Here is a 55,891-nt window from a genome sequence, read left to right as displayed (position 1 = left end):
TCATCGAGCAGCTCGGCTGCTCCCGCCGCGAGGCCGAGTTGTACATCGAAGGCGGCTGGGTCACGGTCGACGGCGTAGTGATCGAGCAGCCCCAGTTCAAGGTCCTGTCTCAGCGGGTCGAACTGCTACCGGGCGCCCGTGCCGAGCCCCTGGCCCCGGTCACCCTGCTGCTCAACCAGCCCGCCGGGCTGGATGCCGAAGCAGGTCGGGCCAGCCTGGGCATGGCCACCCTCAGCGCGTCCCATGGCCAGCCGGTGCGGCCGCTGCATGGCCATTTCACCCGGCTATCCTGCGTCGCCCCCTTGCAGGCCGGCGCCAGCGGCCTGCAGCTGTACACCCAGGACTGGCGGGTAACGCGCAAGATCGACGCCGACTTGCATCGGCTGGAACAGGAATACATCGTCCAGGTCGACGGCGAGGCCTCCACCGAGGCCTTGCAACGCCTGGCCCGCGGCATCACCCGGGGCGGCCGTGAGCTGCCACGGGCCAAGGCCAGCTGGCAGAACGAAAACCACCTGCGCCTGGTCCTGAAGAACCCCTTGCCCGGGCAGGTCGACGCGCTCTGCACCAGCCTCGGCCTGACCGTGCTGGGCATGCGCCGCATCCGCCTCGGCGGAGTATCCATGGGCAAGCTGCCCCTGGGCCAGTGGCGCTACCTGGCCGTCAACGAACGTTTCTAACGGACCACAGGCAATACCGCCACGCCAGCTCCGGCGTGGCACCTGAACAGGATCACCCAGCATGAACCACAACGATGTCCTGCGCAGCCTGCGCTACATGCTCAAGGTCAGCGATGCCCAGATGGCCGAGATCATCGGGCTGACCGGCCTCGAAGTCTCCGCCGAGACGGTCGCCAGCTACCTGAAGAAAGAAGAGGAGCCCGGCTACGTGCGTTGCCCCGAGCGGGTCATGGCGCATTTTCTCGATGGCCTGGTGATCCACCGCCGCGGTCGTGACGACAGCCGCCCTCCTCAGCCGATCGAGGTGCCGGTGAGCAACAACACCATCCTCAAGAAGCTGCGGGTGGCCTTCGAGCTCAAGGAAGAAGACCTGCACGCAGTGCTCAAGGCGGCCAACTTCCCCGTGTCCAAGCCCGAGCTCAGCGCCCTGTTCCGCAAGGTCGGCCATGACAACTACCGCCCTTGCGGCGACCAGTTACTGCGCAATTTCCTCAAGGGCCTGACCCTGCGCGTGCGTGGCTGAACGACCATGCAGCATACGGTTTCGCCGGTCGGTATCGTGCGCTCCTGCTTCAAGGAGAAGTTCGCCATCCCCCGCCAGCCTCGCCTGGCGCCAGCGGCACGCGGCGTACTGGAACTGTTGCCGCCGTTCGACCAGGGCGATGCGGTGGCGGGGCTGGAACAGGTGAGCCATATCTGGCTGCTGTTCCTGTTCCACCAGGCACTGGAAGACAAGCCCCGCCTGAAAGTGCGCCCGCCCCGCCTGGGTGGCAACAAGAGCATGGGGGTGTTCGCCACCCGCGCCACCCACAGGCCCAACGGCATCGGCCAGTCGGTAGTGCGCCTGGAGGGCGTCGAGCCCGGGCGCCTGCTGCTTTCGGGGATCGACCTGCTCGATGGCACGCCAGTGCTGGACATCAAGCCCTATGTACCCTATGCCGACAGCATCGCCGAGGCCAGCAACCAGATGGCCGACGACGCGCCTGAAGCGATCGGCGTGACCTGGAGCGACAGCGCCCTACCTCAGGCCAAGGCGCATGCCTTGCGCCTTGGCGAGCCGCTGGTGGAGTTGATCGAGCAATGCCTGAGCCAGGATCCGCGGCCGGCCTACCAGGTGCCGCCGGTGGAGCGGGTGTATGGGGTGAAGTTCTGGGATGTACAGGTGCGCTGGCACTACCCGCGGCCTGGGCAGATCCGTGTGCTGGAAGTGGTGCAGGATCGCTGAGTTTTTCGGCGCCAGCGGCGACCCAAAGGCAGAATAAAAAAACGCAGGCCAAAACCAAGGCCTGCGTTTTTTTGCATTCGCCTTACTTCTCGACGAAGGCACGCTCGATCAGGTAGTCACCCGGCTCGCGCATGCGCGGGGAGATCTTCAGGCCGAAGCTGTCGAGGACCTCGCTGGTCTCATCGAGCATGCTCGGGCTGCCGCAGATCATCGCACGGTCGTCCTGCGGATTGATCGGAGGCAGGCCGATGTCGCTGAACAGCTTGCCGCTGCGCATCAGGTCGGTCAGGCGGCCCTGGTTCTCGAACGGCTCACGGGTCACGGTCGGGTAGTAGATCAGCTTGTCGCGCACCGCGTCGCCGAAGAACTCGTTCTGCGGCAAGTGCTCGGTGATGAACTCACGGTAGGCCACCTCGTTGACGTAGCGCACGCCGTGGACCAGGATCACCTTTTCGAAACGCTCGTAGGTTTCCGGGTCCTGGATCACGCTCATGAACGGTGCCAGGCCGGTACCGGTGCTCAGCAGGTACAGGTGCTTGCCCGGGTTCAGGTCGTCGAGGACCAGGGTACCGGTGGGCTTCTTGCTGATGATGATCTCGTCGCCTTCCTTCAGGTGCTGCAGCTGGGAGGTCAGCGGGCCATCCGGCACCTTGATGCTGAAGAACTCCAGGTGCTCTTCCCAGTTCGGCGAAGCGATGGAATAGGCGCGCATGAGCGGACGGCCATTGGGCTGTTGCAGGCCGATCATCACGAACTGACCGTTCTCAAAGCGCAGGCCCGGATCGCGGGTGCACTTGAAGCTGAACAGGGTGTCGTTCCAGTGATGCACACTGAGGACACGTTCGTGGTTCATGTTGCTCATCTAAGGGGCTCCTGAAGAAAGACGCAGCGCGGACCAAGCGCGCAGTTGCGCGATAGTTTAGGGGCAGCGACAATATCTGTTAAATGAATTATCAAGATATGTCTTATCGGTTATATAGATATGCGATTCACCCTACGCCAGCTCCAGGTCTTCGTTGCCGTGGCCCAGCACCAGAGCGTGTCGCGAGCGGCCAGCGTGCTGGCGTTGTCGCAATCGGCCGCTAGCACCTCGATCACCGAACTGGAGCGCCAATCCAGTTGCCAGCTGTTCGATCGCGCCGGCAAGCGGCTGAGCCTCAACGCCCTGGGCCATCAATTGCTGCCCCAGGCCGTCGCCCTGCTCGACCAGGCCAAGGAAATCGAAGACCTGCTCAATGGCAAGTCAGGCTTCGGCTCGCTCTCGGTCGGCGCCACCCTGACCATCGGCAACTACCTGGCCACCCTGCTGATCGGCAGTTTCATGCAGGGCCACCCGGAGAGCCAGGTCAAGCTCCATGTGCAGAACACCGCACATATCGTGCAACAAGTCGCGCACTACGAAATTGACCTGGGTCTGATCGAGGGCGATTGCAACCACCCGGACCTTGAAGTGCAGCCCTGGGTAGAAGATGAGCTGGTGGTGTTCTGCGCGCCCCAGCATCCCCTGGCCAAGGTCGGCCGGGCAGACGTCGAGACGCTCTCCCATGAGGCGTGGATCCTCCGCGAACAGGGCTCCGGCACGCGCCTGACCTTCGACCAGGCCATGCGCCACCACCGCGCCAACCTCGACATCCGCCTGGAGCTGGAGCACACCGAGGCGATCAAGCGCGCCGTGGAGTCAGGCCTGGGCATCGGCTGCATCTCGCGCCTGGCGCTGCGCGACGCCTTCCGCCGCGGCAGCCTGGTGGCGGTGGAAACCCCCGAGCTGGACCTGGCGCGACAGTTCTACTTCATCTGGCACAAGCAGAAGTACCAGACCTCGGCCATGCGCGAATTCCTCGACCTGTGCCGCAGTTTCACGGCGGGGGTCAGGCGCAGCGACGAGATCGTCCTGCCGCCCATCGCCTGATCACAGCAGGATCACGCCCCAGACCAACGCCACCATGCCCAAGGCCACCAGTTGCGCGGCGCTGCCCATGTCTTTGGCATTCTTGGACAGCGGGTGGCGATCCAGGGAAATGCGGTCGATGGCGGCCTCGACCGCCGAATTGAGCAGCTCGACGATCAGCCCCAGCAAGCAGACGGCAATGAGGATCGCCCGCTCCGCGCGGCTGACCGGCAACCAGAAGGCCAGCGGGATCAACAGCACGTTGAGCAGCACCAGTTGCCGGAAGGCGGCCTCGCCCTTGAAGGCGGCACGCAGGCCGTCCAGCGAATAGCCGGCAGCGTTGAGGATACGTTTGAGGCCGGTCTGGCCCTTGAATGGCGACATGGAGAGTCACTTCACCGGTAAAAGGCCAGCAGACTAGTCCAGCCCAGGTCAAAAAAGCGTGAATACACGGGGACTTAGCCGCCTGAGACCGACTCGAGCTGCTGGAGCAGCAACGCTGCCTGGGTCCGGGTGCGTACACCCAGCTTGCGGAAGATAGCGGTCACGTGGGCCTTGATGGTTGCCTCCGAGACATTCAGTTCGTAGGCGATCTGCTTGTTCAGCAGCCCCTCGCAGACCATGGTCAGGACCCTGAACTGCTGCGGCGTCAGGCTCGCCAGGCCTTCACTGGCCGCCTTGGCCTCGGCCGACACGTCGACCTTGTCGAAAGCCTGCGGCGGCCACCAGACGTCGCCGTCGAGGACCTTCTTCACCGCGTCCTGGATCACCTCCAGGTTGCTCGACTTGGGAATGAAGCCACTGGCGCCGAACTCGCGGGACTTGACCACCACGGCCGCCTCTTCCTGGGCCGAGACCATCACCACCGGAATCTGCGGGTACTGCCCGCGCAGCAGGACCAGGCCGGAGAAGCCATAGGCGCCAGGCATGTTCAGGTCCAGCAGGACCAGGTCCCAATCGGCCTTCTCGTTCAGGCGGACTTCCAACTCGGCGATGCTCGCCACCTCGACCAGGCGTACATCCGCCCCCAAGCCGAGGGTAACGGCCTGGCGCAGGGCGCTGCGAAACAGTGGGTGGTCATCGGCAATCAGGATTTCGTATGTGGCCATCGATCTATGGATCCTGTTCTGTGCCAGGCGCAGGAAGGGATAAAAAGCAGTGCCTGGCGGGCAACTCAAGGCGCGAACGGCAGGGCCGCCGGCCGTGACGGCGCGGCGAAGTCCGGGGTAACGGCATCTTCGTCATGCCCGAATCGGCGCCAAGGATGCCGAGCACGGTCCGGGCGGTCAAGCCAATTGCCCAGTCGCCCCCGCCCCCTGGCTGTCAGCCCCGACAGTATGAACCAATCCGCCCCGCCTGCCCCTTGGACTATAGGAAGGTATGCAAACGCTGGTGGATGTCGTCCTGCAGGTCGAGCGGCAGGTGCCGCTTGGCGCTGAGGTAGTGCAGGCTGAACACGTCCAGATAGGCATCCAGCGCCTGGGCGGCGTGCTGGTCGCCCGCCAGTTCCAGGCACATCGCCGCCACTTCGGCGGTGCAGAAATGGTCGTCGCGCTTGGAGCGGCGCAGGCGGTAGCGGGACATCTGCTCGGCCTGCAGGCTCAATACCGGGAAACGGTCCAGGTACGGACTCTTGCGAAACATCTTGCGCGCTTCGGTCCAAGTGGCGTCGAGCAGGATGAACAGCGGCCGCTTGCCCGGCTCGCACTGTACATCGCCCACTACCCGCTGCGGGGCGACGAACTCGCCCGGGAAGACAATATAGGGCTGCCACTGGGGCTGCTCGAGCAGCGCCAGCAAGCGTTGGTCGACCTCGGTGCGCTGCCAGCCGAACGCCGAGGTGTCCTCGACCAGGTCGGCGATCAGCCAGCCGGTATTGGTCGGCTTGAGCGGCTCGGTGTCGTGCATCAGCAGGCACACGCCCGAGTTGGCCTGCACCCTGGGCTTCAAGGCACACAGGCAGTGACTGGCGATGACCCGGCAATCCGGGCAGCGGACCGCACGCGAGCCGCGGGCGATGAAGGGTTTGTTGCTGCGGGCCAGGCGTTCGGCGCGCAAGCGCGCTACCGCATGGCTCATGCTTGCAAGCCTCTGGACAGGGAAGGAATGGACACTGCGACGACTCGGCGGGAAACAAAGCGCCAGTCTACCAGAGGCCGAGCCATTTGCCGTGCAGAGCGGCAATCCGGTCCCTTATAATCGCCACCTGGCACAGATGCGCCGTCATGGAACGCAGCCCGCCGGCGCAGGTCAAAGTGCCAGTTATCGAACCAGGAGAGATTCATGCCGCGCCTTATCATCCCGACACTGAGCCTGCTGCTCGCCCTGCCCTTGGCGGCCCAGGCGGCTTCCAAGCAGGAATACGAGCTGAACCAGATGCTGGAGAAGGTTGCCAAGGAAAGCAGTGTCGGCACACCGCGCGCGATCAACGAAGACATCCTCGACCAGGGTTACACCGTCGAGAAGGGCAAGGCGTTGATCAACCACCTGAGCGTGCGCGAAAGCCATGCTGCGCAGATGCGCGCCAATCCGGAGCAGGTGCGCAGCCAGCTGGGTGACAGCGTGTGCCGTAACACGGGGTTCCGCCAGTTGATGTCCAAGGGGGCGGTGATGGTCTACCGCTTCACCGTCTACAAGACCAACCAGCCGGTCATGGACCAGGCCTTCGATGCCGCCAGCTGCGTGGCCGGCAACAAGAGGAAGTAACTCAGGCGATCCGACCGTTGTCATTGGCGCGCCGCTGTTCTTCATCGGCGCGCAGCTCGGCCAGCAGGGCCTGGAGGTAGCGTGAATGTCGCTCTGCTCCTTCCAGCCTGCGCCGGCATTCGGCCTCCAGGCTCAGGTGATTGGCCCGGGCCGCATTCTCCAGCAGCTGGTACAGCCGCCCGTCCACCTCGATGACCAGCCGACGCATACTGCCACCTCCTGCATCGAGACCTTTTCGCACTCCCAGTTAACCAAAGCCCCACGGTAGTTGGATCCCTTCCGACCAGTGGTCAGGGCGACGCAGGTGCCGAAGGTAAGCGCCGTGGTGTCTTGCACACCTTCCCCGGCACGATCAGGTGCCAGGGTCTAGATTGATAGCGAATACCTGTACATTTTCCGGCGTGCGAGGAGACGTCGAGGACGCGGTATGCTGGCCCTGGAACAACGACAACATGATGGACTTCCTACCACTGCACCATGGCCTTGAAGGCCTACTGCAATGCTCGGGATGCACACTCGAGCCACAGCAGCCGGCGACACACGCAGTGTCGCGATCGGAGCACGCCATCGGCCCGGTCAAGAGATGTTGCTGCAGAAGGAGACGTTGAATGCCTTACCAACCGAACGAACTCTTGTTCAACCATTTCAGGGACAACGGCATCGACCTGAGCAAGATCGAGGAGCAATTGCAACTGGTCGCGCCGAACAGCCCCAACCTGCCGCTTTACCGCGACATGATGCTGACCATCCTGCGCATGGCCCACGACGACAGCAATCGCTGGAACGCCAAGATCACCCTGCAGGCCCTGCGCGAACTGGACCATTCCTTCCGTACCCTGGAGCGCTACAAAGGCCGGCGCAAGGTCACCGTGTTCGGCTCGGCCCGTACGCCCCTGGAACATCCGATGTACGCCTTGGCACGGGAGCTGGGCGCAACCCTGGCGCGCTCCGACCTGATGGTCATCACCGGTGCCGGTGGCGGCATCATGGCGGCGGCCCACGAAGGCGCGGGCACAGAACACAGCCTGGGCTTCAACATCACCCTGCCGTTCGAGCAGCATGCCAATGCCACTGTCGACGGTACCGACAAGCTGCTGCCCTTCCATTTCTTCTTCATCCGCAAGCTGTTCTTCGTCAAGGAAGCCGATGCCCTGGTGCTCTGCCCAGGCGGCTTCGGCACCCTGGACGAGGCGCTGGAGGTGCTGACCCTGATCCAGACCGGCAAGAGCCCCCTGGTACCGGTGGTACTGCTGGATTCGCCGGGCGGCACCTTCTGGCGCGATGCACTGGATTTCATCAGCCGCCAGTTGGAAGAGAACCGCTACATCCTGCCCAGCGACCTGAAGCTGCTGCGCCTGGTGCACAGCGCCGACGAAGCGGTGGAGGAAATCAACCAATTCTACAGCAACTACCACTCCAGCCGCTGGCTGAAGAACCAGTTCGTGATCCGCATGCACCATCCGCTCAGCGAGGCTGCACTCTACGATATCCAGGAAGGCTTCGCCGACCTGCGCCTGAGCGGCAAATACCACCAGCAGCCTGACAGTGGGATCGAACACGAGGTGGGTAATTTCAGCCACCTGACGCGGCTGACCTTCGCCTTCAATGGCCGCGACCAGGGGCGCCTGCGTGAGCTGGTGGACTTCATCAATGTTCCGGAAAACTGGGCCAAACCCCAGCCGATGCATACGACCCAGCGCGCCAGGGAGGCCTTGAAGGTCAGTTGAGCCAGCAGGCTAATCGTCGAAACCTCGGCCGCTGAGCAGGCGGCCGATCATCTCCATGGAAAAGCCACGGTAGGCGAGGAATCGGGTCTGCTGGGCCCGGCTGCGGGGATCATGGGGACGCTGCCCGGCGAACTTGCGCTGCCAGACATCCTGCAACCGGGCTGCCCAGTCCACCCCACTTTCACGCAGGGCCTGGTCGATATCGCCACGGTTCAGGCCACGCTGGCCGAGTTCCTCGCGAATACGCGCGGGGCCATAGCCGGCATTGGAACGATGGGAAATGAAGCTCTCGAGGTAGCGGGCTTCACTGAGCAGCCCTTCTTCGGCAAGCCGATCGAGCGCCTGCTCGATCAGCTCATCCGATGCGCCACGCTGACGCAACTTGCGTGTCAGCTCGACGCGACCATGCTCGCGACGAGCGAGCAGGTCCATGGCGGTCCGCCGGACGGCGACGGGGGTGTCGAGTACGGCGGACATAGGGCCAATCAATAACCGGCGTCGGCGTCAGCCATGTCGTCGGCATCGGCTTCGGCAGCAGCGGCCTTGCCAGCAGCGGCGACGGCACCGGCGTTGAGCAGCTTCTCGCGGATCTGCTTCTCGATCTCGGCGGCGATGGCTGGATTCTCTTGCAGGTACTTGGCAGCGTTGGCCTTGCCCTGGCCGATCTTATTGCCCTGGTAGCTGTACCAGGCACCGGATTTTTCCACCAGGCCCTGGGACACGCCCAAGTCGATGATCTCGCCGTTGCGGTAGATGCCCTTGCCATAGAGGATCTGGAACTCGGCCTGACGGAACGGAGGCGAGACCTTGTTCTTGACGATCTTGACGCGGGTTTCGCTGCCCACCACTTCGTCGCCTTCCTTGACCGCACCGGTACGGCGGATGTCCAGGCGCACCGAGGCATAGAACTTCAGGGCGTTACCGCCGGTGGTGGTTTCCGGGCTACCGAACATCACGCCGATCTTCATGCGGATCTGGTTGATGAAGATGACCAGGCAGTTGGCGTTCTTGATGTTACCGGTGATCTTGCGCAGCGCCTGGGACATCAGGCGGGCCTGCAGGCCCACGTGCATGTCGCCCATCTCGCCTTCGATCTCGGCCTTGGGTACCAGGGCCGCCACGGAGTCGACGATGATCACGTCCACGGCGTTGGAACGCACCAGCATGTCGGTGATTTCCAGGGCCTGCTCGCCGGTGTCCGGCTGAGATACCAGCAGGTCGTCGACATTGACGCCCAGCTTGCCGGCGTACTCGGGGTCGAGGGCGTGTTCGGCGTCGACGAAGGCGCAAGTGGCGCCGTGCTTCTGGGCTTCGGCGATGACCGACAGGGTCAGGGTGGTTTTACCCGAGGATTCCGGACCGTAGATCTCGACGATACGGCCTTTCGGCAGACCGCCAATGCCCAGGGCGATGTCCAGGCCCAGGGAACCGGTGGAGATGGCCGGGATGGCCTGGCGCTCGTGGTCGCCCATGCGCATGACCGCGCCCTTGCCGAATTGGCGTTCGATCTGACCCAGGGCCGCAGCCAAGGCGCGCTTCTTGTTGTCGTCCATTGAAATCCTCACGTGATCGACTGGCCCTGATCGGCCGGAATAACTGTATAAGTAGCCAGTATTATTCCACAGCGGTGCGTTCGAGCAAACCCCCAGTCGACAATTACTCCGCGCCAAGCTGTAACAAGCCGTCTAACGCGGCGATCACCGTCTGTCGGCGTACCGCTTCGCGGTCGCCATCGAAGTGCCGGCGCTCGCTGGTCACGTGCTCACCATCGGCCCAGGCCAGCCACACGGTACCCACCGGCTTTGCCGGCGAGCCGCCGTCGGGCCCGGCCACACCACTGACCGCCACGGCGAAGCGCGCCCCACTGGCGGCCTGGGCGCCGCGGACCATGGCTTCGACCACTTCCTGGCTGACCGCCCCGACCTGGGCGAACAGCGCCTCGGGTACGCCCAGCTGGCGGGTCTTCTGGGCATTGGAATAGGTCACGTAGCCGGCCTCGAACCAGGCCGAACTGCCGGGAATACGGGTGATCGCCTCGGCGATGCCGCCGCCGGTGCAGGATTCGGCAGTGCTCACCTGGGCATTGAAGCGCCGCAGGTGTTCGCCCAGACGGGTGGAGAGAACGGTGATCGGGTCCATGGCGGGCTCCTTGAAGACTGCGCATTACCCTACCACCCTGGCCCCACCAGGCAAGGGTTCGCGCCCCTTCAGTGGGTAGCGGACGATCTCGCGCAAGCGTCACCTGCCGGCTCCATGGCCTTCCCTCTATGGTTCGTCAGCCTGGGACGCCTCACGCAACCCCAGCCGCCTGGCCACCCAGCGCTCGTAGAACCCAATGACTACATCGGCTCCCGACATGGCGGTCATGCAGCCGAAGGCGCAGGCAGTCCAGGTCGACACGCCGCTGGCGTAGAGCAACATCACCGCCGAAACCCCGCACACCATGCAAGCTCCAGAGCGCAACGCCAACCGCCGCACCAGCGACCAGCCGCGCGCACCGGCCTTGTCGGCTCGCCACATCTCGCCGCAAAGACCACCCACCACCGCCAGGACGATTACCAGCCAGAGCGGGAGTTCCAGCAACACCTGCTGCTCGTTCGCCACTGTCCTGCCTCCTTTGCAAGGCCCATCGGCATTGCCCACGGGCCGGTTGTGTTTCGAACTCGGCGTAACGACGCCTGGCCTGTAGCCGAGGCAATTCCCCCAGCGGTCGAGCCCCATGTAACAACCGATGTCAGCTGATGCGAAACAAATCTATGCATTAACGCATATGCAGTCAATGCATTTCATCATATTTCCAGGCGCGATATCGGCCCCCCTGGAGACGAAAAACCCGCCGAGGCGGGTTTTCAGGAAGTGGGAGGGAGTCAGCGGGCGTACATGCCCCACCAGAATACATGGCCGAGCAGGCTGATCTGCTCCTCCTGCATCTGCTGGAAACTGTAGTCCTCGTCGGGGTGTTCGTCGCGGTTGAAGCTGCGCAGGCGGATGCCCGTTGGCAGGCGATAGACCTGCTTCACGCGCAACTGGCCGTTGTGGTTGATGGCATAGAGGTCGCCATCGATGATGTCGCCGATCGCGCACCTGCCGGTGTTGACCCCCACCGTGGCGCCATCACGCAACACCGGCAGCATGCTGTTGCCCCGCACCGTCACGCACTTGGCCTGGTCGAACTGCACGCCGTTGTGGCGCAGGCTGCGCTTGCCGAAGCGCAAGCGGGCCTTCTCGCTTTCCTCGATGACGAATCTCCCTGACCCTGCTGCCAACTCGACCTCACGAAGAAAAGGAACGGACACCTCGTCATCCTCGACAGGGGTCTCGTCGTCCCACAGGCGAATGTCGCTCAATTGCGCATGGCCATGGATCGGCAGCGCTGGCGCACGGGGCTCGCCCAGTTCGGCACGACCACGCAACTGATCGGTGCTCACGCCGAAGTAGCTGGCGATCTTCGACACATGCCTGTCGGACGGATCGACGATCTTCTCGCTGAGGATGCGCGACAAGGTGGATTGAGGGACGCCCGTGCGCCGGTGCAGCTCCGTCGGTGACAGGCCGTGGCGGTCGAGCAGTGCTCTGAGTACGGTGGCTACGTTGCGTTTTTGCATACCATGCATGATGGATGCGCTGCCGGGCAAATGCAATCCATGCAGGCGATTTCCCGCCTCGCACCCCACAACCGGAGAATTCCCTGTACGCTCGGTACCCGATGCCGTCCCGGGAAGAGAGGACAAGAACAACAATGATCGGCTTTACCTTCCGTCAACTCGAATACTTCGTGGCTACCGCCGAACAAGGCAGCGTCAGCGCCGCAGCGCGAGCCAAGCATATCTCGCAACCCTCGGTGTCGCTGGCGATCTCCCAGCTCGAGGCGCTCCTTGGCGAGAAGCTGTTCCTGCGCCAGGCCAGCCGTGGCCTGGAACTGAGCCCGGCGGGGCGCCAGTTGCTCGAGCAGGCCCGCGAGATCCTGGCCATGGCGGCAGGCATAGGTAGTGCCGGAGACGAGCCGCAAGTGCTGCGAGGCAACCTGAGCCTGATCTGCTTCCAGGACCTCGGCCCCTGGTACGCGCCGCGCCTGCTCAGCGGCTTTCGCCAGCGCCACCCGGACGTCGCCATCACCCTGCTCGAGACCGACCTGGCCGGGGTCAACCGGCGCCTGAACGATGGCAAGGCGGAATTGGCGCTGACCTACGACGTGGGCCTCGATCCACAGGTCGAGCGGCGAGTGCTGGCGCAAGTGGCGCCCTACGCCCTGCTACCGGCCGATCATCCCTTGGCCCGCCAGGAGCAGGTGTCGTTGGCCGACCTGGCCGAGGAATGCCTGATTCTCGAAGACATCGCCAGAACCCGCGAGTACTTCCTCTCGCTGTTCTGGGCCCATGACCTGCAACCACGCTCCCAGCAGTTGACCCAGACCTTCGAGATGCAGCGTGGGCTGGTCGCCCATGGCTATGGCGTGGCGTTGTCGTGCACCCGACCGGCGGGAGACCAGAGCTACGATGGCCGGCCACTGGCGTGCCGGCCCTTGCGCGAGGCGGTCAGCCCGCAGTCGGTGGTGCTGGCGCAATCCGGCGCCATGCGCCCCTCGCCTGCGGCCCAGGCATTCCTGCGCTGGGCCAGCGAGCTGTTCGCGATCTAAGGCCTGTATGGCTGATGCCTGCAGGCTACGCCTTCATGCGCTGGCTGGCGCCGGGCGTGGCTGGCGCGCACCCCACAGCCAGTAACCCAGGGACAACAGGGCCAGCCAGCCAAGGCCGACGTACATGGCCATGCGGGTGTCCGGGAACCAGCCCAGCACGACGAAGATGAACAGCATGAACACGATGGCGCAGGCCGGGCCGACCGGCCACAGCGGCACCGGGAAGTCCAGGGCGGCGACCTCTTCGCGGCTCATGCCACGGCGCATGGCCACCTGGGAAAGCAGGATCATCAGCCAGACCCAGACGATGGAGAAGGTCACCACGGCGGCGAGCACCAGGAACAGGTTCTCAGGCACCAGGTAGTTGAGCACCACCCCCAGCAGCAGGGCGACGCCCATCACCAGCACGGTCATCCAGGGCACGCCGAAGCGCGACAGACGGGCGAAACCAGCGGGTGCCTGGCCGTTCTGGGCCATGCCGTACATCATGCGTCCGGCGCTGAAGATATCGCTGTTGATCGCCGACACCGCCGCCGAGATCACCACGATGTTGAGCAGGGTCGCCGCCGACTCGATGCCCAGGCCGCTGAAGATCTGCACGAAGGGGCTGCCTTGGCTGCCGATGTTGGTCCAGGGATAGATGGCCATCAGCACCAGCAGGGTCAACACATAGAACAGCAGGATACGCAGCGGCACCGAATTGATCGCCTTGGGCAGCACACGCTTGGGGTCCTTGGCCTCGCCGGCGGTGATGCCGATCATCTCGACGCCACCGAAGGCGAACATCACCACGGTGAACGAGGCGATCATCCCGCCGACGCCATTGGGGAAGAACCCGCCATGGCTCCACAGGTTGGAAAACCCTGTCACCGCCTCGGCGCCATTGCCCAGCTGGATGCCGAACAGCAGTACCGCGCCGCCGGCCAGGATCATCGCGACGATGGCCGTGACCTTGAGCAACGACAGCCAGAACTCCATCTCGCCGAACACCTTGACGCTGCACAGGTTCAGCGCGCCGATGAAACAGACGATGCCCAGCACCCAGATCCAGCGCGGCGTATCGGGGAACCACAGGCCCATGTAGACACCGAAGGCCGTGACGTCGGCCAGGCACACCACCAGCATGGAGAACGCATAGCTCCAGCCGGTGAGAAAGCCCAGGTAGCGGCCCAGGTACTGGCTGGTGTACAGCCCGAAGGAACCGGACACCGGGTTGCGTACCGCCATTTCGCCGAGGGCACGCATCATCATGTAGATGGCCGCGCCACCGATCAGGTAGGCCAACAGTACCGATGGCCCGGCCAGCTTGATCGCCGACGCCGAGCCGTAGAACAGCCCGGTGCCGATCGCCGACCCCAACGCCATGAAGCGGATATGCCGGGTGCTCAGGCCCCGTCGCAGGTTGTTGTGCTCGTTCATCCCAGGAGCTCCTCATTGTTCTTGTTCTTGGCCGGCAGCGCGGGCTGCCGTGGAAGGCGTCACGCAAGGCCCGGAAACCGCAGGGCGCAGGGCTATTAACCGGCCAATCGGGAGGCAAGACAACAAGGCGGGGCATACAGAATAGCTATAGTGGCGAATAGGAATTCTGTGATTTACCCAGCCCTCTCCGGCACCCGATGCTGGTGCCACGACAACAACGAGAGGGTTGCTCCGTGAATCCCCATATCGAAGATTTCCAGCGTGATGGCGCAGTGATCCTGCGCGGTGTCTTCAAGGACTGGGTCGAACGCCTGCGCGAAGGCTTCGAGCAGAACCTGGCCGAACCCAGCGCCTTCGCCATCGAGAACGTCGACGCCGGCGAGGGCGGACGGTTCTTCGAGGACTACTGCAACTGGCAGCGCATTCCCGCCTTCACGGACTTCGTGATCAACTCCCCCGCGGCAGCGCTGGCCGGCGAACTGATGGGCGCGCAGCAGGTGCAGGTATTCCACGACCACATCCTGGTCAAGGAGCCCGGCACCGCCAAGCCCACCCCTTGGCACCAGGACCTGCCCTACTACTGCGTCGACGGCCTGCAGACCGCCAGTTACTGGATCCCCCTGGACCCGGTCACCCGGCAAAACACCCTGAGCGTGGTGCTCGGCTCGCATCGCTGGCCCAAACCGGTGCGTCCCAAGCGCTGGGCCAGCAACCAGGACTTCTACGGCGCCACCGATGCCGACGGCCAGAACCTGTTCATGGACATGCCCGACGTGGAGAACGGCGAATACCAGATCCTCTCGCCGGAGCTGGAGCCTGGCGACGCCATCGTCTTCGACTTCCGCACCGTGCACGGCGCAGCGGGCAACGCCGGGACGGGCAGGCGACGGGCGTTCTCCACCCGCTTCCTGGGGGATGACGTGCGCTATGTACAGCGCCCGGGCCGCACCTCGCCGCCCTTCCCCGGTATCGGCCTTACCGATGGCGAGCGCATGCGCGAGGACTGGTTCCCGGTGGTATGGAAGCGAGGCTGAAGTCTGCTACGGGGTCAGGCTGCAGGTGGTGGATGCCAGGTCTGGCCCTACCTGGCGACGAGGATGCTTTTCTCGTTGCCATCCGCCGCCTGATCCTGATTAGGTGCATAAAAGAAATCCCTGTGCGATCGATGCCCCAGCCCAGGCTGGGGCATTCGCTTTCTTGCCAGGCAGATGGACGCACGCCTGGGTTTCCCGTGCTGAAATTGGCGCTCCCGTGGTAACCTCCCTACCCTGCAAGGCAGCGGGGATAATCCCTCCCGCCATCAGCATCATCGTTGCCTGATGAACCGGCTGAACCCATCATCGTGAAGGGCAATATCGCCTTCGATGCAAAGCCCCAAATTTGCCCCACACATTTGAGACAAGCTTCATAAGCCCTTGATGAACAAAGCAATTTCAGATTTTTCCGCACATACCCCGATGATGCAGCAGTACTGGAAGCTGAAGAACCAGCACCCAGACCAGCTGATGTTCTACCGCATGGGCGATTTCTACGAGATCTTCTACGAAGACGCGAAGAAAGCCGCCAAATTGCTGGATATCACCCTGACTGCCCGCGGACAGTCCGCCGGCCAGTCGATCCCCATGTGCGGAATCCCGTTCCACTCGGTGGAGGGCTACCTGGCCAAGCTGGTCAAGCTCGGCGAGTCGGTGGTGATCTGCGAGCAGGTCGGCGACCCGGCCACCAGCAAGGGGCCGGTGGAGCGCCAGGTGGTGCGGATCATCACCCCCGGCACGGTCAGCGACGAGGCCCTGCTCGACGAGCGCCGCGACAACCTGATCGCCGCCCTGCTGGGCGACGAGCGGCTGTTCGGCCTGGCAGTGCTGGACATCACCAGCGGTAACTTCACCGTGCAGGAGATCAAGGGCTGGGAGAACCTGCTGGCCGAGCTCGAACGCATCAACCCGGTGGAACTGCTGATCCCCGACGACTGGCCCCAAGGCCTGCCGGCGGAAAAGCGCCCGGGCTGCCGTCGTCGCGCCCCGTGGGACTTCGACCGCGATTCGGCGCGCAAGAGCCTGTGCCAGCAGTTCGCGACCCAGGACCTCAAGGGCTTCGGTTGCGACAAGCTGACCCTGGCCATCGGCGCGGCCGGCTGCCTGCTGACCTACGCCAAGGAAACCCAGCGCACCACCCTGCCTCACCTGCGCAGCCTGCGCCACGAGCGCATGGACGACACGGTGATCCTCGACGGCGCCAGCCGCCGCAACCTGGAACTGGACGTCAACCTGGCCGGTGGTCGCGACAATACCCTGCAATCGGTCATCGACCGTTGCCAGACCGCCATGGCCAGCCGCCTGCTGACCCGCTGGCTGAACCGCCCGTTGCGCGACCTCAAGGTACTCAAGGCACGCCAGGACTCGATCCGCTGCCTGCTGGACGGCTACCGCTTCGAGAAACTGCAGCCGCAGCTCAAGGAAATCGGCGACATCGAGCGGATCCTCGCCCGCATCGGCCTGCGCAACGCCCGCCCACGCGACCTGGCGCGCCTGCGTGATGCCCTCGGTGCCTTGCCCGAGCTGCAGAACGCCATGGCCGAGCTGGAGGCCCCGCACCTGGCACGCCTGGCCGCGATCACCGGTACCTACCCGGAGCTGGCCAGCCTGCTGGAGCGAGCGATCATCGACAATCCGCCGGCGGTGATCCGCGACGGCGGCGTGCTCAAGACCGGCTACGACAGCGAGCTGGACGAGTTGCTGGCCATGAGCGAGAACGCCGGCCAATTCCTCATCGACCTGGAGGCCCGCGAAAAGGCGCGCACGGGCCTGGCCAACCTCAAGGTCGGCTACAACCGGGTGCATGGCTACTACATCGAGCTGCCGACCAAACAAGCCGAGCAGGCCCCGGCCGACTATATCCGCCGCCAGACCCTAAAGGGCGCCGAGCGCTTCATCACGCCGGAGCTCAAGGCCTTCGAAGACAAGGCGCTGTCGGCCAAGAGCCGCGCCCTGGCGCGAGAGAAGATGCTCTATGACGCCCTGCTCGAAACCCTGATCGGCCACCTGGCGCCGCTGCAGGACAGCGCCGCCGCCCTGGCCGAGCTGGACGTGCTGAGCAACCTGGCCGAGCGCGCCCTGAACCTGGACCTGAACTGCCCGACCTTCGTCGACGAGCCCTGCCTGCGTATCGAACAGGGCCGTCACCCGGTGGTCGAGCAGGTACTGACCACGCCGTTCGTGGCCAACGACCTGGCGCTGGACAACAGCACACGCATGCTGATCATCACCGGTCCGAACATGGGCGGTAAGTCCACCTACATGCGCCAGACCGCACTGATCGTGCTGATGGCGCACATCGGCAGCTTCGTCCCCGCGGCGCGTTGCGAGCTGTCGCTGGTCGACCGCATCTTCACCCGCATCGGTTCCAGCGATGACCTGGCCGGCGGGCGCTCGACCTTCATGGTCGAGATGAGCGAGACAGCGAACATCCTGCACAACGCCACTGACCGCAGCCTGGTGCTGATGGACGAAGTCGGCCGAGGCACCAGTACCTTCGACGGCCTGTCACTGGCCTGGGCCGCCGCCGAGCGGCTGGCCCAACTGCGCGCCTATACCCTGTTCGCAACGCACTACTTCGAGCTGACCGTGCTGCCGGAGAGCGAACCACTGGTGGCCAACGTGCACCTGAACGCCACCGAGCACAACGAGCGCATCGTCTTCCTGCACCATGTGCTGCCGGGCCCTGCCAGCCAGAGCTACGGCCTGGCCGTGGCGCAGCTGGCCGGCGTGCCGACGGCGGTGATCCAGCGTGCTCGCGAACACCTGGGGCGGCTGGAAACCACCAGCCTGCCTCACGAGCCGCCCGCGACCAAGGCCAAGGGCGAGCCGCAGGTACCGCACCAGAGCGACCTGTTCGCCAGCCTGCCACACCCGGCCATCGAGAAGCTGGGCAAGCTGGACCTGGACGACATGACGCCGCGCCAAGCTATCGAAACGCTATATCAACTGAAAAACCTGTTATAACGGCTACCCGCGCAAGCTGGTAGAATCCGCCGCGGTTCCCGCTCGGGTGCAGGTTCATTAGCCTGGCCTGCTGCCACCGGGAACCGCGCTGCCCTGCAAGGAAGGGCACGCTGCCGTCGCCTGAGGAGAAAATTAGAAATGTCCTTCGTCGTCACCGACAACTGCATCAAGTGCAAATACACCGACTGCGTGGAAGTCTGTCCGGTGGACTGCTTCTACGAAGGCCCGAACTTCCTGGTCATTCATCCGGACGAGTGCATCGACTGCGCGCTGTGCGAACCGGAGTGCCCTGCCCAGGCCATCTTCTCGGAAGATGAAGTACCTGCGGGCATGGAACAGTTCATCGAGCTGAACGCCGAACTGGCGGAGATCTGGCCGAACATCACCGAGAGGAAGGATGCCCTGCCGGATGCCGAGGAGTGGGACGGCAAGCCCGACAAGATCGAGCACCTGGAACGCTAACGCGTCTGAATCACGAGAAGGCCCTTTACGGGCCTTTTCTTTTAGCTCTTTTGGCCACCAGGTTTGCCTGGCGATGCTTTATCGCAGGCAAAAAAAGGGGCGGTTTGACCCGCCCACATTTTTTCCATAGTCCCTGATTGTCCCGTTCATCATCCTGATGAATCGCATCCTGCGATGTCCTTGGCCGTCATCCGTGAAAGCCTGTGCCAATCCGTCGGCACAGTTCGAATACTAGCCATTCCAGCTGGCCAGGCAAGGGTGAAAGCTCTCAAAACAATACGGTGGACATACTTCTTCACATCCAAAATATTCATATTTATCAGCAAGTTAAAAACACTCAACGTTTGAAAACGACAATGATTTACTGATCCCTACGGCAAAGGCTTACACAAGCTGTAAGCAATTTCCTACATGCAACGCCACGAGGGGAGCGAAAGAAACCTTGATAGAAACACTGATTGATAGAAACAGAAACGCCCCGACATGACGGGGCGTTTTTCATGACGGTCGCGATTACTGGAACAGCGACTCGCTGGACAGGCCATTCTTCTCGAGGATCTCACGCAGGCGCTTAAGGCCCTCGACCTGGATCTGCCGGACCCGCTCGCGGGTAAGGCCGATTTCCAGGCCCACATCCTCCAGGGTGCTGCTCTCATGGCCCCGCAGGCCGAAGCGACGTACCACCACTTCACGCTGCTTGTCGGTCAGCTCGCTCAACCACTGGTCGATGCTCTGGGAGAGGTCGTCGTCCTGCAGCAACTCGCAAGGATCGGTGGGACGATCGTCGGTCAGGGTATCGAGCAGGGTCTTGTCGGAGTCCGGACCCAGGGAAACGTCCACCGACGAAACCCGTTCGTTGAGCCCCAGCATGCGCTTGACCTCGGCCACCGGCTTCTCCAGCAGGCCGGCGATTTCCTCCGGCGAAGGCTCGTGGTCGAGCTTCTGGGTCAGTTCCCGCGCAGCACGCAGGTAGACGTTCAGCTCCTTGACCACGTGGATCGGCAGGCGAATGGTGCGGGTCTGGTTCATGATCGCCCGCTCGATGGTCTGGCGGATCCACCAGGTCGCATAGGTCGAGAAGCGGAAGCCGCGTTCCGGGTCGAACTTCTCCACGGCGCGGATCAAGCCGAGGTTGCCCTCCTCGATCAGGTCGAGCAGCGACAATCCGCGATTGACGTAGCGGCGGGCGATCTTGACCACCAGGCGCAGGTTGCTTTCGATCATGCGCTTGCGACCGGCGGGGTCACCTTTTTGCGACAGGCGCGCAAAATGCACTTCCTCTTCCGGAGAAAGCAGTGGTGAAAAGCCGATCTCGTTGAGATACAGCTGGGTGGCATCGAGCGCCCGGCTGTAATCGATGTACTTGTGTTGCTTGAGCGATGAGCCTTGTTTGGCCCTGGTCCGAACCGAAGGTACAGCAGGTTCGTCTGACACCACATCCGTTTCCAAAACGATGCCCGTCTCCATCAGGAGGACGTCATCGTCGATGTCAAACTCCGGCACTTCTTTGCTGAGAGCCATTGTTATAGTCCTTTGCTGAGTTCGAACTCAGGCTCGAGCGACACCTGTTCCCTGGTAACGCTGGAGCCTGTCCCCTCTACGTCAAAGGAACAGGCTGGGTACAACGATCAACGGCGTGGCAGGAACTGGAGCGGATCGACGGGTTTGCCCTGACGGCGAATCTCGAAATGCAGCTTCACCCGATCAGTGCCCGTGGACCCCATTTCAGCGATCGTCTGCCCTGCCTTGACCTGCTGCCCCTCCCGAACCAAAAGCCTGCGGTTGTGGCCGTAGGCGCTGACGTAGGTATCGCTGTGCTTGATGATGATCAACTCGCCGTAGCCCCTCAAGCCACTCCCGGCGTAGACCACTGTACCACCAGACGCAGCAAAAACAGGCTGTCCCAAATCACCGGCGATATCAATGCCTTTATTCAAACTACCGTTTGAAGCGAATTTACCAATCAGCACACCGTTGGCCGGCCAGGTCCAGCCCCCGGCGGTACGCTCTGCGGCGGGCACCGGCGTCACCACCGGCTTGCTCGCGGCAGGGGGTGGCGTGGCAGGCCTGGCAGTGCCCCCAGACGGTGGCGTGGTGGTCGCGACAGGGCGGCGGATGACGGTGGTCTTGCTCGATGAGGAGGGGCTGGATACCACCCTGGTGCTGCCGCCCACGCCGCTGCTGAAACGGATGGCCTGGCCCGGGCGGATGGTATAGGGCGCACCGATGTTGTTGCGCGCGGCCAGTTCCTTGTAGTCCCAGCCGTAACGGAACGCGATGGAATACAGGGTATCGCCGGGCCTGACGATGTACTGACCCGACGTCACGGTCGGGCGCTTGGGGACCGCGTTGCGATCGACCACACGGGCGCCGTTCGAGCCGCTGCTGGAGCAACCCGCGAGCAAGGCCCCCATGGCCAGCGCAATCACCAGAAGCTTGAAACCCGACCGATCCTTGCGCTGCCGAATGATTGTGTGACCCACCCGCGCTCCCCTTATGGTGCCGATAACCGATATGACGCTACGCAATGCAATATTGTTGCAATTATAAACGAGGCCACCCGGCTTGGGTGGCTTCATGCTCCGGGCCTTCGCCGCAGAGGCAGCCAGATAGACAGGGCCAGGGCCCGAGAATTCGTCGCCGCAGCAAATATTCCGCGTCCCCTCAGGCCAGCGGACCGTTGAGCAGCGGCACGAAACGCACGGAACCCAGGACCCGGCGGGAGAAACCGTGCTCCTCGCGCACGATGAGCATCAGTTGCTGCGCCTCGCCGGCCGCCCCCACTGGAATCACCATGCGCCCTCCCGGGGCCAACTGGTCCAGCAGGGCCTGGGGCACTTCCGCGGCCACGGCAGTGACGATGATGCCGTTGTACGGCGCCAGCGCCTGCCAGCCTTCGCAACCGTCGCCCCAGCGGAACACCACGTTGCGCAGGTTGAGCTCGACCAGGCGTTCCTTGGCCCTGTCCTGCAGGACCTTGATCCGTTCCACCGAGAACACCCGCTCCACCAGTTGGGCGAGGATCGCAGTCTGGTAGCCAGAGCCCGTGCCGATCTCCAGCACCTTGTCCAGCGGCCCGGCCTCCAGCAGCAGCTCGCTCATGTGCGCGACCATGAACGGCTGGGAGATGGTCTGGTTATGCCCGATCGGCAGCGCCGTATCCTCGTAGGCCCGGTGCGCCAGGGCCTCGTCGACGAACAGATGGCGTGGCGTGCGGCGGATGACCTCGAGCACATGGGTGTTCGAGACCCCTTCCTCGTACAGCCGCTGGATCAGCCGCTCACGCGTGCGCTGGGAAGTCATGCCGATGCCACGGCGCAGCAGATCGTCCTGTTCGCGCATCAGAGCAGTCCCTCCAGCCAGCCGTCCAGACGCTCGAAGGCGTCGTTGAAGGTGCGGTCCAGCTGCAACGGCGTGATCGAGACATAGCCCTGCATCACCGCATGGAAGTCCGTGCCCGGCCCACCGTCCTCGGCATCGCCGGCCACGGCGATCCAGTAGCCTTCCTTGCCCCGGGGGTTGACCACCTTGGTCGGCGCCGCCGCGCGCGCGCGGTGGCCGAGGCGAGTGAGCTGGATACCCCGGATGTGCTCCAAGGGCAGGTTGGGGATGTTGACGTTGAGCACGGTACGCGGCGGCAGCTCCAGGCGCGCCTGGGCCTCTACCAGGCGGCGGGCGATGTAGGCGGCGGTGGGCAGGTTGTCCGGCTGGCGCGACAGCAGCGAGAACGCCAGCGACGTGCCACCGAGGAAACGCCCTTCGAGCGCTGCGGCGACCGTGCCGGAATAGAGCACGTCGTCGCCCAGGTTGGCGCCCAGGTTGATGCCGGAGACGACCATGTCGGGCGTTTCCGGCAGCAGGCCGTTGAGCCCCAGGTGCACGCAGTCGGTGGGCGTGCCGTTGAGGCTGATGAAACCGTTGGCCAGGGTCTGCGGGTGCAGGGGCCTGTCCAGCGTCAGCGAACTACTGGCGCCGCTCTTGTCTTGATCCGGGGCAATCACCACGCACTCGGCATGATCCACCAGCGCAGCGTGCAGCGCGGCGAGGCCGGGTGCGGTAACACCGTCGTCATTCGAAATCAGAATACGCATGGGCTGTCCGTCTGCCCCGCCGGCACCAGATCGACAAGCTCGCGCACCACAACGGTGGCGAAGCATCCGGCCGGAAGGACGAATTCCAGTTGCAGGATATCAGGCTCGGGATAATGCCACGTCAGCCCGCCAATAGGGAGCCGCAGGATACGCCGCTCGTGCTTCATGTCCGCCAGGGCCAGCCACTGGCACAACGCCGGGTGCCGCTCGCCGATGGCGGTTTCCAGTGCCGCGCCAGCCCCGCCAGCAGGTGTAGAACCCGCGCCCCAGAGCGGCCCGGTGGGGTGAAGATCGAGAATGTCCAGGCGCGGATCGGCGCACTCCTGTTCGCCTGCCGCGAAGAAACTACGGCTGTCGGTGAAAGCCAGCAAATCACCGACCTGGGCCCGCTGCCAGCTGCCGTCGGCGACCCGTGCGGCCAAGACCTGGTTGAACAGGTAGCTGCGCGCCGCCGACAACAGGCGCGAACGCAGGTTGCGCTGCTCCGGCAGGGCCGCGCGGGCCGCCCAGTCCTGGGCGTCATGGACATTGCCACCGGCATGGCCGAAGCGCTGGCTGCCGAAGTAGTTCGGCACGCCCTGGCGCTTGAGTTGCTCCAGGCGAGCATCCAGGGCCTGGCGATTCGCCACCAGGGCGGTCAGGCGCAGGGTGAAGCCGTTGGCTGAATGGGCGCCACGCTGCAGCTTGCGCTGGTGGCGCACCCGCTTGAGCACGCGCAGGCTGGCGTCCTCGGCACGCGACAGATCAGGGTCGGCCTTGCCCGGCAGGTGCAGGCTGAACCACTGGCGGGTCAGGGCCTGGCGGTCCTTGAGCCCGGCGTAGCTGATGGCGCGCAGGGGCACGCCGGCAGCACGGGCCAGGCGGCGGGCAGCCTCCTCGGTGTTCAGGTCACGCTTTTCGACCCACAGCCAGAGGTGCTCGCCCTGGCCGGACAAGGGAATGTCCAGCACTTCGTCGACCTGGAAGTCTTCGGCCACCGCCTTGAGCACCGCGCTGCCCAACGCCTCGCCCGATGCACGCGGACCCAGCAGTTCCAGTTCGGTCATGCTGGCAGCAACAGGGCCACCGCGTGCACGGCGATGCCCTCCTCGCGGCCGGTGAAGCCCAGCTTCTCGGTGGTGGTGGCCTTGACGTTGACCTGGTCCAGTTGCACCTGCAAGTCTTCGGCGATCAGCTGGCGCATGGTCTCGATGTGCGGTGCCATCTTCGGCGCCTGGGCGACGATGGTGGCGTCGACGTTGCCGACCTTCCAGCCCTTGGCCTGGACGATGCCGACCACATGGCGCAGCAACACGCGGCTGTCGGCGCCCTTGAACTGCGGGTCGGTGTCGGGAAAATGCTTGCCGATGTCGCCCAGCGCCGCGGCGCCGAGCAGCGCATCGCTCAGGGCGTGCAACAGCACATCGCCGTCGGAATGGGCCAGCAGGCCGTACTTGTGGGGGATACGTACCCCACCCAGGGTAATGAAATCGCCGTCGCAGAAACGGTGCACATCGTAGCCGTGGCCAATACGCATAGAAAAACGCCCCGATTTGAGTCAGGGCGTGATTCTACCTGCTTTGCTCGACCTTGCGCGGATGCTCTTCCCTGCTCTGAGCTGCAAGCAAAAGCACATCGGCGGCGGACTGCTTTTCTTGCAGCTCGCGGCTAGACCCGGCCCAGCGCTACGGCGTGGTGGCGCAGGTGCTCGTCGATGAAGCTGGCGATGAAGTAGTAGCTATGGTCATAACCTGGCTGCAGGCGCAGGGTCAGCTCGTGGCCGGCCTTGCGTGCGGCTTGCTCCAGGGCCTCGGGTTTGAGCTGCTTTTCCAGGAAGTCGTCCCGGTCGCCCTGGTCCACCAGCAACGGCGGGCACTGGCCGGACGGTGTCTCGGCCAACAGCACGCTGGCATCCCACTCGCGCCAGCGTGAACGATCCTCGCCCAGGTAGCGGGAAAACGCCTTCTCGCCCCAAGGGCAGTCCATCGGGTTGCTGATCGGCGAGAACGCCGACACCGAACGATAGCGCCCCGGATTGCGCAAGGCGCATACCAGGGCGCCATGGCCGCCCATGGAGTGACCGCTGATACTGCGCTGGTCGGACGCCGGGAAATGCGCCTCGACCAGGGCGGGCAGCTCCTCCACCACATAGTCGTGCATGCGGTAGTGCTGGACCCAGGGTTGCTGGGTGGCATTGAGGTAGAAGCCAGCGCCCAGGCCGAAATCCCAAGCGCCGTCCGGATCGCCCGGCACCTGTTCGCCACGCGGGCTGGTGTCGGGGGCGACGATGATCAGCCCAAGCTCCGCGGCCAGGCGCTGGGCGCCGGCCTTCTGCATGAAGTTCTCGTCGGTGCAGGTCAGGCCGCTGAGCCAGTACAGTACCGGCAGCTTCTCGCCCTGCTCGGCCTGCGGCGGCAGGTAGACGGCGAACACCATGTCGCAGCCCAGCACCTTGGAACTGTGTCGGTAGCGCTTGTGCCAGCCGCCGAAGCTCTTCTGGCAGGAGATGTTTTCCAGGCTCATGGCAGACCTCAGAAGTGGATCACGCTACGGATGCTCTTGCCTTCGTGCATCAGGTCGAAGGCTTTGTTGATGTCCTCCAGGCCCATGGTGTGGGTGATGAAGGTGTCCAGCGGGATCTCGCCCTTCTGCGACATTTCCACGTAGCTTGGCAGTTCGCTGCGGCCACGCACGCCGCCAAAGGCCGAACCGCGCCAGACACGGCCGGTGACCAGCTGGAACGGACGGGTGGAGATCTCCTGGCCGGCACCGGCCACGCCGATGATCACCGACTCGCCCCAGCCCTTGTGGCAGCATTCCAGGGCCGCACGCATCAGTTGGACATTGCCCACGCATTCGAAGGAGAAGTCCACGCCGCCGTCGGTGAGGTCGACGATGACCTCCTGGATCGGGCGGTCATAGTCCTTGGGGTTGACGCAATCGGTGGCACCCAGCTGGCGGGCGATCTCGAACTTGGCCGGATTGATGTCGACGGCGATGATGCGCGAGGCCTTGGCCTTGACCGCGCCGATGATCGCCGACAGGCCGATACCGCCCAGGCCGAAGATGGCCACGGTATCGCCGGGCTTGACCTTGGCGGTGTTGAGCACGGCGCCGATACCGGTGGTCACGCCGCAGCCGAGCAGGCAAACCTTCTCCAGGGGTGCGTCCTTGGCGATCTTGGCCACGGAGATTTCCGGCAGCACGGTGTACTCGGAAAAGGTCGAGGTGCCCATGTAGTGGAACAACTGCTGGCCCTTGTAAGAGAACCGGGTGGTGCCATCCGGCATCAGGCCCTTGCCCTGGGTGGCGCGGATCGCCTGGCACAGGTTGGTCTTGCCGGAGCGGCAGAACTTGCACTGGCCGCATTCGGGGGTATAGAGCGGGATCACATGGTCACCGACCGCCACCGAGGTCACGCCCTCGCCCACCGCCTCGACGACCGCCCCGCCCTCGTGGCCGAGGATCGACGGGAAGATGCCCTCCGGGTCGGCGCCAGACAGGGTGTAGGCGTCGGTGTGGCAGACACCGCTGGCCACCACGCGCAGCAGCACCTCGCCGGCCTTGGGCATGGCCACGTCCACTTCGACGATTTCCAGGGGTTTCTTGGCCTCGAAGGCAACGGCAGCGCGGGACTTGATCATCAAGGGTCTCCAGACAAGGGGAAGGATTCACGCTGGCAGTGTAATTCAGGGGCTTTTCGTGAATAATCCGGCTTGAGTCAAAACATTATTGCCATACAGGGATAATCCATGAGCAGTCGCTGGGAAGGCATCGACGAATTCGTCGCGGTGGCCGAGTCGGGCCAGTTCACCAGCGCGGCCGAACGCCTGGGGGTTTCCTCCTCGCATGTCAGCCGCCAGATCGCCCGTCTGGAGGAGCGCCTGCAGACCCGCCTGCTGTACCGCAGTACCCGGCGCGTGACCCTGAGCGAGGCCGGGCAGACCTTCCTGCAGCATTGCCAACGGCTGCAGGATGGCCGCGAGGAGGCCCTGCGTGCCATGGGCGACCTGGCCAGCGAACCCAAGGGGTTGCTGCGCATGACCTGCGCGGTGGCCTACGGCGAGCGCTTCATCGTGCCGCTGGTGACCCGCTTCCTGGCGCTCTATCCACAATTGCGGGTAGAAGTGGAGTTGAGCAACCGCACCCTTGACCTGCTGCATGAAGGCATGGACCTGGCGATCCGCCTCGGCCGCCTGCAGGACTCACGCCTGGTAGCCACCCGCCTGGCGCCGCGGCGCATGTACCTGTGCGCCTCGCCGGCCTACCTGGAACGCTACGGGCGGCCCCACAGCCTGTCGGAGCTGGCCCGGCACAACTGCCTGATCGGCAGTTCGGACATCTGGGTCCTGCAGCAGGACGGACGCGAGCTGAGCCAACGCGTCCAGGGCAACTGGCGCTGCAACAGCGGGCAGGCGGTGCTGGATGCGGCATTGCTGGGGATGGGGTTGTGCCAGTTGCCGGACTACTACGTGCTCGAGCACCTCAACAGCGGGGCACTGGTGTCGTTGCTGGAGGCGCACCAGCCGCCGAATACCGCAGTATGGGCACTGTATCCGCAACAGCGGCACCTGTCGCCGAAGGTGCGCAGGCTGGTGGACTACCTCAAGGAAGGCTTGGCGCAGTTGCCGGAGTACCGGGCGGCATGAGGTGCCAGGGATTGCGCCTTTGCACAGTTCGGCAAATGCTGCGAAGCGGCCCCAAACGCCGCTAAAGATCTTAACTGACCCGCCAGAGGCTCGATCAGCGCCGGCTGGCCCAGCGCTGGCGCAACCATTCCAGGTCTTCCGGACGGGTCACCTTGATGTTGTCGCTGCGCCCCTCGACCAGTCGCGGTGCGTGGCCGGCCCACTCGATGGCGGATGATTCGTCGGTGACGACCACATCCGCCACCAGGCACTCGGCCAGCGCCCGGTGCAAGGCGCCGAGGCGGAACATCTGCGGGGTATAGGCCTGCCAGATGGTGCTGCGGTCCACCGTGGCGCTGACCCGCCCATTGCCATCGGCACGCTTGAGGGTGTCGCGCGCGGGTACCGCAAGTAAACCTCCCACAGGGTCGCCAGCCAATTCCGACAGGAGCCGGTCCAGATCGCTGCGTGCCAGGTTCGGTCGCGCGGCGTCGTGCACCAGTACCCAATCGTTGTCCGACGCCCCCTGGGCATGCAACAGCAACAACGCATTGAGCACCGAGTCGGCCCGTTCGCGGCCACCGGGCGCTCGCTGGATGCGCGGATCGCCGGCACAGCGCAAGCCGGGCCAGTACGGATCGTCGGCGGCGATACTGACCACCACGCCCTTGAGCGTGGGATGGTCGAGGAAACAGTCCAGGCTATGCTCGAGCAGGGTCTGCCCCCCCAGTTGCAGGTACTGCTTGGGGCGGTCGGCAGCCATGCGGGCGCCAATGCCCGCGGCGGGAATCACGGCCCAGAAGGCCGGTAGTGTCTGGGTCATTTCTGCGGCAGCTGGTAGAGGGTTTCGCCCTCCTTGACCATCCCCAGTTCGTGGCGGGCCCGTTCTTCCACGGTTTCCATACCTTTTTTCAACTCCAGGACTTCGGCGTCGAGCACACGATTGCGCTCCAGCAGCCGCTCGTTCTCCGCTTGCTGCTCGGCAATCTGCTGCTTGAGCTCGGCCACGTGCGCCAGGCTACCGTTACCCACCCACAGGCGATACTGCAGGCCACCGAGCAACAGGAGCAGGACGAGGAACAACCAATAGGGACTGCGCATCAAGATATCCAGAGGTAAAAGGCCGCCGCAGCGAACTTCCAATAGCACGAAGCCTGGCCGAGGCCAGGCTTCGTCGACAGAAACCCGTAAGAAGCGTCTGACTGTTCAGTACGAACGTTCAGACAGCCTCGGCTGCTGCCTTTTTACCATCTCTTGCTCAGCCGCGAAACTCGGCACGACCGCGGTACACCGCCTTGGCACCGAGTTGCTCTTCGATGCGCAGCAGTTGGTTGTACTTGGAGACGCGGTCGGAACGGCACAGCGAGCCGGTCTTGATCTGGCCGGCAGCGGTACCGACAGCCAGGTCGGCGATGGTCGAGTCCTCGGTTTCGCCCGAACGATGCGAGATCACCGCGGTGTAGCCGGCGGCCTTGGCCATCTGGATGGCTTCCAGGGTCTCGGTCAGCGAGCCGATCTGGTTGAACTTGATCAGGATCGAGTTGCCGATGCCCTTCTCGATGCCTTCCTTGAGAATCTTGGTGTTGGTCACGAACAGGTCGTCACCGACCAGTTGCACCTTGGCGCCGATCTTGTCGGTGAGGATCTTCCAGCCAGCCCAGTCGGACTCGTCCAGGCCATCTTCGATGGAGATGATCGGGAAGCGCTCGGTCAGGCCCTTCAGGTACTCGGCAAAGCCTTCGGCGTCGAACGACTTGCCTTCGCCGGAGAGGTTGTACTTGCCGTCCTCGTAGAACTCGGAAGCCGCGCAGTCCAGGGCCAGGGTCACGTCGCTGCCCAGCTTGTAGCCGGCCTTCTCGACGGCTTCGGCGATGGCGCCCAGGGCGTCTTCGTTGGAGGTCAGGTTCGGTGCGAAACCACCTTCGTCACCCACGGCGGTGTTCAGGCCACGGGCCTTGAGCACGGCCTTGAGGTGGTGGAAGATCTCGGTGCCCATGCGCAGGGCGTCGGAGAAGGTCTTGGCGCCGACCGGCTGGACCATGAACTCCTGGATGTCGACGTTGTTGTCGGCGTGCTCGCCACCGTTGATGATGTTCATCATCGGCACCGGCATGGAGTACTGACCCGGGGTGCCGTTGAGGTTGGCGATGTGTGCGTACAGCGGCAGCTCCTGGTCCTGGGCAGCGGCCTTGGCGGCGGCCAGGGAGACAGCCAGGATGGCGTTGGCGCCCAGCTTGGCCTTGTTCTCGGTACCGTCCAGCTCGATCATGGCGCGGTCCAGGGCTTTCTGGTCGGCCGGGTCCTTGCCCAGCAGCAGGTCGCGGATCGGGCCGTTGATGTTGGCGACGGCCTTCAGCACGCCCTTGCCCAGGTAACGGCTCTTGTCGCCATCACGCAGCTCCAGCGCTTCGCGCGAGCCGGTGGAAGCACCGGACGGCGCGCAAGCGCTGCCGATGATGCCGTTGTCGAGCAGAACATCGGCTTCCACGGTGGGGTTGCCACGCGAATCGAGAACTTCACGACCTTTGATGTCGACGATTTTTGCCATTGTTGTAAGCACTCCAAAATTGACGAAAACAACGCAGCTTAGGAAATCCGGCCGTTCGCCAGGCAGTTCGTGAACGGGCAGGCCTGGCGAAGGCGACCCCTGACTCATCGGTCAGGGGTGGAACGTGCGGTACTTTACCGGAGAAATGGGCTTTACGCGGTTTCTACCGTCGGAAAACTTTTCACCAGGTCGTCCAGTTGCTTGAGCTGGGCCAGGAACGGCTCCAGCTTGTCCAGGCGCAGGGCGCAGGGACCATCGCACTTGGCGTTATCCGGGTCCGGGTGGGCTTCGAGGAACAGGCCCGCCAGGCCCTGGCTCATGCCAGCCTTGGCCAGGTCGGTGACCTGGGCGCGGCGCCCGCCGGCGGAGTCGGTGCGACCGCCCGGCATCTGCAAGGCGTGGGTCACGTCGAAGAACACCGGGTATTCGAACTGCTTCATGAGGCCGAAGCCGAGCATGTCCACCACAAGGTTGTTGTAGCCGAAGCTCGAACCACGCTCGCAGAGGATCAACTGGTCGTTGCCGGCCTCCACGCACTTGTCCAGGATGTGCTTCATTTCCTGGGGCGCGAGGAACTGTGCCTTCTTGATGTTGATCACCGCGCCGGTCTTGGCCATGGCCACGACCAGGTCGGTCTGGCGCGACAGGAAGGCCGGCAGCTGGATGATGTCGCAGACCTTGGCGACGGGCTCGGCCTGGTAGGGCTCGTGCACGTCGGTGATCACCGGCACCTTGAAGGTCTGCTTGATCTCCTCGAAGATCTTCAGCCCTTCTTCCATGCCCGGGCCACGGAAGGATTTGACCGACGAACGGTTGGCCTTGTCGAAGCTGGCCTTGAACACGTACGGGATGCCGAGCTTCTCGGTCACCCGCACGTATTCCTCGCAGACCTTCAGGGCCAGATCACGGGACTCCAGGACGTTCATGCCGCCGAACAGGACGAACGGCTTGTCGTTGGCGATCTCGATGTTACCGACGCGAATGATCTTCTGGGTCATGGATCAGGCCTTGTTCTTCTGTGCCAGGGCCGCCTTGACGAAGCCACTGAACAGCGGATGGCCGTCACGCGGCGTCGAGGTGAACTCCGGGTGGAACTGGCAGGCGACGAACCAAGGGTGGTCCTTGGATTCGACCACTTCGACCAGGGCACCGTCGCCGGAGCGGCCGGACACCAGCAGGCCAGCGTCGATCATCTGCGGCAGCAGGGTGTTGTTGACCTCGTAGCGGTGGCGGTGGCGTTCGACGATCACGTCCTTGCCATAGCATTCATGGACCTTGGAGCCACCGACGATCTGGCACTCCTGGGCACCCAGGCGCATGGTGCCGCCCAGGTCGGAGGCTTCGGTACGGGTCTCGACGGCACCGGTGGCATCGGCCCACTCGGTGATCAGGCCGACCACCGGATGGCCGCTGTTGCGGTCGAACTCGGTGGAATTGGCGTCTTTCCAGCCCATGACGTTGCGGGCGAACTCGATGACCGCGACCTGCATGCCCAGGCAGATGCCCAGGTACGGCACCTTGTTCTCGCGGGCGTACTGCACCGCGGTGATCTTGCCTTCCACGCCGCGCAGGCCGAAACCGCCAGGCACGAGAATGGCGTCGGCGCCCTCGAGCAGGCTGGTGCCCTGGTTCTCGATGTCTTCGGAGTCGATGTAGCGCAGGTTGACCTTGGTGCGGTTCTGGATACCGGCGTGGCTCATCGCCTCGATCAGCGACTTGTAGGCATCCAGCAGTTCCATGTACTTGCCGACCATGGCGATGGTGACTTCATGCTCGGGGTTGAGCTTGGCGTCCACCACCTTGTCCCACTCGGACAGGTCGGCGCTGCCGCACTGCAGGCCGAAGCGCTCGACCACGAAGTCGTCCAGGCCCTGGGCATGCAGCACGCCCGGGATCTTGTAGATGGTATCGACGTCCTGCAGGGAGATCACCGCACGCTCTTCGACGTTGGTGAACAGGGCGATCTTGCGGCGCGACGAGGCGTCGACCGGGTGGTCGGAACGGCAGATCAGCACGTCCGGCTGCAGGCCGATGGAGCGCAGTTCCTTGACCGAGTGCTGGGTCGGCTTGGTCTTGGTCTCGCCAGCGGTGGCGATGTACGGCACCAGGGTCAGGTGCATCAGCATGGCGCGCTTGGAGCCCACTTCGACGCGCAACTGGCGGATCGCCTCGAGGAACGGCTGCGACTCGATGTCGCCGACGGTGCCGCCGATTTCCACCAGGGCCACGTCGGCATCGCCGGCGCCCTTGATGATGCGGCGCTTGATCTCGTCGGTGATGTGCGGGATGACCTGGATGGTCGCGCCCAGGTAGTCACCACGGCGCTCCTTGCGCAGCACGTGCTCGTAGATACGGCCGGTGGTGAAGTTGTTGTTCTGGGTCATGGTGGTGCGGATGAACCGCTCGTAGTGGCCCAGGTCGAGGTCGGTCTCGGCGCCATCGTGGGTGACGAACACCTCGCCGTGCTGGAACGGGCTCATGGTGCCGGGGTCGACGTTGATGTACGGGTCCAGCTTGAGCATGGTGACCTTGAGCCCCCGCGCCTCCAGGATGGCCGCCAAGGAAGCCGAGGCAATGCCTTTCCCCAATGAAGAAACAACACCGCCCGTGACGAATATGTAGCGCGTCATGAAAAACCCTAGAAGTCTGCGTTAAAGCGGCCAGCGCCGCCGGAGAAAGCGAAGGAAGGCCGAAGCCCCCGATCACCTGCGTCAATCACAGTGCATCTCGAAAAACTGCCGCGTCTGTACAGACCGGGGGCATCCCCGGCATGGAGCTCGCTCGTCATTTTAAGAATCAGCCCAGCAAAAAACTGCTTGGTAATCGGCAACTCCCGTGTTTTCGATGAACCCACAGAAGCTGTATCAAGAAGGGAGGGTAGTCTACCCGAATGTACCCTTCAGCTCAAACCTTGCACGTTCGTCGGCGGCTGCCAGCACAGGCGCACCGCGCCCTGCCCCGGCAAGGGCAGGTTGGCCAGCGCCAGCAGGCGCTCGCCCTGGTACAGCAGCGGCAGGCGCGGGCGCACGAAGTGAGGTACCTGCAGCTCGTTGAGCAGGCGCTTGAGGTCTCGTCGGCCACGGCCAGGCAGGTCGAGCACCTCGCCGCCCTGACGATAGGCGATGGACAATTCGCCAGGCGGGGCCTCGCCTGCCAGGTGCACGCTGCCGTTGCCGGGCAGCGGCAGCACCCCACCAGGATCGTCCCAACCATGCCGGCCCTGCACCGGCGCCAGCCAGGCGCCGCTCAACCACCAGATGCGGCCGTGGCTACGCTGCACCACTCCGTCGGCCAGGCACCATAGCGGCTGGCCGTCCGCCGCAGCGTCACGCAGGCACTCCCAGCCGGCCCAGTGCCGGCTGTCGGGCAGGCGTGTGCGGCTGCTCAGCCAGTATTGCAGGGCATTACGCTGGCGTGCGGGTGACAATGCTGCCAGCGTGGCCAGGTCGAGGGAGTCCAGGCCGAGCCAGGCGAATGGCGCCTGGCCGTGGGCCGCCACCAGGTCGGCGGCGGCCAGGTCGTCCAGCAGACCCAGCGCTTCGCCCAGGTGCTCGGCCGTGCGCGCCAGATTGGCGGCGGCCTGGGGCCAGCGCTGGCGCAGCAGCGGGAAGACCTCGCCACGCAGGTAGTTGCGGGCGAAGGCGGTGTCGGCGTTCGAAGGGTCCTCGATCCATGACAGCCCCCATGTTCCGGCATATTCAAGCAACGCGGCCCGCGTCACCGCCAGCAGCGGCCTGGCCAACCTGCCCTGCCCCAGCGGCCGCTGCACAGGCATGGCCGCCAGCCCGCGCAGGCCGGCACCACGCAGCAGGCGAAACAGCAGCGTCTCGGCCTGGTCTTCGCGGTGCTGGCCAGTGAACAGCACCTCGCCCGGCCCCAGTATTGCGGCGAAGGCGGCATAGCGGGCATCGCGGGCGGCCTGCTCGAGGCTGGCGCCAGGGGCGACCTGGACGCGGATCACCTTCAGTTCGATACCCAGGGCGGCGCAGATTGCCTGGCAATGACCCGGCCAATCGTCGGCGGCGGGCTGCAGGCCATGGTGGACGTGCACGGCACGCAGCGGTGGCGCGTCATGGGTACGGCGGTAGTCGGCCAGCAAGTGCAGCAAGACGGTGGAGTCGAGACCGCCGGAGAAGGCGACGCACCAGGCAGGGGCATTGAGCCAGGGAGAGAGGGAAGCGGTAAGGTCGATCATGAAGGCCTCGCACGTGAGCGGGGTAGCCCCATTACGCTGCCATTGGGGGCCGCTTCGCCCCTCGCCGGCAAGCCGGCTCCCACAGGGGCCAGCGGTGTTCAAACATCATCTGCCTGGCAGAAGCGCTTGTGGGCGCTTGGGGTTCACACATCGAGTGCCGGGTAGAGGATTCTGTGGGAGCCGGCTTGCCGGCGAGGGGCTGCAAGGCAGCCCCAGTGCCGCTCGACGGCTGGCCTTAGACGCCGTAGCTCATCAGGCGCTCGTACCGGCGCTCCAGCAGGGCGTCGTAGTCGAACTTGCCGAGCATGTCCAACTGCTCGACCAAATCGGCGCGGATGCTCTCGGACATCTTCGCCGGGTCGCGGTGGGCACCGCCCAGCGGCTCGTTGATGACTTTGTCGACGATGTTCAGGCTCTTCAGGCGCTCGGCGGTGATGCCCATGGCCTCGGCAGCATCGGCAGCCTTGTCGGCGGTCTTCCACAGGATCGAGGCGCAGCCTTCCGGCGAGATCACCGAGTAGGTGGAGTACTGCAGCATGTTCAGCTGGTCGCACACACCGATGGCCAGCGCGCCGCCCGAGCCACCTTCACCGATCACGGTGGCGATGATCGGGGTCTTCAGGCGCGCCATCACGCGCAGGTTCCAGGCGATGGCCTCGCTCTGGTTGCGCTCCTCGGCGTCGATGCCCGGGTAGGCGCCCGGCGTGTCGATGAAGGTGAGGATCGGCATCTTGAAGCGCTCGGCCATTTCCATCAGGCGGCAGGCCTTGCGGTAGCCTTCCGGACGCGGCATACCGAAGTTGCGGCGCACCTTCTCGCGCACTTCACGGCCCTTCTGGTGGCCGATGACCATCACCGGCTTGCCATCCAGGCGCGCGGTACCCCCGACGATCGCGGCGTCGTCGGCGAAATGACGGTCGCCGTGCAGCTCTTCGAACTCGGTGAAGATGTGCTGGATGTAGTCCAGGGTATAGGGGCGGCGTGGGTGACGGGCCAGGCGGGCGATCTGCCAGCTGGTCAGGTTGCCGAAGATGCTTTCGGTGAGGGTGCTGCTCTTGTCTTGCAGACGGGCAATTTCATCGCTGATGTTCAGCGAGTTGTCGTTGCCCACCAGGCGCAGCTCTTCGATCTTGGCTTGCAGGTCGGCAATCGGCTGTTCGAAATCCAGGAAATTCGGGTTCATAGGCATCCGTCTTGGGTCTACGGCCAGGCGGCCGGCCGGTTGATCCGTTTGGCGCCCTACCTTAAGGGATCAGGCGCATTCAGGTCGAGATTAAAATTGGTCGATTCAGCGGTATTGCAGGAAGACGTTCTCACGCCCGAACTGGTCACGCAGGGCCTGGATCAGGCCATCGGCCGGGTCGATCGACCACTCGTCGCCGAATTGCAGCATGGCCCGCGCATCGCTGCCGGTGTACTCCAGGGTGATCGGGCAGCCCCCGCGATGGCGGGTGATCAACTCGCCGAGCCAGGCCAGGCGATCGCCCTTGAGGGCATCATGGGCCACCTTCAGGCGCAGGCTCTCGGCCAGCTTGGTGCGAGCGTCCTCCATGGTCATCACTTGCTTGACCCGCAGGCGCAGGCCACCGGAGAAATCGTCGTGGCTGACCTCGCCTTCCACCACCACCATGGCGTCGGTCTGCAGCAGCGCCTGGGCGGCCATGAAGGCATCGGCGAACAGCGAGGCCTCGATGCGCCCCGAACGGTCGTCGAGGGTGATGAAGCCCATCTTGTCGCCCTTCTTGTTCTTCATCACCCGCAGGGCAATGATCATCCCCGCCACCGTCTGGGTGTCACGCGACGGCTTGAGGTCGACGATGCGCTGGCGGGCGAAACGGCGGATCTCGCCCTCGTACTCGTCGATCGGGTGGCCGGTCAGGTACAGGCCAAGGGTATCCTTCTCGCCACGCAGGCGTTCCTTGAGGGTCAGCTCGCGGACCTTGCGGTGGTTGGCATAGACATCGGCGTCCTCCTCGACGAACAACCCGCCGAACAGGTCGGCGTGACCACTGTCGGCGGTGCGAGCGGTCTGCTCGGCGGCCTTGATCGCCTCTTCCAGGGCCGAAAGCAGCACCGCGCGGTTGCGGTCGATATTGGCCTGGTAGGCCTTGAGCTCGTCGTGGAAGTACGGGCCCAGGCGATCCAGCGCACCGCTGCGGATCAAGGCATCGAGGGTACGCTTGTTGATGCGCTTGAGGTCGACCCGCTCGCAGAAGTCGAACAGGTCCTTGAACGGCCCGCCCTCGGCACGCGCCTCGACGATGGCCTCCACCGGCCCCTCGCCGACGCCCTTGATCGCACCCAGGCCATAGACGATGCGGCCATCGTCGTTGACCGTGAACTTGAAGTCGGAGCTGTTCACATCCGGCGCGTCCAGGCGCAGCTTCATGCTGCGCACTTCCTCGATCAGCACCACCACCTTGTCGGTGTTGTGCATATCCGCCGACAGTACCGCCGCCATGAACGGCGCCGGGTAGTGCGTCTTGAGCCAGGCGGTCTGGTAGGAGACCAGTCCGTAGGCGGCCGAGTGCGACTTGTTGAAACCGTAGCCGGCGAACTTTTCCACCAAGTCGAAGATGTTGCCCGCCAGCTCGGCATCGATGCCGTTCTGCGCGCAGCCCTCGATGAAGCCACCGCGCTGCTTGGCCATCTCCTCGGGTTTCTTCTTACCCATCGCCCGGCGCAGCATGTCGGCGCCACCGAGGGTATAGCCAGCCATCACCTGGGCGATCTGCATCACCTGTTCCTGGTACAGGATGATGCCGTAGGTCGGTGCCAACACCGGCTTGAGGCCGTCGTACTGGTAGTCCGGGTGCGGGTAGGCGAGCTCGGCGCGGCCGTGCTTGCGGTTGATGAAGTCGTCCACCATGCCCGACTGCAGCGGGCCGGGGCGGAATAGCGCCACCAGTGCGATGAGGTCTTCCAGGCAGTCGGGCTTGAGCTTCTTGATCAGCTCCTTCATGCCACGGGATTCGAGCTGGAACACCGCCGTGGTCTCGGCCTTCTGCAGCAGGTCGTAGGTCTTCTTGTCATCCAGCGGGATGAAGTCGATGTTGACCTCGGGCAGGTTCTTGCGCGCCTGGTCGCGGTTGATGGTCTCCATCGCCCACTTGATGATGGTCAGGGTTCGCAGGCCGAGGAAGTCGAACTTCACCAGGCCCGCGGCCTCCACGTCGTCCTTGTCGAACTGGGTCACCAGGCCGCCGCCCTCTTCGTCACAGGCGATCGGCGAGAAGTCGGTCAGTTTGGTCGGCGCGATCACCACGCCACCGGCGTGCTTGCCGGTACCTCGGGTGACGCCCTCGAGCTTGAGGGCCATGTCCCAGATCTCACGGGCGTCCTCGTCGCTCTTGAGGAAGTCGCGGAGCATCTCTTCCTGCTCGTAGGCCTTCTCCAGGGTCATGCCGACCTCGAAGGGGATCATCTTCGACAGGCGGTCGGCCAGGCCGTAGGACTTGCCCTGGACCCGCGCCACGTCGCGCACAACCGCCTTGGCGGCCATGGTGCCGAAGGTGATGATCTGGCTCACCGCATTGCGCCCGTAGGCCTCGGCCACGTAGTCGATCACCCGGTCGCGGCCGTCCATGCAGAAGTCGACGTCGAAGTCGGGCATGGAAATACGTTCAGGGTTGAGGAAGCGCTCGAACAGCAGGTCGTAGGCCAACGGATCGAGGTCGGTGATCTTCAGCACGTAGGCCACCAGCGAACCGGCACCCGAACCCCGGCCGGGGCCGACCGGTACGCCGTTGTTCTTGGCCCACTTGATGAAGTCCATAACGATCAGGAAGTAACCGGGGAAGCCCATCTGGATGATGATGTCCAGTTCGAACTTCAGGCGGTCCAGGTAGACCTGGCGCTTCTCTTCGTAGTTGGGCGTGGTCTCCTTGGGCCAGAGCACCGCCAGGCGCTCCTCCAGGCCTTCGTGGGCGACGTGGCGCAAGTAGTCGTCGATGCCCATGCCGTTGGGCGTGGGGAAGTCGGGGAGGAAGTACTTGCCCAGCTGTACCTGGATGTTGCAGCGCTTGGCGATCTCCACGGTGTTGGCGATCGCGTCCGGCAGGTCGCTGAACAGCTCGGCCATTTCCTCCGCGCTCTTGAGGTACTGCTGATCGCTGTACAGGCGCGGGCGACGCGGATCGTCCAGGGTCCAGCCCTCGCCGATGCAGACGCGGGTCTCGTGGGCGTCGAAGTCCGACTGCTTGATGAAACGTACGTCGTTGGTCGCCACCAGCGGCGCACCGAGGCGATCGGCCAGGGCCACGGCGGCATGCACGTATTCCTCGTCGCCCGCGCGGTTGGTGCGCTGCAGCTCGACGTAGAAGCGCTCGGGGAACATGCCCATCCAATCGCGCAGCAGGGCTTCGGCCTCGTCGATCTTGCCCGCCAGCAGGGCCATGCCGATGTCGCCTTCGCGGGCTGCGGACAGGCCGATCAGCCCTTCGCTGGCCGGGGCGATCCACTCGCGCTGGATGACCACCAGACCGTTGCGCTGGCCTTCGACCCAGCCACGGGAGATCAGCTCGGTGAGGTTGCGATACCCCTTGGGGTTCATGGCCAGGAAGCAGATGCGCGAGAGCGGTGCCTCCGGGTCGGTGCCAGCCAGCCACAGGTCGGCACCGCAGATCGGCTTGATGCCGGCCCCCATGGCGGTCTTGTAGAACTTCACCAGCGAGCACATGTTGCTCTGGTCGGTGATCGCCACCGCCGGCATGTTCATCCCGGCCAGGGCCTTGGCCAGCGGCTTGATCCGCACCAGGCCGTCGACCAGCGAGAATTCGGAGTGCACACGAAGATGAACGAAGGAAACCGGCATGGATGATCCTGTGGCAGTGCGGAACGACAAGGGCGGGATTGTAACCCAACAGCCGGTCGAGTGAGTGTCGGGGGGAGGTAATTAGGCAGTGCGCACGGGCTTTTCGGGGATGGCAATCTTGGGGCCAATCAAGGCTCGAGCAGAGACCCGGTGATACCGTCGCGGGCTTCCCAGGCTGCGCGCACCGGTGCGAAGGAGCGCCGGTGGATCGGCGTCGGCCCGAGCCGCGCCAGGGCTTCCAGGTGCACCGGCGTGGGATAGCCCTTGTGTCCGCCAATACCATAGCCAGGGTAGATCAGCTCGAAGGCGCTCATTTCCCGGTCACGGGTGACCTTGGCCAGGATCGAGGCAGCGGCGATGGCCGGGACCTTGGCATCGCCCTGGACCACTGGCGCAGCCGGCACGGCCAGTTTTGGGCAGCGGTTGCCATCGATCAGCGCCAGCTTCGGCGTGATGCTCAGGCCCTCCACCGCGCGCTGCATGGCCAGCATGGTCGCGTGGAGGATATTCAGGCGGTCGATTTCCTCGACCTCGGCACGGGCGATACAAAATGCCAGGGCCTTTTCGCAGATCTCGTCGAACAGCACCTCACGCTTGGCTTCGGTGAGTTTCTTCGAATCGTTCAGGCCGAGGATTGGCCTGTGCGGGTCGAGGATCACCGCAGCGGTGACCACCGCTCCGCACAGCGGGCCACGGCCGACTTCGTCGACACCGGCGACCAGCTCCTCGACCAGGTTGAAATCCAGTCCCATTTGCATCCTATCGGGCTCCCAGCAAGCTCAACACCGCATCGGCCGCCTGGTTGGAGGCGTCGCGACGCAAGGTACGGTGGATCTGGTCGAAGTGTTCGGTCTGCTGGCTGCCATCGGTGATCAGCGGCGCCAGGGCCTGGGCGAGGGCTTCGCTGGTGGCGGCGTCCTGCAGCAACTCCGGTACCAGCAAGCGCTGGGCCAGCAGGTTGGGCAGCGACACGTAGGGGCTGCGCACCATGCGCTTGAGAATCCAGAAGGTCAACGGCGCCAGGCGATAGGCGACCACCATCGGCCGCTTGTACAGCAAGGCTTCGAGGGTCGCGGTACCGGAGGCGATCAGCACCGCATCGCAAGCCGCCAGGGCCTGGTGCGACTGGCCGTCGAGCAGGGTCAGCGGCAGGTCGCGGCCTTGCAGCATCTGTTCGAGCTGGGCACGTCGCGCCGGATTGGCGCACGGTGAAACGAAACGCACGTCCGGCACCCGTTCGCGCAGGCGCTGGGCGGTGTCGAGGAACAGTTCGCCCAGGCGCCCCACCTCGCCGCCCCGGCTACCGGGCATGAGCGCCACCAAGGGGCCGTCGCCGAACCCGAGCGCGGCTCGGGCAGCCTGGCGGTCGGCCTCCAGCGGTATGGTGTCGGCCAGCGGATGGCCGACGAAACGCACCGGCACACCCTGCTCTTCGTAGAACTTCGCCTCGAACGGGAGCAGGGTGAGCATCAGGTCGCAGCCTTCGCGAATCTTCAGCACACGCTTCTGCCGCCAGGCCCAGACCGATGGGCTGACGTAGTGCACGGTCTTGATCCCGGCCTGGCGCAGCTTCAGTTCGATGTTGAGCGTGAAGTCCGGCGCATCGATGCCGATGAACACGTCCGGTTTCTCGGCAATCAGGGTCTGGATCAGTGCCTTGCGCCGCTTGAGCAGCTCGCGCAGGCGCCCCAGCACCTCGACCAGCCCCATGACCGCCAGGCGCTCCATGGGGAAGTAGGAAACCAGACCCTCGGCCTCCATCAACGGGCCACCCACGCCAATGAAGCGTACGTCGGGATGGCGCGCCTTGAGCGCGCGCATCAGGCCGGAACCGAGAATGTCGCCGCTGGCCTCGCCCGCGACCAGCGCTACGCAGAGTTGGGCCATGTCAGCGCGTGATGCCGCGGGCGGAGCCGAGGATCGACTGGCGGAACAGCTCGACCTCCGGGAACTGGCCGGCCAGCTCCTCCAGTTCCTTGAGCGCCTCTTCCACGGTCAGGCCCTGGCGATAGACGATCTTGTAGGCGCGGCGCAGGGCGTGGATCACCTCGTCGCTGAAGCCACGACGGCGCATGCCTTCGAAGTTCATGCTGCGCGCCTCGGCCGGGCTGCCGAACACGGTGACGAAGGCCGGGACGTCCTTGCCGATCGCCGTGCCCATGCCGGAGAAAGCGTGGGCACCGATATGGCAGTACTGGTGCACCAGGGTATAGCCAGACAGGATCGCCCAGTCGCCCACATGCACGTGCCCGGCCAACGCCGTGTTATTGACCAGGATGCAGTGGTTGCCGATGACGCTGTCATGCCCGATATGGGCATAGGCCATGATCAGGTTGTGATCGCCAAGGGTGGTTTCCGAGCGATCCTGGATGGTGCCCCGGTGAATGGTCACGCCTTCGCGGATCACATTGTGATCACCGATCACCAGGCGCGTCGGCTCGCCCTTGTACTTGAGATCGGGGGTGTCTTCACCGATGGAGGAAAACTGGAAAATGCGGTTGTGCCTGCCGATCCGGGTCGGCCCCTTGAGCACCACGTGCGGACCGATGACGGTGCCCTCCCCGATTTCCACATCGGGGCCAATGATCGACCAAGGGCCCACCTCGACGCCGTCGGCCAGCCTGGCCGCAGGGTCGATGATCGCCCGAGGATCAATCGAACTCATAGTTCACGTTCCGCGCAGATAATCTCCGCCGAGCAGACCTGCTTGCCATCGACGGTGGCCTGGCACTCGAACTTCCAGATCGAACGCTTGCGGCTGAGGAACTTGGCCTCGAGGATCAACTGGTCGCCCGGCAGCACAGGCTGGCGGAAGCGCAGGTTGTCCGAGCCGACGAAGTAATAAAGGGTACCGTCCGCCGGCTTGGCATCGAGCATCTTGAAACCGAGAATCCCGGCCGCCTGGGCCATCGCCTCGATGATCAGCACGCCCGGCATGATTGGGTGCGCGGGAAAATGGCCATTGAAGAACGGCTCATTGATGCTGACATTCTTGTAGGCACGAATGCTCTGGGCCTCGAAGTCCAGGTCCGTCACCCGGTCCACCAGCAGGAACGGGTAACGGTGAGGCAGGTATTCGCGAATCTCGTTGATGTCCATCATTTCGGGGGGAAGCCTGTAGTAAGAATAGGGAGCGCAGGTGCTGACCACACGCTCCTTTTACAATCCAAAGAGGAGCCAGCTAGCGACGGTTCACTCTTGCTCAGGGAATGGTATCAGCCTTCTGATGCCGGCTGACCACCTGAGGTCACGGTATCGACACGTTTTTCCAGCTGCTGGAGACGCTTGGACATCTCGTCCAACTGGCGAATACGCGCGGCGCTCTTGCGCCATTCGGCCAAGGGTTGCATGGCCGTGCCGGAGGAATAGGCGCCCGGTTCGGTGATCGAACGGGTCACCATGGTCATCCCGGAAACGAATACGTTATCGCAAACATCGATATGACCGACCATGCCGACACCGCCAGCGATGGTGCAATGCTTGCCGATGCGGGTGCTGCCAGAGATCCCCACGCAGGCCGCCATGGCGGTGTGCTCGCCGATCTGCACGTTGTGGGCGATCTGGATCTGGTTGTCCAGTTTGACCCCATCGTTGATCCGCGTGTCCGACAGCGCACCACGGTCGACGGCGGTGTTCACGCCGATCTCCACGTCGTCGCCGATGGTCACCCCGCCGATCTGGGCGATCTTGCGCCAGATGCCCTTCTCGTTGGCGAAGCCGAAGCCCTCGCCACCGATCACCGCACCCGACTGGATCACCACGCGCTTGCCGATGGTCACGTCGTGGTACAGGGTGACCCGCGGCGCCAGCCAGCCACCTTCGCCGATCACGCAGCGCGCACCGACGAAGCAGTGGGCACCGATGGTCACGTTGGCGGCGATCCGCGCGCCGGCCTCGATCACCGCGAACGGGCCGATGCTGGCACTGGCGTCCACCTGGGCATCCTCGGCCACCACGGCGCTGGGATGAATACCCGCCACAGCCTTGGGCTTGGGATCGAACAGGTGGGAAATGCGCGCGTAGGCCAGGTACGGGTCGGCGACGATCAGGGCATTGCCGGCAAAGCCTTCGGCATCCGCGGCCTTGAGCAGCACCGCGGCGGCCTGGCTGTTGTCCAGGTACTTGCGATACTGCGGGTTGGCCAGGAAACTCAATTGCCCGGGCCCGGCCTCCTGCAAGGTGGCCAGCCCGGTGATCTGCAGCCCCTCGGGCCCCTTGAGGGTGGCCCCGAGGGCCTCGGCCAGTTGGCCAAGCGTCATGGTCACGGTCATATCAACGAGCTTGGTTCATACGCTCGATGACTTGGCGGGTGATGTCGTACTGCGGCTTGACATCGATCACCGCACCACGCTCGAGCACCAGGTCGTAGCCACCACGCTTGATGACCTCCTCGACGGCGCCGTCGAGCTTGGGCTTGAGTTGCTTGAGCATGTCGCGGTCGGCGACGGCCTTGGCTTCGTTCAGCTCCTTGGACTGGAACTGGAAGTCACGGGCCTTCTGCTTGAATTCGAGTTCCAGGCGCTCGCGCTCCTGCTGGGGCATCTTGTCGCCACCCTTGATCAGGCGGTCCTGGATGCCCTTGGCGCTGCTTTCCAGATTCTTCAGCTTGGTCAGCTGCGGGCCGAACTTCTTCTCGGCATCGACCGCGTACTTCTTCGCCGCGTCCGATTCGAGCAGTGCCATCTGGTAGTTCAGCACGGCGATCTTCATTTCGGCGAAAGCCGGGGTGGCGACCAGCGCCGCGGCCAAGATGGCCAGTTGAGTCAACTTACGCACGATGCACTCCTGGATAAACCGTTTTCGTTGAGCGAGGGCCGACCTCAGAAGGTCTGGCCCAGAGAGAATTGGAACACCTGGGTATCGGCATCGTCCGGCTTCTTGACCGGCATCGCCAGGCTGAAGCTCAGCGGGCCCAGCGCAGTGATCCAGGTGACGCCCAGGCCAACCGAGCTGGCCATGCCCGAGAAGCCGACCTTCTCGCAGTCCGGCTTGCTGCCGCAGTTGGTGTCGAACACGTTACCGACGTCCCAGAACACCGAGGTACGCAGCGAACGCTGGTCCTTGACGAACGGCAGCGGGAACAGCAGCTCGACACCACCCTGGACGAGGACGTTGCCACCGAACGGCAGCGGGTCCTGGTCCGGGTCGCGGATGGTACCGGGGTTGTTGCCCTGGCTCGGGGTACTGCGAGGGCCCAGGCTGCTGTCCTTGAAGCCACGGACAGAGTTGAAGCCACCGGCATAGTAGTTCTCGTAGAACGGCAGGCCCGAGGTACCACCGAAACCATCACCATAGCCCAGTTCGGTGTGCAGGCGCAGGGTGTAGTCGTTGGTGATCGGCTTGAACAGCTGGCCACGGTAGTCGAGCTTGTAGAACGACAGGTCGCTGCCCGGCACGGTGGTTTCCAGGGTCAGGCTCTGGGAATGACCACGGGTCGCCAGCACGCCCTTGTTCAGGGTGGACTCGGACCAGCCCACCGACGCCTTGAAGTTCAGGAAGCTGTCGCCCTCCTCCTCGAGGAAGTCGAAGATCTCGTCGACGGTGTAGCGGCCGGTCTTGATCTCGTCGCGCTGCACGGAAAGGCCGTAGGTCAGGCGCGAGGTCTCGCTGATCGGGTAGCCGATGCTGACACCGGCGCCCAGGCTGTCCACCGCATAGCTGGCCACGTCGACGTCGAGGTCGTCGTAGTCGGTGCTGCGGTAGAAGGCGTTGTAGCCCAGGCTGACGCCATCGGCGGTCCAGTAGGGGTCGACGAAGCCGAAGTTGTAGCGGGTCTGGTACTCGCTACGGGTCAGGCCGATGGAGACCTTGTTACCGGTCCCCAGGAAGTTGCTCTGGCTGATCGAGCCACCCAGGATCAGCCCCGCGCTCTGGGCGAAACCGACGCTGGCGGTGATCGAGCCGGAGGCCTGCTCCTCGACGCTGTAGTTGACGTCGACCTGGTCGTCGGTGCCCGGCACCGGCGGGGTCTCGACGTTGACTTCCTTGAAGAAGCCCAGGCGCTCCAGACGGGTCTTGGACTGGTCGATCAGGTAGGTCGAGGCCCAGCCGCCCTCCATCTGGCGCATCTCGCGACGCAGCACTTCGTCTTCGGTCTTGGTGTTGCCGCGGTAGTTGATGCGGTTGACGTAGGCGCGCTTGCCCGGGTCGACCACGAACATGATGTCGACGGTATGGTCTTCGTCGTTGGGTTGCGGCACGCCGTTGACGTTGGCGAAGGTATAGCCCTCGTTGCCCAGGCGACGGGTGATCAGGTCGGAGGTGGTGGTCATCACCTTGCGCGAGAACACCTGGCCCGGCTGCACCAGCAGCAACGACCGGACCTGGTCTTCCGGTACCTTGAGGTCGCCGGAGAGCTTCACGTCGCGAACGGTGTACTTCTCGCCTTCGTTGATGTTGACGGTGATGTAGACGTGCTTCTTGTCCGGGGTGATGGACACCTGGGTCGAGGCGATGTCCATGTTGATGTAGCCGCGGTCCAGGTAGTAGGAACGCAGGCGCTCCAGGTCACCGGAGAGCTTCTCGCGGGCGTACTTGTCATCGTTCTTGAAGAACGACAGCCAGTTGGTGGTCTTGAGCTCGAAGAGCTGGGTCAGGTCTTCGTCGCTGAAGACGGTGTTGCCCACCACGTTGATGTGCTGGATGGCGGCGACGGTGCCTTCGTTGATCTTGATCTTCAGGCCGACCCGGTTGCGCGGTTGCGGCACCACCTCGGCGTCGACCTCCGCCGAATAGCGGCCCTGGGCCACGTACTGGCGCTGCAGCTCGTTACGCACACCCTCGAGGGTGGCCCGCTGGAAGATCTCGCCCTCGGCCAGGCCCGACTGCTTCAGGCCCTTCATCAGGTCTTCGGTGCTGATGGCCTTGTTGCCCTCGATCTCGATGCTCGAGACCGACGGACGTTCGACCACGTTGATGATCAGGACATTGCCGTCGCGGCTCAGCTGGATGTCCTGGAAGAAGCCGGTCTTGAACAGCGAGCGGGTGGATTCCACCAGACGCCGATCGTCGACCTGGTCGCCCACGTTCAGTGGCAGGGCCCCGAACACGCTGCCTGCGGAAACCCGCTGCAGACCATTGACACGAATATCGGAGATGGTGAAGGACTCGGCGTGAACTTCAGCGATCATCAGTGCGGAGAGGACCGCAGTTAGCAGCAGACGTTTCATGAAGTCCTTTTATTCCAACTGGCAATAAACAACCCGCCGCGAGTGGGGCGGCAGGTTCGCAATTGAGCGAAGCTTTTTATAGTCGACCCAGATCGTTGATCAGGGCGAGCAACATCACCCCAATGACTAAACTGATACCGATCTGGACCCCCCAACCTTGCACCCGATCCGAGAGCGGACGACCGCGCGCCCACTCGATCAGGTAGAACAGCAAATGCCCCCCATCCAGTACTGGGATGGGCAGCAGGTTAAGAACCCCCAGGCTTATGCTCAGGTAGGCCAGGAAATTCAGGAAATCCCCCACGCCCGACTGGGCTGAAGCGCCCGCCACTTTAGCAATGGTTATCGGTCCGCTCAAGTTTTTTACCGAGAGCTCCCCGAACAGCATTTTCTTCAGCGATTCGAGGGTCAGGACGCTCATGCTCCAGGTTCGCGACAGGCCCTCGCCCACCGCTTCCAGGGGGCCATAGCTGACTTCGCGAAGCATGCTGGCGGGCCATTCGACGCCCTTGACACCTGCCCCCAGGTAGCCACCCTCGCCCTGCCGGGCCAGGGTGACCGGGACCTCCAGCTGCGCCCCGTCACGCTCCACGCGCAGCAGCACCTTGGCCTCTGGACGGGCACGCACGCCGTCGACCACCTGCTGCCAGTCGCTCAGCGCGACCCCGTCCAGGGCCAACAATTTGTCGCCACTCTTGAGCCCGGCGGCGGCAGCCGGCCCCTTGGGATCGATCTGCGCCAGCACCGGCGTCACCGCCGGGCGCCAGGGGCGCAAGCCGAGGGAGCGGATCGGGTCGGGCTCGTCGACGCCCTTGAGCCATTGATCCAGGCGGATATCGTGCTGGCGCTCGACCGAGCCGCCCTCGTCACGCACACCGACCCGCAGGGTCCCGCTCTCGCCCAGGCGACGAACCAGCTGCAGGTTGACCGCCGACCAGCCATTGGTCGGCTTGCCGTCGACGGAGACGACTTCCTGACCGGCGGCCAGGCCGGCGGATGCCGCCAGGCTGCCCGACTCGACCGCGCCGATCACCGGACGGACCTGCTGGGTGCCGAGCATGGCCAGGAGCCAGAAGAACAGGATGGCCAGGAGGAAGTTGGCGATGGGGCCGGCCGCGACGATAGCGATGCGCTGGCGCACCGGCTTGCGGTTGAAGGACTGCTCCGCCAATGCCGGCGGCACGTCGCCCTCGCGCTCGTCGAGCATCTTGACGTAGCCACCCAGGGGAATCGCCGCGACCACGAACTCGGTGCCATGACGGTCGTGCCAGCGCAGCAGTGGCGTGCCGAAGCCCACGGAGAAGCGCAGCACCTTGACGCCACAACGCCTGGCCACCCAGAAGTGGCCGAATTCATGGAAAGTGACCAATACACCCAAGGCAATCAGGGTGCCGATAATCATGTAGAGCGCTGTCATATCTATCTCCAAATGACGTTCAGCCCAGCCCTGGACCTTGTACGAAAAGTGCCGGAGCGGCGACTTTTCGTACAAATCTCACCATCAGCGACCGTGGCGCCTCAGCCATTCCCGGGAAAGCTCCCGGGCGCGCTGGTCGGCGGCGAACACCGCGTCCAGCGACGGCAACGGCACCACGGACTCCTGGTCGAGCACCTGTTCGATCATACCCGCGATCTCCGGGAAGCGGATACGCCGCTGGAGAAATGCCTCCACCGCCACTTCGTTGGCCGCATTGAGTACCGCCGGGGCGCTGTTGCCGGCCTCGGCAGCCTGGCGCGCCAGGCGCAGGCAGGGGAAGCGCTGTTCGTCGGGCGCCTGGAAATCCAGGCGGGCGATGGCGAACAGGTCCAGCGGCGCGACCCCGGAATCGATCCGCTCGGGCCAGGCCAGGGCATTGGCGATCGGCGTGCGCATGTCCGGGTTGCCCAGCTGGGCGAGCACCGAACCATCCACGTAGTCCACCAGGGAGTGGATCACACTCTGCGGGTGCACCACCACTTCCACCTTGTCCGGCGCGGCATCGAACAGCCAGCAGGCCTCGATCAGCTCCAGGCCCTTGTTCATCATGCTCGCCGAGTCGACCGAGATCTTCCGCCCCATGGACCAGTTGGGGTGAGCGCAGGCCTGCTCCGGCGTGACGTTCGCCAGGGCGGCTGCCGGCGTCTCGCGGAACGGCCCGCCCGAGGCGGTCAGCAGGATGCGCCGCACACCCACCGGGGCCAAGCCACGGGCGTAGTCGCCTGGCAGGCACTGGAAGATCGCGTTGTGCTCGCTGTCGATCGGCAGCAGCACGGCACCACTGCGCCGCACCGCCCCCATGAACAGCGCACCGGACATCACCAGGGCTTCCTTGTTGGCCAGCAGCACCTTCTTGCCCGCCTCGACGGCCGCCAGGGTCGGGCGCAGGCCCGCGGCACCGACGATGGCCGCCATCACCGCGTCCACTTCGGCCGCGCGGGCCACCTGGCACAACCCCGCCTCCCCTTCCAGCACCTCGGTGGCGCAGCCGGTCGCGGCCAACCCCTCGCGCAGGCGCGTGGCGGCCTCGGCGCTCGGCACCACGGCATAGGCCGGGCGGTGCCGCTCGCACAGCGCCAGCAACTGGTCGAGACGGGAATAGCCACTCAGGGCGAACACCTGGTAGCGCTCAGGATGACGGGCGATGACATCCAGGGTGCTCAGGCCGATGGAGCCGGTCGCCCCCAGCACGGTAATGCGTTGCGCGCGACTCACATCACACCCCACTCGGCCGCCCAGAGCAGCACGGCGAACATCGGGATCGCCGCGGTCAGGCTGTCGATGCGGTCGAGCACGCCGCCATGGCCGGGCAGCAGGTTGCTGCTGTCCTTGATGCCTTCGCGGCGTTTGAACATGCTCTCGGTCAGGTCACCGATCACCGAGGACATCACCACGACCACGGCGCCCAGCAGGCCCAGCAGCAACTGACCGATACCCCAGTCGCGGGCCAGGCCCACGCCCAGGGCGATCAGCAGGCTGACCGCCAGGCCGCCATAGACCCCTTCCCAGCTCTTGCCAGGGCTGACCTGTGGCGCCAGCTTGCGCTTGCCGAACGCGCGCCCCGAGAAGTAGGCGCCGATATCGGCGGCCCAGACCAGCACCATGACCGCCAGGATCAGCCCGTTGCCCAGCGGCCAGTGCTTGAGCAGCACCAGGCCCTGCCAGGCCGGCAGTAGCACCAGCAGGCCGATCAGCAGGCGACAGGCAGCGCTGGCCCACAGCTCGCTACTGCGTGGGTAGGTGAGCACCAGCCAGGTGGCCAGCCCCCACCAGATCACCGAGGCGCCAAGCACCCAGGGCGCAAGGTCCGGCATCAGGTAAAGCAGCATCAGCGCCCCGGCGACCACCGCGGCATAGGCCAGGCGCAACGGCTGGGCCACGAGCCCCGCCAGGCGCGCCCACTCCCAGGCGCCGACGGTCACCACGAAGCCGATGAACAAGGCGAAATCCCCGCCGTGGAGCAGGAAGAATCCACCCAGCGCGATCGGCAGCAGGATCAGCGCAGTAATGATGCGTTGTTTAAGCATTAAGCACGAGCTCCAGCCTCGACCTGCTCGCTGGTCTTACCGAAGCGGCGCTGGCGCGAAGCGAAATCGGCCAGGGCGTTGCGCATGGCCTCGTGTTTGAAGTCCGGCCAGTACAGGTCGGAGAAGTACAGCTCGGCATAGGCCAACTGCCACAGCAGGAAGTTGCTGATGCGATGCTCGCCCCCGGTACGGATGCACAGGTCGGGCAACGGCAGGTCGCCGGTGGCCAGGCAGGTTTGCAGCAGCCCCGGGGTGATGTCGTCCGGACGCAGGTGGCCAGCCTGGACTTCCCGCGCCAGGCGTTGGGCGGCCTGGGCGATGTCCCACTGGCCACCGTAGTTGGCGGCGATCTGCAGGATGAAGCGATCGTTGCCGGCGGTCAGGGCCTCGGCCTCGCGCATGGCGGCCTGCAGCTCAGGGTGGAAGCGCGTGCGGTCACCGATGATGCGCAGGCTGATGCGGTTCTCGTTGAGGCGCTTGGCCTCGCGGCGCAAGGCCGAGAAGAACAGCTCCATCAGGGCACCGACCTCCTCGGCCGGGCGCTGCCAGTTCTCGCTGGAGAAGGCGAACAGGGTCAGCACCTCGACCCCCGCCTCGGCACAGACTTCGATCACCGCGCGCACGGCGTCCACGCCAGCCTTGTGCCCGGCGACGCCGGGCAGCAGGCGCTTCTTCGCCCAGCGGTTGTTACCGTCCATGATGATCGCGACGTGACGCGGCACCGAAGGCGATGCCGCTGGCTTGGTCTTTTCCATGAAAAAGTCCCGGCCTCAGACGGCCATCAGGTCCTTTTCCTTGGCTTCGAGGGCCTTGTCGACCTCGCCGACATACTTGTCGGTCAGTTTCTGCAGCTCGTCGGCGGCACGACGCTCTTCGTCCTCGCTGATCGCCTTGTCCTTGGACAGCTTCTTCAGGTCAGCCAGGGCGTCACGACGCACGTTGCGCACGGCGACCTTGGCTTCCTCGGCAACGGCACGGGCCTGCTTGGTGTAGCCCTTGCGGGTTTCCTCGGTCAGGGCGGGCATCGGCACGCGGATGGTGGTGCCGGCACTGGACGGGTTCAGGCCCAGGTCGGAGGTCAGGATGGCCTTCTCGATGGCAGCGCTGAGGTTCTTGTCGTGGGCGACGATCTTCAGGGTGCGGGCGTCCTCGACGGTGATCGCGGCCACCTGGTTCAGCGGCATCTCGCTACCCCAGGCCGGGACCTTGACGCTGTCCAGGATGCTCGGGTGCGCGCGACCGGTGCGGATGGACGCCAGGTTGCGGCCAAGGGCCTCGATGGACTTGCCCATGCGCTCCTGGGCGTCTTTCTTGATGTCGTTGATCATGCTTCGCCTTCCTCGATCAAAGTTCCTTCAGCGCCACCCACTACGATGTTCAGCAGGGCGCCAGGCTTGTTCATGTTGAATACCCGCAATGGCATCTTGTGGTCGCGGCACAGGCAGATTGCGGTCAGGTCCATGACGCCGAGCTTGCGATCCAGGACCTCGTCGTAGGTCAGGTGATCGAACTTCTCGGCATGCGGGTCCTTGAATGGATCGGCAGTGTAGACACCATCGACCTTGGTCGCCTTCAGCACGACATCGGCATCGATCTCGATAGCGCGCAGGCAGGCAGCGGAGTCGGTGGTGAAGAACGGGTTGCCGGTACCGGCGGAGAAAATTACCACATCCCCGGAGTTGAGGTGACGAATAGCTTTGCGACGATCGTAATGATCGGTGACGCCAACCATGGAAATGGCCGACATGACGATGGCCGGGATGTTCGAACGCTCGAGGGCGTCACGCATGGCCAGCGCGTTCATCACCGTGGCCAGCATCCCCATGTGGTCGCCGGTGACGCGGTCCATGCCAGCCGCGCTGAGGGCGGCGCCGCGGAACAGGTTGCCACCACCGATCACCAAGCCGACCTGGACACCGATGCCGACCAGTTGGCCAACTTCCAGGGCCATGCGATCCAGGACTTTCGGGTCGATCCCGAACTCTTCCGACCCCATCAGGGCCTCGCCGCTAAGTTTGAGCAAAATGCGTTTATAGCGAGGTTGGCGACCACTCACCTGCTGGGCCATTCGAGTCTCTCCTGCGGCGTTCTTTGAGAAAATTCCGTGCGGGCTGTGTGCAGCCTGCTAACTGTAGCGTGGCGCCGCTTCGGCGCCAGCGGACAGGAGCGGGATAAACCCCCGTCCGGTTTGACAAAGAGGCTGCGCGCGTGAGCGGGCAGCCTCTTCGGGGCGACAGATGAAAATCCGTCTTATTGCTTCTGGGCAGCAGCCACTTGAGCAGCAACTTCTTCGGCGAAGTTGTCTTCTTTCTTCTCGATGCCTTCACCGACTTCGTAGCGAACGAAGGAAACGATCTCGGCACCGGCTTTCTTGGCCAGCTCGCCGACCTTGACCTCCGGATCCATGACGAAGGCTTGCTCGACCAGGCTGGCTTCGGCCAGGAACTTGGTGATACGGCCCTTGATCATGTTCTCGACGATGTTTTCCGGCTTGCCGGCGATCTTGTCGGCGTTCAGCTGCAGGAAGATTTCTTTTTCCTTGGCAACCAGCTCTTCGGAAACGTCTTCCGGACGAACGACTTCCGGCTTCGAGGCCGCCACGTGCATGGCGATCTTCTTGGCCAGTTCTTCGTCGCCGCCTTTCAGGACGACCAGGACACCGATGCGGTGGCCGTGCAGGTAGGAACCGATCACGTCACCCTGGACAGCGGTCAGGCGACGGATGTTGACGTTCTCGCCGCACTTGGCGACCAGGGCTTCACGCGCCGATTCACGCGAGGCGATCAGCGGAGCGGCGTCGGTCAGGTTCTGCTCGAACGCTTCGTTCAGGCTGTCCTTGACGAAGCCTTTGAAGTCGTCCTGCAGGGCCAGGAAGTCGGTCTGCGAGTTGACTTCGATGATCAGGCCACGGCCGCCTTCGGCGCGAACGGCGATCGAACCTTCGGCAGCGATGTTGCCGGCCTTCTTGGCGGCCTTGATGGCGCCGGAGGCGCGCATGTCGTCGATGGCCTTCTCGATGTCACCGCCGGCAGCAACCAGTGCTTTCTTGCACTCCATCATGCCCTGGCCGGTACGCTCACGCAGTTCCTTGACCAGCGCTGCAGTAATTTCTGCCATTTCAAAATCCTCGTTGGATAGGTTTTCAACCATTCCACCCGCGCGCGGCGGGCGTTCAATTCTGCGAATCACTGCCTTCATGCCAGCGAAGCACGATGATGCGGCGCTCTTTCTGACAGCAGGATTTCAAGGTGGCAAAAAGGGGGCCAAGCCCCCTTTTCGCGTGCCAAGTCAGACGCTAGGCGTCAATCACTCGGCAGCTGGTGCAGCCGCTTCTTCAGCGTAAACTTCGGTGCCGCCGGCAACGTTGTTGCGGCCGCGGATGACCGCGTCGGCCATCGAAGTCATGTACAGCTCGATGGCGCGGATGGCGTCGTCGTTGCCTGGGATGACGTAGTCAACGCCTTCCGGGCTGCTGTTGGTATCGACAACGCCGATGACCGGGATGCCCAGCTTGTTGGCTTCGGTGATGGCAATGCGCTCGTGCTCGACGTCGATCACGAACAGTGCGTCCGGCAGGCCGCCCATGTCCTTGATGCCGCCCAGGCTGCGATCCAGTTTTTCCAGGTCGCGGGTACGCATCAGGGCTTCTTTCTTGGTCAGCTTGGCGAAGGTGCCGTCTTCGGCCTGGGTTTCCAGGTCGCGCAGACGCTTGATCGAAGCGCGGATGGTCTTGTAGTTGGTCAGCATGCCGCCCAACCAGCGGTGGTCAACGTATGGCGAACCGCAACGAGCAGCCTGCTCGGCGACGATCTTGCCGGCGGAACGCTTGGTGCCGACGAACAGGATCTTGTTCTTGCCCTGGGCCAGGCGCTCGACGAACGACAGGGCGTCGTTGAACATCGGCAGGGTTTTTTCCAGGTTGATGATGTGGATCTTGTTACGAGCGCCGAAAATGAACTTGCCCATTTTCGGGTTCCAGTAACGGGTCTGGTGGCCGAAGTGCACACCGGCCTTCAGCATATCGCGCATGTTGACTTGGGACATGATAGTTCCTTGATAAGTCGGGTTGGGCCTCCACGTATCCCAATGACCAACCCGCGAACCCAGCGAGTTCGGGGCACCCAGGTCATCGTGTCGACACGTGTGTGGGTTTGGGCTTGCGGGGGACCTCCCCCGAAAGCGGCGCATTTTATACCACAGACCGCGGGCGAACGGAACCCGGATGGTGCTTCGTCCGTCAGCGGCTTTTGCAGCATGCCGGCAATCGCGCCAGAATGCTCTCGGTAGACACCGGATTTGCCGGTTTATCCCGACAGATGGGCGCCTCGCTCTGGTAGAATCCGGCCTTTCCCGTTCGTTCGCGCCCTTCCCGGCGCCGTAGAGAGCCTGTAATGACCGTCACCATCAAGACCGCAGAAGACATCGAGAAGATGCGCATCGCCGGCCGCCTGGCCGCCGAAGTCCTCGAGATGATCGAGGAACACGTCAAGCCCGGTGTCACCACCGAGGAACTGGACCGCCTGTGCCACGACTACATCGTCAACGTCCAGCAGGCCATTCCGGCGCCGCTGAACTACAAGGGCTTCCCCAAGTCGATCTGCACCTCGATCAACCATGTGGTCTGCCACGGCATCCCCAATGAGAAGCCGCTGAAGAAAGGCGACATCATCAACATCGACGTCACCGTGATCAAGGACGGCTACCACGGCGACACCAGCCGCATGTTCTACGTCGGCGAGGTGCCGGAGTGGGCCGAGCGCCTGTGCAAGGTCACCCAGGAGTGCATGTACAAGGCCATCGAACTGGTCAAGCCGGGCTGCCGCCTGGGCGACATCGGCGAGGTGATCCAGAAGCACGCCGAGAAGAACGGCTTCTCGGTGGTCCGCGAGTTCTGCGGCCATGGCATCGGCAAGGTGTTCCACGAGGAGCCGCAGGTCCTGCACTACGGCAAGGCCGGCACCGGCATGGAACTCAAGGAAGGCATGACCTTCACCATCGAGCCGATGATCAACCAGGGCAAGGCCGACACCAAGGTCCTGGGCGACGGCTGGACCGCCATCACCAAGGACCGCAAGCTCTCGGCCCAGTGGGAACACACCATCCTGGTGACCGCCAGCGGCTACGAGATCTTCACCCTGCGCAAGGACGACACCCTTCCACGCATTTCGGCCTGAGCCAGCCCCGGGCAGACCAACGACAGGAACGCGACCCGATGACCCAGGTGGATCCGGAGCTGTTCGACCGTGGCCAGTTCCAGGCGGAACTGGCGCTCAAGGCGAGCCCTATCGCCGCCTTCAAGAAAGCCATCCGCCAGGCCGGCGCGGTGCTCGACAGGCGTTTTCGCGAAGGCGGCGAGATCCGCCGGCTGATCGAGGACCGCGCCTGGTTCGTCGACAACATCCTGCAACAGGCCTGGAACCAGTTCGACTGGTGCGACCAGGCCGGTATCGCCCTGGTCGCCGTCGGCGGCTACGGCCGTGGCGAGCTGCACCCCTGGTCGGACATCGACCTGCTGATCCTGCTGGACGCCGCCGAGCATGAGCAGTACCGCGAGGCCATCGAGTGCTTCCTCACCCTGCTCTGGGACATCGGCCTGGAAGTGGGCCAGAGCGTGCGCACCGTCCAGGAGTGCGCCGAACAGGCCCGCGCCGACCTGACGGTGATCACCAACCTGATGGAAAGCCGTACCATCGCCGGCCCCGAATCGCTGCGCCAGCGCATGCTGGAAGTGACCAGCACCGAGCACATGTGGCCGAGCAAGGAGTTCTTCCTGGCCAAGCGCGCCGAACTCAAGGCCCGCCACCACAAGTACAACGATACCGAGTACAACCTCGAGCCCAACGTCAAGGGCTCCCCGGGCGGCCTGCGCGACATCCAGACGGTGCTGTGGGTGGCCCGTCGCCAGTACGGCACCCTGAACCTGCATGCCCTGGCCGGCGAGGGCTTCCTGCTGGAAAGCGAGAACGAGTTGCTGGCCTCTTCGCAGGCCTTCCTCTGGCGCGTGCGCTATGCCCTGCACATGCTCGCCGGGCGTGCCGAGGACCGCTTGCTGTTCGACCACCAGCGCAGCATCGCCGCGCTGCTGGGCTACAGCGACGAAAACCCCAAGCGCGCCATCGAGCAGTTCATGCAGCAGTACTACCGGGTGGTGATGAGCATCAGCCAGCTGTGCGACCTGATCATCCAGCACTTCGAGGAAGTCATCCTCGCCGACGACGAC

Annotated in this window: 55 protein-coding genes (2 of these 55 only partly in view); 13 read left to right on the top strand and 42 right to left on the bottom strand. The window is 64.2% G+C overall.

The window, feature by feature from the left end:
* The 3 genes from NJF35_RS02125 to tsaA form a co-directional block, all read left to right on the top strand.
* A protein-coding gene (locus NJF35_RS02125) for an rRNA pseudouridine synthase (protein ID WP_253079947.1) crosses the window boundary here: on the top strand, window positions 1-680 show its 3' portion. 31 nt of this gene lie to the left of the window's left edge; only the last 680 of its 711 coding nucleotides appear in the window; its start codon lies off the left edge, out of view; the stop codon is at window positions 678-680.
* Between the two features lie 61 nt (window positions 681-741).
* Entirely contained in the window at window positions 742-1,203 is a 462-nt protein-coding gene (locus tag NJF35_RS02120) for a DUF1456 family protein (protein ID WP_225787379.1), read from the top strand.
* Window positions 1,204-1,209: 6 nt separating this feature from the next.
* Complete coding sequence (gene tsaA / locus NJF35_RS02115) at window positions 1,210-1,905, top strand: tRNA (N6-threonylcarbamoyladenosine(37)-N6)-methyltransferase TrmO (protein ID WP_253079946.1); 696 nt, start codon at window positions 1,210-1,212, stop codon at window positions 1,903-1,905.
* An 82-nt stretch (window positions 1,906-1,987) separates the two neighbouring features.
* Here the strand turns inward: tsaA and fpr are convergent, their stop codons facing one another.
* A complete protein-coding gene (gene fpr, locus NJF35_RS02110) occupies window positions 1,988-2,767 on the bottom strand; it encodes a ferredoxin-NADP reductase (RefSeq protein WP_225787377.1) in 780 nt (259 codons plus the stop codon).
* A 120-nt stretch (window positions 2,768-2,887) separates the two neighbouring features.
* Here fpr and finR point away from each other — a divergent pair, with 120 nt between their 5' ends.
* On the top strand, window positions 2,888-3,814 hold the full coding sequence (finR, locus tag NJF35_RS02105) for a LysR family transcriptional regulator FinR (RefSeq protein ID WP_225787376.1): 927 nt from the start codon (window positions 2,888-2,890) through the stop codon (window positions 3,812-3,814).
* On the opposite strand, the gene NJF35_RS02100 is transcribed toward finR, so the two are convergent.
* From NJF35_RS02100 to NJF35_RS02090, 3 genes are all read right to left on the bottom strand, one after another.
* The gene (locus tag NJF35_RS02100) at window positions 3,815-4,177 is read right to left on the bottom strand and encodes a diacylglycerol kinase (protein WP_225787375.1); all 363 of its coding nucleotides are present in this window, start codon (window positions 4,175-4,177) and stop codon (window positions 3,815-3,817) included.
* Window positions 4,178-4,251: 74 nt separating this feature from the next.
* Window positions 4,252-4,902 carry a response regulator transcription factor ErdR gene (erdR, locus tag NJF35_RS02095; protein WP_225787374.1) on the bottom strand — a complete coding sequence of 217 codons (651 nt, stop codon included), beginning with the start codon at window positions 4,900-4,902 and terminating at the stop codon, window positions 4,252-4,254.
* Between the two features lie 259 nt (window positions 4,903-5,161).
* Complete coding sequence (locus NJF35_RS02090; protein WP_225787373.1) at window positions 5,162-5,872, bottom strand: tRNA-uridine aminocarboxypropyltransferase; 711 nt, start codon at window positions 5,870-5,872, stop codon at window positions 5,162-5,164.
* A 204-nt stretch (window positions 5,873-6,076) separates the two neighbouring features.
* Between NJF35_RS02090 and NJF35_RS02085 the strand changes: the two genes are divergently transcribed.
* A complete protein-coding gene (locus NJF35_RS02085) occupies window positions 6,077-6,499 on the top strand; it encodes a quorum-sensing-regulated virulence factor family protein (RefSeq protein WP_225787372.1) in 423 nt (140 codons plus the stop codon).
* A 1-nt stretch (window position 6,500) separates the two neighbouring features.
* Here the strand turns inward: NJF35_RS02085 and NJF35_RS02080 are convergent, their stop codons facing one another.
* Window positions 6,501-6,707, bottom strand: a complete 207-nt coding sequence (locus NJF35_RS02080; protein ID WP_225787371.1) for a hypothetical protein — start codon at window positions 6,705-6,707, stop codon at window positions 6,501-6,503.
* Between the two features lie 400 nt (window positions 6,708-7,107).
* Between NJF35_RS02080 and NJF35_RS02075 the strand changes: the two genes are divergently transcribed.
* Window positions 7,108-8,226, top strand: coding sequence for an LOG family protein (locus NJF35_RS02075; RefSeq protein ID WP_225787370.1), 1,119 nt, complete (start codon window positions 7,108-7,110; stop codon window positions 8,224-8,226).
* 9 nt (window positions 8,227-8,235) lie between these two features.
* On the opposite strand, the gene recX is transcribed toward NJF35_RS02075, so the two are convergent.
* The 5 genes from recX to NJF35_RS02050 form a co-directional block, all read right to left on the bottom strand.
* The gene (gene recX, locus NJF35_RS02070; RefSeq protein WP_253090633.1) at window positions 8,236-8,703 is read right to left on the bottom strand and encodes a recombination regulator RecX; all 468 of its coding nucleotides are present in this window, start codon (window positions 8,701-8,703) and stop codon (window positions 8,236-8,238) included.
* An 8-nt stretch (window positions 8,704-8,711) separates the two neighbouring features.
* A complete protein-coding gene (recA, locus tag NJF35_RS02065; protein WP_225787368.1) occupies window positions 8,712-9,779 on the bottom strand; it encodes a recombinase RecA in 1,068 nt (355 codons plus the stop codon).
* A gap of 103 nt (window positions 9,780-9,882) precedes the next feature.
* Window positions 9,883-10,365 (bottom strand): CinA family protein, encoded by a 483-nt coding sequence (locus NJF35_RS02060; protein ID WP_225787367.1) that lies wholly within the window; start codon window positions 10,363-10,365, stop codon window positions 9,883-9,885.
* A gap of 126 nt (window positions 10,366-10,491) precedes the next feature.
* A complete protein-coding gene (locus tag NJF35_RS02055) occupies window positions 10,492-10,830 on the bottom strand; it encodes a phage holin family protein (protein WP_225787366.1) in 339 nt (112 codons plus the stop codon).
* A 263-nt stretch (window positions 10,831-11,093) separates the two neighbouring features.
* Window positions 11,094-11,840, bottom strand: a complete 747-nt coding sequence (locus NJF35_RS02050) for a helix-turn-helix transcriptional regulator (RefSeq protein WP_225787365.1) — start codon at window positions 11,838-11,840, stop codon at window positions 11,094-11,096.
* Between the two features lie 125 nt (window positions 11,841-11,965).
* On the opposite strand from NJF35_RS02050, the gene NJF35_RS02045 reads away from it, so the two are divergent.
* Window positions 11,966-12,862 carry a LysR substrate-binding domain-containing protein gene (locus NJF35_RS02045; RefSeq protein WP_225787364.1) on the top strand — a complete coding sequence of 299 codons (897 nt, stop codon included), beginning with the start codon at window positions 11,966-11,968 and terminating at the stop codon, window positions 12,860-12,862.
* 33 nt (window positions 12,863-12,895) lie between these two features.
* Here the strand turns inward: NJF35_RS02045 and NJF35_RS02040 are convergent, their stop codons facing one another.
* Window positions 12,896-14,281 carry an amino acid permease gene (locus tag NJF35_RS02040; RefSeq protein WP_225787363.1) on the bottom strand — a complete coding sequence of 462 codons (1,386 nt, stop codon included), beginning with the start codon at window positions 14,279-14,281 and terminating at the stop codon, window positions 12,896-12,898.
* A gap of 197 nt (window positions 14,282-14,478) precedes the next feature.
* On the opposite strand from NJF35_RS02040, the gene NJF35_RS02035 reads away from it, so the two are divergent.
* The 3 genes from NJF35_RS02035 (at window position 14,479) to fdxA (ending at window position 18,744) form a co-directional block, all read left to right on the top strand.
* A complete protein-coding gene (locus NJF35_RS02035) occupies window positions 14,479-15,315 on the top strand; it encodes a phytanoyl-CoA dioxygenase family protein (RefSeq protein ID WP_225787362.1) in 837 nt (278 codons plus the stop codon).
* A 396-nt stretch (window positions 15,316-15,711) separates the two neighbouring features.
* Entirely contained in the window at window positions 15,712-18,282 is a 2,571-nt protein-coding gene (gene mutS, locus NJF35_RS02030) for a DNA mismatch repair protein MutS (protein WP_225787465.1), read from the top strand.
* Between the two features lie 138 nt (window positions 18,283-18,420).
* Window positions 18,421-18,744 (top strand): ferredoxin FdxA, encoded by a 324-nt coding sequence (gene fdxA, locus NJF35_RS02025; protein ID WP_225787361.1) that lies wholly within the window; start codon window positions 18,421-18,423, stop codon window positions 18,742-18,744.
* A gap of 513 nt (window positions 18,745-19,257) precedes the next feature.
* On the opposite strand, the gene rpoS is transcribed toward fdxA, so the two are convergent.
* The 8 genes from rpoS to NJF35_RS01985 form a co-directional block, all read right to left on the bottom strand.
* A complete protein-coding gene (gene rpoS, locus NJF35_RS02020) occupies window positions 19,258-20,265 on the bottom strand; it encodes an RNA polymerase sigma factor RpoS (RefSeq protein WP_253090632.1) in 1,008 nt (335 codons plus the stop codon).
* A 107-nt stretch (window positions 20,266-20,372) separates the two neighbouring features.
* A complete protein-coding gene (locus NJF35_RS02015) occupies window positions 20,373-21,227 on the bottom strand; it encodes a peptidoglycan DD-metalloendopeptidase family protein (protein WP_253090653.1) in 855 nt (284 codons plus the stop codon).
* Window positions 21,228-21,408: 181 nt separating this feature from the next.
* Window positions 21,409-22,047, bottom strand: a complete 639-nt coding sequence (locus tag NJF35_RS02010; RefSeq protein ID WP_225787463.1) for a protein-L-isoaspartate(D-aspartate) O-methyltransferase — start codon at window positions 22,045-22,047, stop codon at window positions 21,409-21,411.
* 38 nt (window positions 22,048-22,085) lie between these two features.
* Window positions 22,086-22,835 (bottom strand): 5'/3'-nucleotidase SurE, encoded by a 750-nt coding sequence (gene surE / locus NJF35_RS02005; RefSeq protein WP_225787359.1) that lies wholly within the window; start codon window positions 22,833-22,835, stop codon window positions 22,086-22,088.
* Window positions 22,823-23,881 (bottom strand): tRNA pseudouridine(13) synthase TruD, encoded by a 1,059-nt coding sequence (gene truD / locus NJF35_RS02000; protein WP_225787358.1) that lies wholly within the window; start codon window positions 23,879-23,881, stop codon window positions 22,823-22,825. Before truD ends, surE begins: the two co-directional genes overlap by 13 nt.
* Window positions 23,878-24,351, bottom strand: coding sequence for a 2-C-methyl-D-erythritol 2,4-cyclodiphosphate synthase (ispF, locus tag NJF35_RS01995; protein ID WP_225787357.1), 474 nt, complete (start codon window positions 24,349-24,351; stop codon window positions 23,878-23,880). The genes truD and ispF overlap by 4 nt, the downstream gene beginning before the upstream one ends.
* Window positions 24,352-24,482: 131 nt before the next feature.
* Window positions 24,483-25,337: an S-formylglutathione hydrolase gene (fghA, locus tag NJF35_RS01990; RefSeq protein WP_225787356.1), complete on the bottom strand. Its 855-nt coding sequence runs from the start codon at window positions 25,335-25,337 to the stop codon at window positions 24,483-24,485.
* An 8-nt stretch (window positions 25,338-25,345) separates the two neighbouring features.
* Complete coding sequence (locus NJF35_RS01985) at window positions 25,346-26,458, bottom strand: S-(hydroxymethyl)glutathione dehydrogenase/class III alcohol dehydrogenase (protein ID WP_225787355.1); 1,113 nt, start codon at window positions 26,456-26,458, stop codon at window positions 25,346-25,348.
* A gap of 108 nt (window positions 26,459-26,566) precedes the next feature.
* Here NJF35_RS01985 and NJF35_RS01980 point away from each other — a divergent pair, with 108 nt between their 5' ends.
* Complete coding sequence (locus NJF35_RS01980; protein ID WP_225787354.1) at window positions 26,567-27,463, top strand: LysR substrate-binding domain-containing protein; 897 nt, start codon at window positions 26,567-26,569, stop codon at window positions 27,461-27,463.
* A gap of 94 nt (window positions 27,464-27,557) precedes the next feature.
* Here NJF35_RS01980 and ispD read toward each other — a convergent pair whose 3' ends face one another.
* From ispD to rpsB, 23 genes are all read right to left on the bottom strand, one after another.
* The gene (ispD, locus tag NJF35_RS01975) at window positions 27,558-28,265 is read right to left on the bottom strand and encodes a 2-C-methyl-D-erythritol 4-phosphate cytidylyltransferase (protein ID WP_225787353.1); all 708 of its coding nucleotides are present in this window, start codon (window positions 28,263-28,265) and stop codon (window positions 27,558-27,560) included.
* Window positions 28,262-28,543, bottom strand: a complete 282-nt coding sequence (gene ftsB, locus NJF35_RS01970) for a cell division protein FtsB (protein ID WP_225787352.1) — start codon at window positions 28,541-28,543, stop codon at window positions 28,262-28,264. Before ftsB ends, ispD begins: the two co-directional genes overlap by 4 nt.
* Before the next feature lie 157 nt (window positions 28,544-28,700).
* Window positions 28,701-29,990: a phosphopyruvate hydratase gene (gene eno, locus NJF35_RS01965; protein WP_225787351.1), complete on the bottom strand. Its 1,290-nt coding sequence runs from the start codon at window positions 29,988-29,990 to the stop codon at window positions 28,701-28,703.
* Between the two features lie 152 nt (window positions 29,991-30,142).
* The gene (kdsA, locus tag NJF35_RS01960; RefSeq protein ID WP_225787350.1) at window positions 30,143-30,988 is read right to left on the bottom strand and encodes a 3-deoxy-8-phosphooctulonate synthase; all 846 of its coding nucleotides are present in this window, start codon (window positions 30,986-30,988) and stop codon (window positions 30,143-30,145) included.
* Window positions 30,989-30,991: 3 nt separating this feature from the next.
* On the bottom strand, window positions 30,992-32,620 hold the full coding sequence (locus NJF35_RS01955; RefSeq protein WP_225787349.1) for a CTP synthase: 1,629 nt from the start codon (window positions 32,618-32,620) through the stop codon (window positions 30,992-30,994).
* 269 nt (window positions 32,621-32,889) lie between these two features.
* Window positions 32,890-34,185 carry a tRNA lysidine(34) synthetase TilS gene (tilS, locus tag NJF35_RS01950; RefSeq protein WP_225787348.1) on the bottom strand — a complete coding sequence of 432 codons (1,296 nt, stop codon included), beginning with the start codon at window positions 34,183-34,185 and terminating at the stop codon, window positions 32,890-32,892.
* 235 nt (window positions 34,186-34,420) lie between these two features.
* On the bottom strand, window positions 34,421-35,368 hold the full coding sequence (locus NJF35_RS01945; protein ID WP_225787347.1) for an acetyl-CoA carboxylase carboxyltransferase subunit alpha: 948 nt from the start codon (window positions 35,366-35,368) through the stop codon (window positions 34,421-34,423).
* A gap of 105 nt (window positions 35,369-35,473) precedes the next feature.
* Window positions 35,474-38,998 carry a DNA polymerase III subunit alpha gene (gene dnaE / locus NJF35_RS01940; RefSeq protein ID WP_225787346.1) on the bottom strand — a complete coding sequence of 1,175 codons (3,525 nt, stop codon included), beginning with the start codon at window positions 38,996-38,998 and terminating at the stop codon, window positions 35,474-35,476.
* A gap of 128 nt (window positions 38,999-39,126) precedes the next feature.
* Window positions 39,127-39,756, bottom strand: a complete 630-nt coding sequence (rnhB, locus tag NJF35_RS01935) for a ribonuclease HII (RefSeq protein ID WP_225787345.1) — start codon at window positions 39,754-39,756, stop codon at window positions 39,127-39,129.
* A gap of 1 nt (window position 39,757) precedes the next feature.
* The gene (gene lpxB / locus NJF35_RS01930; protein WP_225787344.1) at window positions 39,758-40,885 is read right to left on the bottom strand and encodes a lipid-A-disaccharide synthase; all 1,128 of its coding nucleotides are present in this window, start codon (window positions 40,883-40,885) and stop codon (window positions 39,758-39,760) included.
* 1 nt (window position 40,886) lies between these two features.
* Window positions 40,887-41,663: an acyl-ACP--UDP-N-acetylglucosamine O-acyltransferase gene (gene lpxA / locus NJF35_RS01925; protein WP_225787343.1), complete on the bottom strand. Its 777-nt coding sequence runs from the start codon at window positions 41,661-41,663 to the stop codon at window positions 40,887-40,889.
* Window positions 41,660-42,100, bottom strand: a complete 441-nt coding sequence (fabZ, locus tag NJF35_RS01920) for a 3-hydroxyacyl-ACP dehydratase FabZ (RefSeq protein WP_225787342.1) — start codon at window positions 42,098-42,100, stop codon at window positions 41,660-41,662. Before fabZ ends, lpxA begins: the two co-directional genes overlap by 4 nt.
* 113 nt (window positions 42,101-42,213) lie before the next feature.
* Window positions 42,214-43,269: a UDP-3-O-(3-hydroxymyristoyl)glucosamine N-acyltransferase gene (gene lpxD / locus NJF35_RS01915; protein WP_253090631.1), complete on the bottom strand. Its 1,056-nt coding sequence runs from the start codon at window positions 43,267-43,269 to the stop codon at window positions 42,214-42,216.
* Window position 43,270: 1 nt separating this feature from the next.
* Window positions 43,271-43,774, bottom strand: coding sequence for an OmpH family outer membrane protein (locus NJF35_RS01910; RefSeq protein ID WP_225787340.1), 504 nt, complete (start codon window positions 43,772-43,774; stop codon window positions 43,271-43,273).
* Window positions 43,775-43,818: 44 nt separating this feature from the next.
* Window positions 43,819-46,167, bottom strand: a complete 2,349-nt coding sequence (gene bamA, locus NJF35_RS01905; RefSeq protein WP_253079938.1) for an outer membrane protein assembly factor BamA — start codon at window positions 46,165-46,167, stop codon at window positions 43,819-43,821.
* A 76-nt stretch (window positions 46,168-46,243) separates the two neighbouring features.
* The gene (gene rseP, locus NJF35_RS01900) at window positions 46,244-47,584 is read right to left on the bottom strand and encodes an RIP metalloprotease RseP (RefSeq protein ID WP_225787338.1); all 1,341 of its coding nucleotides are present in this window, start codon (window positions 47,582-47,584) and stop codon (window positions 46,244-46,246) included.
* Between the two features lie 84 nt (window positions 47,585-47,668).
* Entirely contained in the window at window positions 47,669-48,859 is a 1,191-nt protein-coding gene (ispC, locus tag NJF35_RS01895) for a 1-deoxy-D-xylulose-5-phosphate reductoisomerase (RefSeq protein WP_253090630.1), read from the bottom strand.
* A complete protein-coding gene (locus NJF35_RS01890; protein ID WP_225787336.1) occupies window positions 48,856-49,671 on the bottom strand; it encodes a phosphatidate cytidylyltransferase in 816 nt (271 codons plus the stop codon). The genes ispC and NJF35_RS01890 overlap by 4 nt, the downstream gene beginning before the upstream one ends.
* Window positions 49,671-50,426, bottom strand: coding sequence for a polyprenyl diphosphate synthase (gene uppS, locus NJF35_RS01885; protein WP_225787335.1), 756 nt, complete (start codon window positions 50,424-50,426; stop codon window positions 49,671-49,673). The genes NJF35_RS01890 and uppS overlap by 1 nt, the downstream gene beginning before the upstream one ends.
* Window positions 50,427-50,441: 15 nt before the next feature.
* On the bottom strand, window positions 50,442-50,999 hold the full coding sequence (gene frr / locus NJF35_RS01880; protein WP_253079936.1) for a ribosome recycling factor: 558 nt from the start codon (window positions 50,997-50,999) through the stop codon (window positions 50,442-50,444).
* Window positions 50,996-51,739, bottom strand: coding sequence for a UMP kinase (gene pyrH / locus NJF35_RS01875; RefSeq protein WP_225787333.1), 744 nt, complete (start codon window positions 51,737-51,739; stop codon window positions 50,996-50,998). The genes frr and pyrH overlap by 4 nt, the downstream gene beginning before the upstream one ends.
* A 182-nt stretch (window positions 51,740-51,921) precedes the next feature.
* Entirely contained in the window at window positions 51,922-52,788 is an 867-nt protein-coding gene (gene tsf / locus NJF35_RS01870) for a translation elongation factor Ts (protein ID WP_225787332.1), read from the bottom strand.
* Between the two features lie 189 nt (window positions 52,789-52,977).
* On the bottom strand, window positions 52,978-53,715 hold the full coding sequence (gene rpsB / locus NJF35_RS01865; protein WP_084854358.1) for a 30S ribosomal protein S2: 738 nt from the start codon (window positions 53,713-53,715) through the stop codon (window positions 52,978-52,980).
* Between the two features lie 347 nt (window positions 53,716-54,062).
* Between rpsB and map the strand changes: the two genes are divergently transcribed.
* Together map and NJF35_RS01855 are read left to right on the top strand one after the other, a co-directional pair.
* Entirely contained in the window at window positions 54,063-54,845 is a 783-nt protein-coding gene (gene map / locus NJF35_RS01860) for a type I methionyl aminopeptidase (RefSeq protein WP_225787331.1), read from the top strand.
* A gap of 38 nt (window positions 54,846-54,883) precedes the next feature.
* Window positions 54,884-55,891, top strand: partial view of a [protein-PII] uridylyltransferase gene (locus NJF35_RS01855; RefSeq protein ID WP_225787330.1) — the 5' end (the start) only. The gene runs 1,695 nt beyond the window's last position; 1,008 of the gene's 2,703 nt are visible here — the first part of the coding sequence; it begins with the start codon at window positions 54,884-54,886; the stop codon falls past the right edge of the window.

The organism is Pseudomonas guariconensis, from assembly GCF_024127895.1.
In the GTDB taxonomy this organism is placed as follows: domain Bacteria; phylum Pseudomonadota; class Gammaproteobacteria; order Pseudomonadales; family Pseudomonadaceae; genus Aquipseudomonas; species Aquipseudomonas guariconensis_B.
This window is presented reverse-complemented; position numbering and strand designations above follow the sequence as displayed.

What these genes read in the sequence shown, in the direction of transcription:
- rpoS (WP_253090632.1), bottom strand. Translation starts at nt 20,265, where the DNA reads ATGGCTCTCAGCAAAGAAGTGCCGGAGTTTGACATCGACGATGACGTC.
- NJF35_RS01985 (WP_225787355.1), bottom strand. Translation starts at nt 26,458, where the DNA reads ATGATCAAGTCCCGCGCTGCCGTTGCCTTCGAGGCCAAGAAACCCCTG.
- NJF35_RS02045 (WP_225787364.1), top strand. Translation starts at nt 11,966, where the DNA reads ATGATCGGCTTTACCTTCCGTCAACTCGAATACTTCGTGGCTACCGCC.
- kdsA (WP_225787350.1), bottom strand. Translation starts at nt 30,988, where the DNA reads ATGACCCAGAAGATCATTCGCGTCGGTAACATCGAGATCGCCAACGAC.
- pyrH (WP_225787333.1), bottom strand. Translation starts at nt 51,739, where the DNA reads ATGGCCCAGCAGGTGAGTGGTCGCCAACCTCGCTATAAACGCATTTTG.
- fpr (WP_225787377.1), bottom strand. Translation starts at nt 2,767, where the DNA reads ATGAGCAACATGAACCACGAACGTGTCCTCAGTGTGCATCACTGGAAC.
- surE (WP_225787359.1), bottom strand. Translation starts at nt 22,835, where the DNA reads ATGCGTATTCTGATTTCGAATGACGACGGTGTTACCGCACCCGGCCTC.
- NJF35_RS01980 (WP_225787354.1), top strand. Translation starts at nt 26,567, where the DNA reads ATGAGCAGTCGCTGGGAAGGCATCGACGAATTCGTCGCGGTGGCCGAG.
- NJF35_RS02040 (WP_225787363.1), bottom strand. Translation starts at nt 14,281, where the DNA reads ATGAACGAGCACAACAACCTGCGACGGGGCCTGAGCACCCGGCATATC.
- ispD (WP_225787353.1), bottom strand. Translation starts at nt 28,265, where the DNA reads ATGACCCAGACACTACCGGCCTTCTGGGCCGTGATTCCCGCCGCGGGC.
- NJF35_RS01955 (WP_225787349.1), bottom strand. Translation starts at nt 32,620, where the DNA reads ATGACGCGCTACATATTCGTCACGGGCGGTGTTGTTTCTTCATTGGGG.
- NJF35_RS02100 (WP_225787375.1), bottom strand. Translation starts at nt 4,177, where the DNA reads ATGTCGCCATTCAAGGGCCAGACCGGCCTCAAACGTATCCTCAACGCT.
- fabZ (WP_225787342.1), bottom strand. Translation starts at nt 42,100, where the DNA reads ATGATGGACATCAACGAGATTCGCGAATACCTGCCTCACCGTTACCCG.
- map (WP_225787331.1), top strand. Translation starts at nt 54,063, where the DNA reads ATGACCGTCACCATCAAGACCGCAGAAGACATCGAGAAGATGCGCATC.
- finR (WP_225787376.1), top strand. Translation starts at nt 2,888, where the DNA reads ATGCGATTCACCCTACGCCAGCTCCAGGTCTTCGTTGCCGTGGCCCAG.
- NJF35_RS02075 (WP_225787370.1), top strand. Translation starts at nt 7,108, where the DNA reads ATGCCTTACCAACCGAACGAACTCTTGTTCAACCATTTCAGGGACAAC.
- NJF35_RS02080 (WP_225787371.1), bottom strand. Translation starts at nt 6,707, where the DNA reads ATGCGTCGGCTGGTCATCGAGGTGGACGGGCGGCTGTACCAGCTGCTG.
- rseP (WP_225787338.1), bottom strand. Translation starts at nt 47,584, where the DNA reads ATGACAGCGCTCTACATGATTATCGGCACCCTGATTGCCTTGGGTGTA.
- eno (WP_225787351.1), bottom strand. Translation starts at nt 29,990, where the DNA reads ATGGCAAAAATCGTCGACATCAAAGGTCGTGAAGTTCTCGATTCGCGT.
- recX (WP_253090633.1), bottom strand. Translation starts at nt 8,703, where the DNA reads ATGTCCGCCGTACTCGACACCCCCGTCGCCGTCCGGCGGACCGCCATG.
- fdxA (WP_225787361.1), top strand. Translation starts at nt 18,421, where the DNA reads ATGTCCTTCGTCGTCACCGACAACTGCATCAAGTGCAAATACACCGAC.
- lpxB (WP_225787344.1), bottom strand. Translation starts at nt 40,885, where the DNA reads ATGGCCCAACTCTGCGTAGCGCTGGTCGCGGGCGAGGCCAGCGGCGAC.
- NJF35_RS02085 (WP_225787372.1), top strand. Translation starts at nt 6,077, where the DNA reads ATGCCGCGCCTTATCATCCCGACACTGAGCCTGCTGCTCGCCCTGCCC.
- NJF35_RS02090 (WP_225787373.1), bottom strand. Translation starts at nt 5,872, where the DNA reads ATGAGCCATGCGGTAGCGCGCTTGCGCGCCGAACGCCTGGCCCGCAGC.
- recA (WP_225787368.1), bottom strand. Translation starts at nt 9,779, where the DNA reads ATGGACGACAACAAGAAGCGCGCCTTGGCTGCGGCCCTGGGTCAGATC.
- tsf (WP_225787332.1), bottom strand. Translation starts at nt 52,788, where the DNA reads ATGGCAGAAATTACTGCAGCGCTGGTCAAGGAACTGCGTGAGCGTACC.
- NJF35_RS02035 (WP_225787362.1), top strand. Translation starts at nt 14,479, where the DNA reads ATGCTGGTGCCACGACAACAACGAGAGGGTTGCTCCGTGAATCCCCAT.
- NJF35_RS02060 (WP_225787367.1), bottom strand. Translation starts at nt 10,365, where the DNA reads ATGGACCCGATCACCGTTCTCTCCACCCGTCTGGGCGAACACCTGCGG.
- NJF35_RS01945 (WP_225787347.1), bottom strand. Translation starts at nt 35,368, where the DNA reads ATGAACCCGAATTTCCTGGATTTCGAACAGCCGATTGCCGACCTGCAA.
- NJF35_RS01890 (WP_225787336.1), bottom strand. Translation starts at nt 49,671, where the DNA reads ATGCTTAAACAACGCATCATTACTGCGCTGATCCTGCTGCCGATCGCG.
- truD (WP_225787358.1), bottom strand. Translation starts at nt 23,881, where the DNA reads ATGACCGAACTGGAACTGCTGGGTCCGCGTGCATCGGGCGAGGCGTTG.
- fghA (WP_225787356.1), bottom strand. Translation starts at nt 25,337, where the DNA reads ATGAGCCTGGAAAACATCTCCTGCCAGAAGAGCTTCGGCGGCTGGCAC.
- NJF35_RS02050 (WP_225787365.1), bottom strand. Translation starts at nt 11,840, where the DNA reads ATGCATGGTATGCAAAAACGCAACGTAGCCACCGTACTCAGAGCACTG.
- uppS (WP_225787335.1), bottom strand. Translation starts at nt 50,426, where the DNA reads ATGGAAAAGACCAAGCCAGCGGCATCGCCTTCGGTGCCGCGTCACGTC.
- lpxA (WP_225787343.1), bottom strand. Translation starts at nt 41,663, where the DNA reads ATGAGTTCGATTGATCCTCGGGCGATCATCGACCCTGCGGCCAGGCTG.
- rnhB (WP_225787345.1), bottom strand. Translation starts at nt 39,756, where the DNA reads ATGCAAATGGGACTGGATTTCAACCTGGTCGAGGAGCTGGTCGCCGGT.
- rpsB (WP_084854358.1), bottom strand. Translation starts at nt 53,715, where the DNA reads ATGTCCCAAGTCAACATGCGCGATATGCTGAAGGCCGGTGTGCACTTC.
- ispF (WP_225787357.1), bottom strand. Translation starts at nt 24,351, where the DNA reads ATGCGTATTGGCCACGGCTACGATGTGCACCGTTTCTGCGACGGCGAT.
- tilS (WP_225787348.1), bottom strand. Translation starts at nt 34,185, where the DNA reads ATGATCGACCTTACCGCTTCCCTCTCTCCCTGGCTCAATGCCCCTGCC.
- tsaA (WP_253079946.1), top strand. Translation starts at nt 1,210, where the DNA reads ATGCAGCATACGGTTTCGCCGGTCGGTATCGTGCGCTCCTGCTTCAAG.
- ftsB (WP_225787352.1), bottom strand. Translation starts at nt 28,543, where the DNA reads ATGCGCAGTCCCTATTGGTTGTTCCTCGTCCTGCTCCTGTTGCTCGGT.
- erdR (WP_225787374.1), bottom strand. Translation starts at nt 4,902, where the DNA reads ATGGCCACATACGAAATCCTGATTGCCGATGACCACCCACTGTTTCGC.
- NJF35_RS02010 (WP_225787463.1), bottom strand. Translation starts at nt 22,047, where the DNA reads ATGACTTCCCAGCGCACGCGTGAGCGGCTGATCCAGCGGCTGTACGAG.
- NJF35_RS02120 (WP_225787379.1), top strand. Translation starts at nt 742, where the DNA reads ATGAACCACAACGATGTCCTGCGCAGCCTGCGCTACATGCTCAAGGTC.
- frr (WP_253079936.1), bottom strand. Translation starts at nt 50,999, where the DNA reads ATGATCAACGACATCAAGAAAGACGCCCAGGAGCGCATGGGCAAGTCC.
- lpxD (WP_253090631.1), bottom strand. Translation starts at nt 43,269, where the DNA reads ATGACCGTGACCATGACGCTTGGCCAACTGGCCGAGGCCCTCGGGGCC.
- bamA (WP_253079938.1), bottom strand. Translation starts at nt 46,167, where the DNA reads ATGAAACGTCTGCTGCTAACTGCGGTCCTCTCCGCACTGATGATCGCT.
- dnaE (WP_225787346.1), bottom strand. Translation starts at nt 38,998, where the DNA reads ATGCCGGTTTCCTTCGTTCATCTTCGTGTGCACTCCGAATTCTCGCTG.